This is a genomic window from Streptomyces sp. NPDC111656, assembly GCF_055656965.1.
The window spans coordinates 814,337-870,768 of sequence record NZ_JBVKCA010000001.1 but is presented as its reverse complement, the minus strand read 5'-3'; the positions used below and the strand labels follow the sequence as shown (position 1 = coordinate 870,768).

Below are 56,432 nucleotides of genomic sequence, written 5' to 3'. Positions count from 1 at the left end.
CGGCTGGAGTAGTAGGCCCATGGTGTACGAGCTGCGTCATGTCGACCGTTTCATGCCGAATGCAAGTTCCGCCGATCAGTCCGCTGGTATTCCAGTTTTTTGCACGAGGGTGGAATTTCGGCCACTGCCCGGAACTGACTGCATTCCACTCATGACCCCTTGGTGTTCCTGGAATTCGGTGTTAAGTTCCAGATGATCTACATACTTGTGAACTTCCTGTGGGGGGAAAGTGTCCGGTTTGCGGATAAGATCCGTGCGTTCAGGCAGGGCGGTCAGTAGGCGAGCGCGGGCCGTGAAGTGGATCGCTGCCTCGCTGGTGGCCTACCTCGTGGCCAGTTTGCTGGGCGGACCGGTGGCCGCGGCGGCAGAGCTTTCACTGGCCAAGCTGAAGAAGCCAGATCCTGTGCCAACGTCCCCGGTGAAGGCCAGGGAGCTGCGCAAACCGGACGAGGCAGGCCGGCACGCCTGGACGGTTGCGCCGAAGGCCGCTTGGCCGCGGCCGGGCAAGGCCACTGTGCAGCTCGGCCGAGGTGGCACGGTCGCCGCGGGCAGCCTGCCGCTGCGAATCGGCAGGGCTGACTCAAAGGCTGCGAGACCGACGGCCGGCCCGGACAGGGCGCAGGTGGAAGTACTCGACCAGCAGGCTTCCCGGAAGCTGGGCATCGACGGGGTCGTCCTGGCCCTTCGCCCCACAGAAGGAACGAGGGGCAACGTCGACATCGATGTCGACTACTCGGCGTTCCAGTACATGTTCGGCGGCGACTGGGCCTCCCGACTGACGTTGCGTCAGCTTCCAGAGTGTGCGCTGACCAGCCCCGGCGAGAAGCGCTGCCGTACGGGCCAGGATCTCACTACCGACAACAACACCAAGGCCAAGACTCTTTCGGCAACGGTCGCGCTACCGGCCGCCGAGGGACAAGACGCACAGCCCGAAACGTCGTCGCGCCCTTCAACACATGCATCTGGCACGTCCGCATCAAGCGCCACCAAGACCATCGCCGGCAGCAGCACAGTGCTCCTCGCTGCGACAGCCTCTGCTTCGGGGGCCTCGGGCAGCTTCTCGGCCACCCCGCTGGCAGCGTCCGCGTCCTGGTCGGCGGGCGGCTCCAACGGTGCCTTCACCTGGTCGTACGGCCTTGACGCCCCTGAGGTGCCCGGCGGAGTCGAACCGGACCTGAGTCTGTCCTACTCCTCACAGGCGGTCGACGGACGCACCGCCGCAACGAACAACCAGGCCAACTGGGTGGGCGACGGCTGGTCGTTGGAACCCGGCTACATTGAGCGCCGCTACGTGTCCTGCTCGGACGATGCCAAGGACGGCAACGGCACCGACAAGAGCGGTGACCTGTGCTGGAAGAAGGACAACGCCGTACTCAACCTCGGCGGACAGTCCAACGTGCTCGTCCACGACGACACCAAGGGCGAGTGGCACCTGCAGAGCGACGACGGCACCAAGGTGGAGAAGCTCGCCGACAAAGCACTCGGCAACGGTGACGACAACGGCGAGTACTGGAAAATCACCACACCGGACGGCACGCAGTACTACTTCGGCTACAACCGCCTGCCCGGCTGGACCAGCGGCAAGACGGAAACCAACTCAACCTGGACGGTCCCCGTTTTCGGCAACCACGCCGATGAACCGTGCCACGCGACGGCGTTCAAGGACTCCTGGTGCCAGCAAGCGTGGCGGTGGAACCTCGACTACGTCGTCGACCCCCATTCCGACGCGATGGCCTACTACTGGGCCCCCAAGGAGACCAACTACTACGGCCTCAACGTCAACGCCGGCACTGGGGCTTCCACCGCCACCGCCTACGACCGGGGCGGCTACCTGGACCACATCGACTACGGCCTGCGTTCCAACAGCGTCTACAGCAGCAAGGCGGCCGGCCGTGTCGACTTCACCGTCTCCGAACGGTGCCTGAGCGACTGCGGAACCTTCGATGCTAGCCACGCCAAAAACTGGCCCGACGTGCCCTTCGACCAAGACTGCAAGAAGGATGACGAGTGCAAGAGCCGCTACTCGCCGTCCTTCTGGAACCGCAAGCGCCTGACGAAGATCGACACCTCGATCCTAACCGGCGGCGCCTACAACCCGGTCGATAGCTGGGCCCTGACACAGCAGTTCCCCGCCACCGGTGACGGCTCCGCGCCCGCGCTGTGGCTGGCGTCGATCACCCGCACCGGGCACACCGGCACCGGCGATGTCAGCCTGCCCGCAGTCACCTTCAAGGGACAGCAGCTGGCCAACCGAGTCGAGGGTGCCACCACCGGCGGCAAACCCGACCCGGTACCTCCACTGACCCGTTACCGCGTCTACGGCGTCAACACCGAAACCGGCGGCACCATCGGCGTCACGTACTCCCAGCCCGACTGCAAGGCCGGCGACGTACCCGCCCCCTCGTCCGACACCCGCCGCTGCTACCCGGTGATCTGGTCCCCGCCGGACGCCCCGGCCGCGAACTACGAGCCGTACCTGGACTGGTTCCATACCTACGTCGTCACGCAGGTCCTGGAGTCGGACAACACCGGCGGCGCGCCGGTGAAGGAGACCGACTACAGCTATCTGGACGGTATGGCCTGGGGCAAGGACGAGGACGAGTTCACCAAGACCAAGTACCTCACCTACGGTGACCGCAAGGGATACGGCCGCGTCCAGGTCCGCACCGGCAGTCCCGCCTCGACCAAGCAGACGCTGAAGGAGTATCGCTACTTCCGCGGCATCGACGGCACCGACGTCAAGGACCACGAAGGCACGGCGGTCGCAGACCACCCCGCCTACGCGGGAATGACCCGGGAAGAGGCCACCTTCAACGGCGACGGCGGCAAACTGGAGACCACCACCAGCTACACCCCCTGGCACAGCAAAGCCACCGCCACCCAGGCCCGCAGTGGCTTGTCGGCCCTGAACGCCTACGCCACCGGCGGCCAGGAGGAGAAGACCCGGACGGCCGTCGGCGACTCCTGGCGTACCACTGGGACCGTGCGTTCCTTCGACGACTACGGCCTGGTCCTGACCGAGTCCGACCTCGGCGATGTCGCCACCTCGGGCGATGAGGAGTGCACCACCACCCGCTACGCCCGCAACGCGACGGCGAACGTCCTCACGCTGATCAAAGAAGAACGGACAGTCGCTGTCGCCTGCGACAAGTCGCCGCTGCTGCCTGCGGACCTGATCTCCGTCGAACGGCACTACTACGACGACGCCACCAGCCTGGACACCACACCGACCAAGGGCGACGTGACGCGCCTGGAGGAGCAGGACGACAAGGGCACTGGCTATCTGACCACCGCCCGCCACACCTACGACCAGCACGGCCGGGAGCTGTCCGAGACCGACGCGAAGGACAACACCACCACCACCCGGTACACGCCGACCACGATCGAGGCGCCCACCGCGGAGACGGAAACCAACGCACTGGGTCACACCACCACGACCCAGTACGACCCGGCCCGCGCAGTGGTCACGGCCGTGACCGACACCAACGGCAAGCGCACTGACGCCACCTACGACGGACTCGGCCGCACCGTACAGGTGTGGAAGCCCGGCTGGGCCAAGATCGACCACCCAACCCAGCCCTCGACCGAGTACGGCTACACCATCTTCTCCAGCACCACCGCTAACGCCGTGGCGACCAAGTCGCTGCAGTACGACGGCTCGTACGCCACCAGTTACCAGCTCTACGACGGCCTGCTGCGCCCGCGTGAGACCCAGGCCCCGGCGATCGGCACGAGCAACCGGATCGTGACCGAGACGCTGTACGACACCCTCGGCAACGCCTGGAAGTCGTACGCCGCCTACTACACCGACGGAGCGCCGTCCGCGAGCCTGTGGAAAGCGGCCGACACCGCGGTTCCCGCGATGACGCAGAACGTGTACGACGGCCTGGGCCGCGTCACCGATGCCATTGCCCTGTCCCACGGCGACGAGAAGTACCGCGCCAAGACAATCTACGACGGTGACCGCACCACGGTGATCCCGCCCAAGGGCGGCACCTCCACCACGGTGATCACCGACGCCCGCGGTCGCACCACCGATCGCCTCGAGTACACCGACGCGGCCCGTACGTCCTCGCTGAAGACCCATTACACCTACGGCAAGTGGGACGAGCCGCTGTCCGTCACCGACCCGGCGGGCAATGTCTGGTCGTACATCTTCGACGCACGCGGTCAGCAGACCGACGTCGATGACCCCGACAACAAGGCTATGAGCCATACCACTTACGACAAGGTCGGTAACCCGGTCACGGCCACGGACGCCCGCGGCACCACCTTGATCACCGACTACGACGAACTCGGACGCAAGGCCAAACTGAAGAAGGGCAGCTCCCTTCTGGCCGAGTGGACTTACGACACCGTCGCCAAGGGCCAGCTGTCCAGCAGCATCCGCTACATCGACGGCAAGCAGTACATCTCAGCCGTCGACTCCTACAACGATGCCTACCAGCCCACGTCCAGCACGGTCACCATCCCCGCCGAAGCAGGTGCCGGGGCCGGCACCTATACCTGGACCTACGGCTACAACACCTACACCGGCCAGCAGGAATGGATTAAGCACCCGGCGGTCGGCAACCTGCCCACTGAACGCCAGACCACCGTCTACGGGCCGGGCAACCTCCCCCAGAAGGCCACCGCTGGCGCCGTCACCCTCGTCAACGCCACCAGCCACGACGTCTTCTCACGCCCCGTGCGCACCGAATACGGCACACTGGGCAAAAGGGTATACAAAACCCAGGTGTACGACGAATTCACCGGCCGTCTGAACCAGCAGACCACCGACCGCGATCTCGCCCCCCAACGCATCGACGACGTTACCTATGCCTACGACGACGCGGGCAACGTCACCGGCATCACCACGGCTAGCGGGCAGGACGCCGGCCAGACGGTCGACACCCAGTGCTTCACCAACGATGCCCTGGGCCGGCTAGCCGAGGCTTGGACTGCCAAGACCGACTGCACCACGCAGCCCTCAGCCAGCACGGTGGGCGGGCCGGACGCCTACTGGCAGTCGTTCAAGTACGACGTTGTCGGCAACCGCATCGAGCAGACCGATCACGGCACCGGCGCCATGGCGGGCTCGGACGCCACCACCGCCTACGCCCACAACGACCCGAAAGCGCGGCTGCCCCATGCCGCGCAGGCCGCCACCGTCAAGGGGGGCGCCAACGACGGCCGCAAGAGCGCCTTCGAATACGACGCCGCTGGCAACACCACCAAGCGCAGCATCGGCGCCACCACCCAGGACCTCACCTGGGACGACGAAGGACACCTCGCCACCCTCACCGAGAACGGCAAGACCGCCAGCTACCAGTACGACGCGGACGGCGACCGTCTCATCACCAAGGACGCCGACGGAACCAAGACCCTCACCCTGCCAGGCGACAACGAACTCAAGATCAAGCCGGACGGGTCCAAGGAAGGCATCCGCTACTACACACACGAAGGCCAGACCGTCGCAGTCCGCACCGGCAGCGGATTCTCCTTCATCCTCCCTGACCAGCAGGGCACCTCAATGGCGGCCGTCGTCATGACCACGCTCGCCATCACCCGCCGAAAGCAACTCCCCTTCGGCGAGACGCGATCCCAACAAGCCGAAATCGTCCCCGGTACCCGGGGCTACGTCGGCGGCACCACTGACCCCACCGGCCTCGTCCACCTAGGCGCCCGCGAATACGACCCGGCACTCGGCCGTTTCCTCTCCGTGGACCCCGTCATCGACGTCGATGAACCGGCGCAGATGAATGCCTATTCCTACGCGCACAACAGCCCGGTCACCAAGTCTGACCCCGACGGCCTCAGGCCCGACGGCCCCGCCGGCGGAGCCTCGTACAACGACGACCGATGGGCCGCCGACCGCGGCATGACGGGCGGCTACACCAAGAAGAACGGCAAATGGGTCTGGAAGCAGACCCCGCTCAAGGACAAAGCATCCCGGAAGAAATACGCCGACTATCGTGCCAACCCCAGTACCTACAAGGTCTACCACTACAACGCAAGGGTTGCGGCGCAGCGCAAGGCCAGGGCCGAGGCCCAAGCGAGGGCCAAGGCCGAGGCTAGGCGCATTGCGGAACTCCGGCGCAGAAGGCATGAAGGAATTATCGGGGACATCAAGAGAGGGCATTGGAAAGACGCTCTCGGGACGATCATCGATGGTCCGCCGTGTCCGCCTGGTGACCTTTGCTCGCACGAGAAGAAGAACATGGTTCCCATAGTTCCGGGACCCCTGCTGGGCAAGGGCGGGACCGGCGCCGAAGGGCCTGAACTTCCCCCCGGTCGCGCACCCGGAATCAAGGGGGAATGGAAGGCAAGGACCAGCGACAAAGGGAACGGAATAATTTTCCAAGAGGCGGGTGCAACAGGTAATGCGAACAGCATCAGGATCATGAATCCAACACCCAGGTACCCGAATGGATACGTGCGCTTTTACAACGGTCAGGGGCAACCGCTTAAGCTGGATGGGAAGCCGGGACCTAATGCAGATACCCATTTCCCCATCGACTCGAACGGTAAATACGGCGTGCCTGTAGGATGGTGAGCATGATGAAGCTCGAAGGGCAGTCAGTCACGCGGGTATGTTTCGATGAGGCACTCACCATCCTCACCAGCGACGGAGCGGAGCTGAGGATTGAAACAACTGCCCACATCGAGGGGGAAGGCGCAACTTCCTTCGAGTTTGAACCGGAAGCGCCCGGAAAGAGGGCCGCTGATCTAGTTCAGTTGATGCGTCAGGAAGTAGCCGAGGCTAGCGTTTCAACCGACGGAACGTGCACGCTCCTCTTCGCCCAAGGGGTGCGGATCTCGGTCTCCCCAAACTCGGACTTCGAGGCGTGGACTTACACTTCCCCAAGTGAGCGGATTGTGTGTATGCCAGGCGGCGAGCTCGCTGTTTGGACGTCCGCAGACTCGTAGAATCCGGCGAAGAGGGCGCGCTAATACTCCAGCAGCGTTTCGCTATCTGGCCTGGTCAGAGGAATCGTCCGGAGCGTAGTGGGCTGACGGTGCGTCAGGGGCGGTCTTGCCGGACCGCCCCTCCAAGGAGTGAACTCGTGGTCGGTAGTGGCAGTGGCGGGCGACGGCTCGGCGCCTGCGCCGCCATTGCAACCAGCTCATTGTGTGGATGCGAAGCGGTGGGCGGGGCTGGGGGCTGGGGGCTGGGGTGAGCTTCCAGGAGCCGGCGGACTTCCGCCACGGTGAGCGGGGCCAGGGGGCCGGAACCGTTTCTGCATCCCCCTTTGCGGCGGCCTGGGCCGCCGTGGCTGCGAGAAAGGCGTGGGCGAGCATGGCCAGGGTGGCGTGCCGCATCCAGCCGACGTAGCGGCGGACATCGTACTGGTCCAGGCCGCATTCGTTCTTCGCGGCCTGAAAGCATTCTTCGATGGCCCACCGGCTCCCGGCGATCTGTACGAGCCGGTCGACGCCGGTGCCCACCGGCCCATAGGCGAGGTAGTAGGCGATCTCGTCGGGTCTGCTAATGCTGCGTCGGGCCAGTGCCCAGCGTTGATGTGTGGGTTTGTCGCTGCCGAAGTCCTCGATCGCGGCGAGTTGGACGGCCGCGCAGTGGTAGACGCGCGGGCCCTTGGCGCCGTCGCCGCACGAGCGTTTCTCCCACGCCCCGTCGGGCGCCTGCGTGAACAGGTGGTCGATGCGGCGGAAGCGCAGCACCTGCTGGGACTTCGGGACGGCCAGGACGTAGCCGATAGCGGTCTCTTCCAGCAGGCGGCGGAAGCGCCACTCCTGGCCGTAGGCCGCATCCGCGGTCACCCAGGCGATCGGCAGCGGCGAGGCGCGCGCGCAGCACGATGGTCTTGGCCAGCTCTCCCTTGGTGGCGAAAGTCCGCTCGTCGGGGATCTTCGCGGCGCGGCAGCGCCCGCGGTCGTCCGTCCAGGACTTGGGGAGATAGATTTTGCGGTCGACCAGGGCCCGGCCGCGGGTGGTGGCGTAGGCGGCGAAGACGCCGATCGGGCAGTTTTCGGTGCGTCCTGCGGTGCGTAGAGCCACACGTTTCCCGGCTGCAGCAAGCAACGCCACCTTGAAATGGACTGGAAAATCCGAATACACAGACAGACCAACGAGCTGCCGGGCGCCTGAGACAGCCCCACACGCATCCGCGCTACCCGGTATGGAACGGGGAGCGTGGAGGACGTATCCAAGGCGTTGGGATTCTCACGGGCGAAGGGCTGCAACCTGATTCATCGCGGGGAGTTCACGTGCCGCGTGCTATGCATCCGCAGTGGGACTCGTGCGTCACTGCGTCTCTGCTCCGCGTGCTCGAAAGCGGAGAGCCAGAGTGCAACGGTGCCCGCGCCGGACGCTGCGCTCCGTCGTAGCCCACCGCTCGCAGAAGCCCCGCCGGAGCAGGGCGACGGGGGTCCTCACGTGTCACGAACGATCACAGGCGGGTCACCAACCCCGCGGACGCACTCACGTCACAGGGCTCTGACCTGGACTTACGCGCTCACCCTGGATCAACTGGACGCCCGTGGACGGTTACTACGGCATGTGCCATGTGGGACCGTCATAGCTCACGACGGATGGCTACCACCGCACGCGGCCACGGCGAGCGGATTATCGCTCTACGCCAGCAGCGTGCGGATTTCGGCGTACAGGGCGGTATCGACCGATGGCCATGTCACACCAGAGCGCGAGCGGATGCAGTAGGTGGCGCCCCCCACTTCTTTCCGGCTCCGACCGGTGCGTGGCGCCGCGGGCGGTTACCCAGTCAGGGGGACCGCATCGGTCAAGATCCGGACCATTTCCGGGCCAGCGATCCTGCCGAAGTCTCGACGGGCGCTTTGTGCGCTGGTCGTCCGAGGTACAGATGTGACGACATCTCCGGCAGTTGACCGGCTGAACCACGGCCGCCCGCCGGACCGAGCGACAACCTACGGCGGCGCACCGGCGCCAAGGGAGGCAGTTCATGATCGACGTCGTCTTCGGAGTTGACGTTGGCACCTCCAGCACCAAGGGCGTGGTGGTCGACACGGCCGGCCGCATCCTGGGTGAGGCCGTACGCAGTCACGTGGTCGACCGTCCCCGGCCGGGGCACGTCGAGATGGACGCACATGTGTGGTGGGACGAATTCGTCTCACTCGCGGGCGAGTTGCTCGATCGCGACGACGTCACCGTCCGCGCCGTCGGAGTCAGCGGCATGGGCCCGTGCACCCTTCTGGTCGATGACGCGGGAGAGCCGGTGCGTCCGGCGGTGCTGTACGGGGTGGACACCCGCGCCGAGGAACAGATCGCCCGGCTGAACCGGGAGTTGGGGTCGGACACCGTCTTCCGCAGGTGCGGTTCGGCGCTGTCGTCCCAGGCCGTCGGGCCGAAACTCGCCTGGATCCGCGAGCGGGAGCCCGGGGTGTGGGCACGCGCCCGCCGCCTCTTCATGCCCGCCTCGTGGCTCGCCCACCGGCTGACCGGCGCCTACGTGCTGGACCTGCATTCCGCCAGCCAGTGCACCCCGCTGTTCGACATCCACGAGCAGCGCTGGATCCCCGAGTGGGCCGAGCACATCGCACCCGGCATTGAACTCCCCCCGCTGCGCTGGCCGGGTGAGGAGGCCGGCCGGGTGAACACGCCCGTCGCGGGTATCCCGGCCGGGACGCCGGTGATCGTGGGGACGATCGACGCCTGGAGCGAGGCCATCAGCGTCGGCGGCCACGGCGTCGGCGACCTGATGCTGATGTACGGCACCACGATGTTCCTGGTGAACACCGTCGACCGGCTCGTGACCAGCCCGTCGATGTGGTCCACGGTCGGCGCCCTGCCCGGCACCCGTTGCCTGGCCGGCGGTATGGCCACCTCGGGAGCGGTCACCGACTGGCTCGGGCACCTCTTCGGCGATGTCGACCTCGGCGTGCTGTTCGACGAGGCGGCCGCCTCGCCCCCGGGTGCGAACGGCCTGGTGATGCTGCCGTACTTCGCCGGGGAACGGACACCCGTCATGGACCCCGACGCCCGGGGCGTGATCGCGGGCCTGACGCTGGGTCACACCCGGGCCGACCTGATGCGGGCGGCGCTGGAGGCCACCGCCTACGGTGTCCGGCACAACGTCGAGACGATGCTCACGGCCGGCGCCGACATCCGGCGGATCGTGGCGGTCGGCGGCGGCACCCGGGGCGGACTGTGGCCTCAGATCGTCAGCGATGTCACCGGTCTCGAACAGATCGTCGCCCGCACGACCATCGGTGCCAGCTACGGTGCCGCCTTCCTCGCCGCCGGGCTGATCGGCCGACCGGACATCGCGGCCTGGAATCCGGCGGAATCGGTGGTCCGGCCCGATCCCGCCACCGCGGCTGTCTACGACCGCCGGTTCACCCAGTACCGGGTCCTGTACGAGAGCACCACCGCGGTCACCCACGCCCTGGCCCACGACCAGAACACCGGCCGTGAAGTCGATACCCCGTGACGTCGCCCTACGCCCCGCCCGCCGCGTTCACAGCACCACCGGCTCGTCGGGAGGCGCGGCGAACCAGTGCAGTGCAGCTGTGCACGCCTCGGCGGCGTACCCGCGCTCCCACGCCTCCGGAAGGAACATCTAGCCGAGCTCGGCCTCCCCGGCTCCCGGAACCTCTCCCCGCAACTGCCGTCCACGGTTTTCCCGCCGGCGCGGGGGGAACCGACCTCGCTCAACACTCTGCGGTTCTCGCTCCACGGCCTCCTACTCGACGCAGCGGCCGGGCTTCTTCCAGTCGCAGAAAAGGGGCGCCTGACCAGGTCAGATGTCCGGCAGGCGCCCCTCTTGGCCGGGGCCGGGCACGGCTGCGCCGTGGTGTCGGAGGCATGCGGCCTCCGGCACGACAGCCGTGTCCTCGGCGCGGACCGGCGCGTTCACCGACGTGCGGCGGCCGGTCCGCGCTGGCGTACGAGGTCTAGAACTCCTCGACGAAGTAGGGCTCGACGGTCATCCAGCCGTTGCCCGAGGCGCCGTTCAGCCGGCCCGAGGAGTTCCGGGCGAGGGTGTACCAGGACTCCACGTAGTCGGGGTCGTCGGTGAACCAGCTGTCGGGGATCGCGCTCAGGACCGCGTTCACCAACGGGATGTAGGTGCCCTGGTCCGTCACGGTGAGCAGCGCCGTGGTGATCGCCTGCGCCAGCGCACGGTAGTTGGTGCCGTCGTCGTCCTCCATCATGACGACGTCGGCCAAGTTGTACTTGTAGTTCGACCAGTTGACCAGGATCTGGTTCGGGTAGTAGACGGTGCCGTCGTAGTCCAGGTAGGGCATGTCCACCGAGTCGACGCGCGCCGTGCCGTCCTGGCCGAAGCCGGTCACCAGCGAGAACATCTCAGCGGATCCCTTGAACCAGGGTTCCTGGTCGTCGTTCACCTCGACGGCCGTGACCTTGGTCGCCCACCAGCCCGCCGCGCTCGCGGCGTCGGCGCTGTTCGCCGCCTTCGACGGCAGGGAGGTCAGCCCCTTGTCGGCGAAGGCCTTCTGCAGCACCTTCAGGCCGGCCCGGTGAGCCTTGGTGACGTCGATGTCCAGAACGTACAGCGGGCGGTCGGGGACGCGCGCGGTGTCGACGGCGTGGGCGTGGCCCTGACTGTCGTACGCCGTGATGGTCTTGGCGTCGTCGGCGGCCGCGGCGACGGCGATCCAGGGAGTGACTTCGGCGTTCAGGTGCGACCGCATGGACGGCGCGCCCAGCCGAACGCGCAGCAGCGATCCGGTCGACGCGGGCAGGCCCTTCAGGCCCGCGATGCGACGGTCTGCGGCAGAGACGGAAGCGAACAGGTTGCTGCCCTCCGGAGCGGCAGTCCTGCCCGCCAGCGCCTGGAGGTCCACGTCCTCGGTGCCGAGCGCGGCCGCACGGACCTGCTCGCGCCACTGCGGGTCGCGCAGCGAGGCGGACAGCGCCCGCGCGATCTCCTGCTCGGTCGACCGCACCGGAGACTGCCGGAACGGCGTGGCCTGGTCCTCGGTGTCCCGCACCGGCGCGGCGATCGCCGGCTGGACGGTGCCGCCGATGACCGCGGACAGCATCACGCCGATGAGGACGCCGCGTCTCTTGCTTGATCTGCTCACCATGCTCCTTGTGTTGTTGGTCGCCGCCGCGCCCACGGTGAACGGGCGGCCGTCCTGGGGGTGATGGGCCCGGATTGCCTCGGGCACCTGAGGGGTCGCAGCCGCGCACCTGGTCCCACCCCTCCGGGCGTTCACCAGGGCGTCAGCGTTGACCTATGCATGACAATGAAGGAAACGTGGGATGAACGGGCATCCGTGCATGATCGGGGCCACTCCGAGGCCGGGCCGCTTCGCCGCACACACCTCGCCTCGACGGGAGCCGGCGAGCCCGGAGTCGCCGCCCGGAAGCGCGGCTACCGGGGACCGTCGGCGGTCGGCCGCCCGCGAGAACCGCTCAGCGAACCGAGCATGATCTTCTCGGTGCCGGCCAGATACCTCTCCGCCGCGCGCCGCGCCTCCTCGCCGTCCCGGTCGACCACGGCCCGTACCACCGGCGCGAGCCGGTCCGTCGCCCGCGCCGCGTCCTCGAACGGCGCCCGCAGCGAGGCCCGTACCGGAAGGTAGGCGTTGAACAGCGTGTTCGTGAGGAGCAGATAGACCCGGTTCCCCGTGGCCCGCGCCAGTTCGCGATGCACTTCCACGTCGGCGAGCTGGACGGCGTCGGCGTCCGGGCCGTCCGCGACCTGACGCAGCAGGTGTTCCAGCCGCCGGGCCTGTCGTTCCGTGCGGCGGTCGGCCGCGCGGCCGGCGATCAGGGTGCCGATCTGCCGCCGTACCTCGAAGACCTCCCGCAGCCACATGGGGTCCTGTGCGGCCAGCATCGGAAGCAGGTCGGCGCCGCCGACCCGCAGGTAATCCAGGATGCGCGTGCCGATGCCGTGCCGGGTGCTCAGCAGTCCCGCCTGCTCCAACCGGGTCAGCGCGTGCTTCAAGGTCGTACGGGTGACCCCGTACCCGGCGGCCAGCTCCCTCTCAGGGGGCAGCAGCGATCCGGGTTCGTGCGTGCCGCTCAGAATGTCGTCACGCAGCCGCGCTTCAAGCAGGTCGACCACGGTTCGGCGCAGAATGCTTTCGACGGCCACGGAGGATCTCCCAGGCTTCGGTCAATGGTTCAGCGGCTCACTGGTCTAGTGGCCCACTGGTTCAGCGACTTCTTGGTCTAGTGGCTCAGCCACTGCTCCAGTGAAGCAGCCCCCCGACCGCCACGTCAATTACCTGATGGCGCAGAGCAGTTGTGCACGGTCCGCGTGGAGAGAACCAGCGCGCGGACGAGCAGTGTGGGCCTGGGCCTCCGCTGGAGCCGGCCCGTCGGCGGGGCGCCCGTGCGTCGCCCCGTGGGGCGCAAGGCCCTCCGACAGGTCGCACCCCGCAGTTCGGGGAGATGCATCAAGGACACCGGGTGGACCGGCTGTTGAGAGATCGCCTCTCATGGTGGGGAGACCACCGATCGCACTGGACCAGCTCGCCGGGCTGATACGTCGTGCGCGAGACCGGATCGACGGGCAGACAGGCCGGCCGCAGCTCGCGTACGCCTTCTGTGAGGACGGACGGTCATCGCGCGCTCCCAGCCGATCCGCTCGGCGATCACGGTTGCCCGCATCGTCGCACCCTGTCCTGAATCAGCTGGGCGACCCTGGACGGTCTCTACAACCCAGCAGTTGTAGTGCGTGAGCAGGCTCGGGAACTCCGCGTTGGGGGTCTTCAGCGGTACGACGAGGGTGTGCTCGTCGGGAGTGCGCAACGTCTTGGGGTCGGTCAGCGGGGCGAGGACGGCGGCCTGAGGCGAGGCGGTCGACTTGTCGAAGATGTGGCGCAGGGTGTACCCGGCGTCCGCGGCGGTGAGCCTTCGGCCGTCGTGGAAGGTGACGCCCTCGCGGATGCGGAAGGTCCAGGTGCGGGCCCGGGCGTCGGGCTCCCACGACTCGGCGAGGTCGGGGCGAGGTCGCCGTTCGCGTCGACGCGGACGAGGCGGTTGTAGAGGGCGCCGAGGTACTCGTACGCGGACAGCGCGCCGGCCGGATCCAGCGTCTCGGCCTAGGCGGCGGGCGGCCGGGCGATACGGAGGGTGCCGCCGCGGTCGGGAACGCCCTTCTTCGCCGCCGCGGGCAGCACGGGTGCGGCGGCGGCACCCGTACAGCCGGTGAGCAGCCAGGACGCACCGAGTGCCGCGGCGCTCGCGGCCCCCGCGGCGAGGAGCGATCGCCGTCCCGGGTGGTGGATGTCGGACACGGACCGACCGTCCCGCTGTTCGTTCAGCGGAACGATCGAGTGAAGTGCGTGAACGATAGTGAGGAGATGGTTCCGCGCCAACCCTTGGAACCCGGAAATTGACCTCGACGACCCACTCACTACGGGGTGGGTGAGGATGTCGAACCCGCAGACTCGGGCCGTTCGGGGGCGGTGGACGAGGCCGCCTCGGCAGCGCACAGCGGCCGGCCCGCTGCTCCTCGCCCCGGCGCGAGGAGCAGCGGGCCGGCCGCGTCGTGCGGTGGGTCCGCTACTCGCCCGCGTACGCCTTCTCCAGGGCCGCGATGTCCAGCTTGGACATCTTGTACATCGCCTGGGCCGTCCGGGCCGCCTTCTCGGTGTCCGGGTCGCTGATCAGGTCGATGAGCCTGCTCGGGACGACCTGCCAGGACAGGCCGTACTTGTCCTTGACCCAACCGCAGGGGCCCGCCTCGCCGCCGTCCTCGACGAACTTGTTCCAGTAGTGGTCCACCTCCTCCTGGTCGTCGCAGTGGATCTGGAACGAGATGGCCTCGTCGAACGTGAACTGCGGGCCGCCGTTCAGCGCGACGAACTTCTGTCCGTTGGCCACGAAGTCGACGGCCATCACGGAACCGGCGGTGCCGTGCTCGGACTCGGAGAAGCGGGCGATCCTGCCGAGCCGGGAGTTCTTGAAGATCGAGACATAGTAGTGCGCGGCCTCCTCGGCCTGACCGTCGAACCACAGACACGTGGTGAATCCGTCGGCGGACATACGTACCTCCTGCGGCGGGAAAAGTTTCGTCACCTCTGTCGACCGATCGTCGTCCCAAAACTCATCGGCGTCGCGCGGGATCCTTTCGCCGGGGGACGGTGGCGGCCGATCGCGTCGTTCCTCGAGCCCCCTCAAGGGGCGCTATAGCATGCGCGGACATGACCTCCTCCGCTGATTCCTCCGCTGATCCCTCCGCCGATTCCTCCGCCGCGGACAGCGCGCGGATCGAGCCGTTCCGTATCGACTTCCCGCAGAGCGACCTCGACGACCTGCACCAACGACTCGATCGCACCCGCTGGCCCGACGAACTGCCGGGGGTCGGCTGGGCCTACGGCGTCCCGCGGGAGTACCTGCGCGAACTCGTACGGTACTGGCGGCACGACTACGACTGGCAGGCGGCGCAGGCGCGGTTGAACGCATGGCCGCAGTTCACGACGGAGATCGACGGCGCGCGGATCCACTTCGCGCACGTCCGTTCCCCGGAGCCGGACGCGACCCCGCTGGTCATCACGCACGGCTGGCCCGGCTCGATCGTCGAATTCACCGACGTCGTCGGCCCGTTGACCGATCCGCGCGCACACGGCGGCGATCCGGCCGACGCGTTCCATCTCGTCGTACCGAGCATTCCCGGGTTCGGACTGTCCGGGCCCACCCGGGACACCGGCTGGGAGTTCCAACGGGTGGCCGCCGCCTTCGCCGAGCTCATGACACGGCTCGGCTACGAGCGGTTCGGCGCCCAGGGCGGCGACTGGGGCGGGGCCATCTCCCGGGAGCTGGGCCGGGCGTTCCCCGAGCGGCTCGTCGGTGTCCACCTGAACCTGCTGCCCGGATCGTCCGCGGCCACCGAGCCGACTCCCGAGGAACTGGCCGCGCTGAGCCCCGAGGAGCGCGAGCGCGCGCTGCTGTCGTGGCGGCGGGGTCTGGAATGGCGCCGCGAGGAGGCCGGGTACGCCGAGCTCCAGGGCACCCGGCCGCAGACCCTGGCCTACGCGCTGACGGACTCCCCCGTCGGTCAACTCGCCTGGATCGTCGAGAAGTTCAGGGCGTGGACGGATGCGAAGGACCGCCCCGAGGAAGCCGTCGACCGGGACCTGATGCTGACCAACGTGATGCTGTACTGGCTGACGGCCACGGCGGGGTCCTCGGCCCGCATCTACTACGAGCGGGCGCACGCGGACTACTGGGGCACACCGCCCGAGCCGTCGACGGCGCCGACCGCGCTGGCCGTCTTCCCGCACGAGCCCTTCGTACCGCTGCGGCATATCGCGGAGCGTACGAACAACATCGTGCGGTGGACGGAATTCGACCGGGGCGGACACTTCGCCGCGGCGGAGGAGCCCGAGCTGCTGGTCGAGGATGTGCGGTCCTTCTTCCGGGACCTGCGCACCGACGCCTGAGCACGGGTCGGACGTCTGGGCCCCGGTCCCCCGCCGGAGCCGTCCGTGACGCCGGGGCCGTCGATGACGTCGGTGGCGTCGGTGGCACCGGTGACGACAACCCCGTATCCCCTCTGCCCGTGGCGAATCTGCTGCGGGCCGAGAAAGCTGATCCGCAGGGGCCTTCGGTCCGAGAGTGAGGATCGCGGCGACGACAGCCGCGCCACCACGAGGAGGACCGATGACTCCACTCATCACCGGCCGGTACCCGGCCCACGCACCGCGCGCCGAGGACGGCGACACCCCCGCGACCCGCTTCGACGACCATCTGGCCGCGCAGCTGCTCGCGCAGCGGATCGTCCTTCTCGGCACCCAGGTCGACGAGGTGTCCGCGAACCGGGTCTGCTCCCAGCTGCTCGTGCTGTCGGCGGAGGACCCGCGCACCGACATCAGCCTGTACATCAACAGCCCGGGCGGATCGGTGACCGCGGGGCTCGCGATCTACGACACCATGCGGCTGATCCCCAACGACGTCTCGACCCTCGCCATGGGATTCGCCGCGAGCATGGGACAGTTCCTGCTCAGCGTCGGCACCCACGGCAAGCGTTACGCGCTGCCCAACGCGCGGATCATGATGCACCAGCCGTCGGCGGGCATCGGCGGCACCACCGCCGACATCGAGATCCAGGCGCAGAACCTGGAGTTCACGAAGCAGGCCATCGAGCGGATCACCGCGGAGCACACCGGCCAGAGCGAGGAGACCATCTCCCGGGACGGCGACCGCGACCGCTGGTTCACGGCCGAACAGGCCAAGGAGTACGGCATGGTGGACCGGGTCGTGGAGTCGCTCGACGACGTCCGCCCGGCCGCGTCACGGCGACGGATGGGGCTCTGACATGGGTACGTACACGATTCCGAACGTCGTCGAGCGGACCCCGCAGGGCGAGCGGTCCTACGACGTCTTCAGCCGGCTGCTGTCCGAGCGGATCATCTTTCTCGGCACCGAGATCGACGACGGGGTCGCCAACGTCGTCATCGCGCAACTCCTCCATCTGGAGTCGTCGAACCCGGAGAGCGAGATCGCGATCTACATCAACTCGCCCGGTGGGTCGTTCACTTCGCTCATGGCGATCTACGACACGATGACGTTCGTACAGGCGCCGATCTCGACGTTCTGCGTCGGTCAGGCGGCCTCCACGGCGGCGGTGCTGCTGGCCGGTGGCGATCCCGGGCGGCGGTTCGTGCTGGAGCACGCGCGTGTGCTGCTAGGCCAGCCCGCGAGCGGCGGCCGGCAGGGGACGGTGTCCGACCTCGCCCTCCAGGCCAAGGAGATGCTGCGTATCCGGGCCCAGGTCGAGGAGGTCCTCTCCCGGCACACGCACCACGACGTGCCGACCCTGCGCGCGGACATGGACCGCGACAAGGTGTTCACCGCACAGGAGGCCGTGGCGTACGGACTCGCGGACGAGGTCCTGAGCCGACGGCTCGCGACGGTCTGAGACCGGACCACCGCCAGGGCCCACGTCCGCGGCATCGTCCGCCGGGCGGCCCTGGCCCGGTCGGCCCGGTCAGGCGGCGAGGCACATGCCGTCGTGGCGCGAGGCCGAGGGGGTGCGGTGGCGGGCGGGCCGCACCTGGGCGAGACGAGTGAGTTCGCCCTGGGCCAGCGAGAGCAGATCGGTGAGCCCGAGGCCCAGGGCGCGCGCGGCGGCCGCGAGGACTTCGGACGAGGCCTCCTTCCGTCCGCGCTCCAGCTCCGAGAGGTACGGCATCGAGATCCGGGCCGCGTCGGCCACGTCCTTGAGCGTCCGCTCCTGCGCGAGCCGCTCGCGCCGCAGGACGTCACCCACCAGGTCGCGCCACAGCGGCTCCCTGCTCCTGGGAGCCGGTGGCGTCTGCCGGGGCGCGAGGGCCGGGCGGGGCCGCTGGGGCGCGTCGGCCACGGGGCCGGTGGGACGGGCCGCCGGGCCGGTGACCGGAGCCGGTGCGGTCGCCGGGCGGAGGGGAATGACGCGGGCTTCGTTCGGCGCTTGGTTGCTCACCCCTTCAGCCTAGAAGTGCCGAGCCGCGAGGGAAGGGATCGGCTCGGCATTCCGCTCTGGGGGGAATCGAGCCACGTCACGCGCCCGTCACCGCCCGACGCGCCCCTCATCGCCCGACGCGCCCGTCACTGCCCGACCCGCCCGTCGATCCGCTCGCGCAGGAAGTCCGCGTGGCCGTTGTGCCGGGCGTACTCCTCGATCAGGTGCACCAGCACCTCTCGCAGCGCGATCGGCTCGTCGTCGTGGGTGCCGGTGATGTCGAGGTCGCGGGCCTCGTCCACGAACCGCTCGGCGAAGGCCACCTCGGAGCGCCAGGTGTCCCAGGCATCCGCCACCATCTCGGGGTCGGGCACCGCGCCGTTGAAGTCGCCGTCCGGGTCGCCGTCCGAGCGGTAGTGCCGCGGCGCGTCCTGGCCGGCCAGCACCCCGCGGAACCAGGCCTGTTCGACCCCCGCCAGATGACGCACCAGCCCGAGCAGCGACATGTTCGAGGGCTCGACGGAACGCCGGGCCATCGCCTCGGCGTCCAGACCCGCGCACTTCATCTCCAACGTCAGCCGCTGGTCGCGCAGATACCCGACGAGCGTGTCCCGCTCCCCCACGAACCCCCCGTCGGAGCGCGGATCGTCGTCCGGGTGCACGAACATGTCCCACCACCCGAAGCTCCGCTCGGACGGGGTGTTCCCGGACTGGGGAGGCTGGGGAAGTGTGGTGTCGGCCATGCCTACGAGCATCGGCGCCCCGACCGCGATCCGCCACCGGTTTTCCGCCGCCCCGAAACGGTGTCAAGTCGCCCGCCGTGTCCGGGAGTCGGGGCGAGGCCCGGCCGCGTAGATCGGGAGGGACCGGGTAGCCGGGGTCAGGAACGATCACCGGTCTCGACCGACCGGTCGGCCCACCCATCCGGAGGACTCCCGTGCTGATGGCCCAGCCCGCGGTACTGCGCAACCTCGTCGAGCAGTACGTCACCCTGCGCACGCTGCACGCCGAGGACGGCGGCAGGGAAGTCCGGCGGCGCATGGACGACGTGGCCTACACGCTGTGCGTCTCGACCGGTACGAGGGACGTGGACGCGGCGCTCGTCGCGGCCCGCCACCGGCTGCCCGGAGCCCGCACGACGGACGACTCCGTCCTCGCCACCTGACCCGAGGCGCGGACCTGATGCCCAAGAAGTCCTGGGGTCCGAGCTCAGTGAGTGATCTGAACCGGGTCGGGTGGGCCCGCGAGCGAGCCCACCCGACCCTTCAGCCCCTTCAGCGCAGCCACTGGTCCTTCTCCGCGGGCCGGTACAGCGTCACGGCCCGTGTCACCTTGTCGAGCACCAGCCTCGGCGCCGCGACCCGGGTCACTTCGCCGTCGTACGAGAACCGCGGGTCGCCGTGCAGCACTTCGAGCCGCAGGCCGCGCACCTGCGCGGTGGTGAGGACCCGGCTGTTGTGCAGGGTGCCGGTCAGGACGGCGAGCAGCAGCCGGGTCCTGGCCAAGGGGGTGCCGGCGTCGACGGCACGGACGTCGAGCAGTCCGTCGTCGAGTTGGGTGCGGTAGGTGGGGGCGAACCCGGCGGGGTGATAGATGCCGTTGCCCGCGAAGAGGAGCCACAGTCGCTTGGGGCGGCCGTTGACCGAGACGTTCACGGGGCTGCCCTTGGCGAGGACCCTGGCCAGTCCGACCACCAGCGCGGGCCACTTCCCGATCCGCTGCTCCAGCTTCTCCCGGGCACCGACCAGATCCGAGTAGACGCCGAGGCTGAAGGTGTTGAGGAACACCTGCTCCGGTCCGCCGGGGGCGCGGGCCCGCCCGAGGTCCGCGACGACCGCGTCGCCCGCCTGCACGGCTCGTACGACGTCCTCCAGGGTCTGGTTGCCGAGGTCGACGGCGAAGTGGTTGAAGGTGCCGCCGGGGAACACCGCGAGCGGCAGGCCGAGCCGGGCGGCGATCTCCGTCGCGGCGTTGATCGTGCCGTCGCCGCCGCAGGCGCCGAGGGCGCCGCCCTCGTCCTTGGCCCGCCGGGCGGCCTGTTCCAGGAGGTCCACCAGGTCCTGGTCCTCCCGCGGCACCGTGATCTCGGCCTTGGGCAGCGCGGCGCGCAGATACGCGCTCGCGTCGGGGGTGTCGGCGCTCCAGGAGAGCCCGGAGGACGGGTTGACCACGACGTGCAGTCCGGCGCCCCCGGGCAGCGCGGGAGCGGGCCGCCGCGGGCGGGCCGCCGCGGCCGCCGCCTCCGGTTTGACCGGCCACCAGCGGGCGGTCAGCGCGGCGGCGCCGACACCGATCGCGACGCCCACGGCCACGTCGCCCGGACGCCGGTCCCCCGAGCGCGTGCGGGCCATGGTCAGTGCCGCGGCGCCGGGCACCGCGAACAGGCCGTACCGGGGCGCTTCGAGCAGGACGCCGACGGCGAACGCGGCGGCCGACGCGACCCGGCCGGCCGCCTCGAGCGGCTGCGCCTTGCGGGCCGCCGGGCGCGCCAGCACGCGGGTCACGGCCGAGGCGATGGCCACGGTGCCGATGCCGCGCAGCGCGGCCCGGCGCGCGGTCCGGTTCCCCGACGCGCCGAGGGCCGCGGCGGCGGCGCCCCACGCGAGGCCACCGGCCACGGTCCGCCGCCATCCGGAGGGTCCGGCCGGTCCCGTGGCCGCCCCGCCCGGCCACCACGGCGTACCACCGCCTGTTCGTCGCCCCGTCCCGCGCCTTCTCATCTGAGGCCCACCCTCGCGTCTCGACAACAGATCTCCTGGTCGGCAAGGTTGTGCCGCCGTTGTCCCTGTTCCCCGACTTCGCGCATTCATGGACCCCGGCCGGGGCGGGGATCAGGTGGTCTTGGGCAGCTTCACCACGGTCACGAAGAAGTCGTCGATCTGGCGGACCGCGGCGATGAACTGGTGGAGGTCGACCGGCTTGGTCACGTAGGCGTTCGCGTGCAGTTTGTAGCTGCGCAGGATGTCCTCCTCGGCGGAGGAGGTGGTGAGGACGACGACGGGGATGTGGGCCAGGTCTTCGTCGGACTTGATCCGCTCCAGGACCTGGCGCCCGTCGTACTTGGGCAGGTTGAGGTCGAGCAGGATCAGGTCGGGGCGCGGTGCCTCGGTGTGCTGGTTGGTGCGGTAGAGGAAGTCGAGGGCCTCCTCGCCGTCCCGTACCACGTGCAGGGTGTTGCGGATCTTGTTGTCCTCGAACGCCTCGCGGGTCATCAGCTCGTCGCCGGGGTCGTCCTCGACGAGCAGGACCTGGATGGGTACGACGGAGGTGCTCACGTGTGTGCTCCTTCGGGTGGGCGCGCTGCTTCCTCGGCCCCGAGGTCGGGTTCCGGTCGCGCCATGGGCAGGGTGAAGGACACGCGCGTGCCCGTACCGGCGGTGCCGTCCAGGGTGATGGCACCGCCGTGATGCTCGACGATCTTGCGGCACACGGCAAGGCCGATCCCCGTGCCCTCGTACTCGTCGCGGCCGTGCAGCCGCTGGAAGATGACGAAGACCTTCTCCCTGAACTCGGGGTCGATGCCTATGCCGTTGTCCTGTACGACCAGCCACCACTGTCCGTCCTTGGGCTCCGCCTCGCAGCGGACGGTGATCTCGGGTGGCCGGTCGGGGTGGCGGAACTTCACGGCGTTGCCGATCAGGTTCTGCCAGAGCATGGTCAGGGTGGTGACGTCGCCCGTCACGGTGGGCAGCGGCCCCTCCCGTACGACACGCGCTCCCGTCTCCTCCAGCACCACGCTGAGGTTGCCGAGGGCCCGGTCCAGTACGTCGTCGAGGGCGACGGGGGCCGGCTCCTCGCCGACCCGACCGACGCGGGAGAAGGTCAGCAGGTCGTTGATGAGGATCTGCATGCGTTTGGCGCCGTCGACGGCGAAGTCGATGTACTGCTTGGCTCGGTCGTCCAGTTGGTCGCCGTACCGTTTCTCCAGGAGCTGGCAGAAGGAGGCGATCTTGCGCAGGGGTTCCTGCAGATCGTGCGAGGCGACGTAGGCGAACTGCTCAAGCTCCGCGTTCGAGCGCTTCAGTTCCAGGGTCTGCGCGTCCAGTTCCTCGGCCTGCCGCTGCAGAAGTACTTCACGGGCCCTGGAGGCGGAGAGTTCCTCGACGATGCGGCGGCGCATCTCCTCGACGGCCTGGGCGACGCTCTCCAGGTCGCGTGGCCCGTCGAGCCGGATCCTGCGCTCGAACGCGCCGCCGCTGACGTCCACCGAGGCCGCTTCCAGGCCCCGCAGGGGGCGGCCCACGATCCGGTGCAGCAGCAGGGTCAGCGCGAGGCCGCTCGCCAGGAAGGCGGCGAGCATGCCGAGGAAGAGGAGGTTGCGGGACCGACGGCTGTCGTCGGCCGAGGCGCGGGTCCGGTCGCGCAGCTGCTCGATGTCCTTCTCCAGGGTGGCGAGTTGACCCCGGACCTCGTCGAACCTGGCCTTGCTCGCCTCCAGGGAGGGGGCTTTGGCGCCGCCGGACGTGCGGGCCGCCTCGATCAGCGGCTCGGCGTAGTCGCGGCGCCAGGCGTCGCTGAGGCGTCCGGCCGCCTTCAGGTCCGCGGCGATCCTGGAGTGGTCGGCGAGTTGCGTCGCCAGGCGGGACTCGAAGGTCTTCTCGTCCCGTGCTCCCGACGCGTACGGATCGAGGAAACCGGCGTCCCTGCTCAGTACGTAGCCTCGTACGCCCGTCTCCTGGTCCACCAGCGAGGTCTCCAGCTGGTAGGCGGTGGCGCGGGCCGGCTGGATGCGGTCGGTGAGCAGATCGGTGCGGTCGTCGGCGCGGGCCTGGAGGACTCCGCCGGACACGGCGAAGACGATCACCAGCAGCACGTTGGCGGCCAGCACCACATGGATCCAGCCCTGCACGGTCAGCCGGGCGACGCGTGTGGGCTTTCCGTCCTCGGGGGTGCCCGCCGTGGCGTGGTCCGGTCCCGGGGCGTTCGGCGTACGGGTCATGACATTCCGTCCGTCGCCAGGTGCAGGACGGCCACGTCGTCGGCGAGTCCGCCGTGGGAGGCGGTCAGCGCGGCGACGTCCTCGACCACCGCGTCGACGAACGGGCGCCCGCGCAGGCTCTGGTGCGTCCTCGCCACCGCGAGCAGTCCTTCCTCTCCCAGCCGCCGGTCCGGGGCCACGACGCCCTCGAAGAGACCGTCGGTGAACAGCGTCACGGCGCTGATGTCGTGCGCGGGCAGCTCGGTCTCCGGCCAGTGGGCCCGGCCCGGAAGCAGTCCGAGCGCGGGGCCCGGGGTCGGCTCGAACAGCTCGATGCCACGCGATGTACTCACGAGCAGTCCCGGGTGTCCGGCGCGGATCACACTCATGCGGCTGCGGTCCTTGGCGATCCGCAGGACGGTGAGGGTCGCGAAGATGTAGTCCGCGGCGCGCTCGGCGCCGATGATCTCCTCCAGGAGCTCGAGTTGGCGCGTCCCCACGCATCCGGAGAGCACGGCGGCCCGCCAGGCCACCCGCAGACAGACGCCGAGGGCGGCCTCCGCCGCGCCGTGGCCGGAGACGTCCCCGATCACCGCGTGCACGGTGCCGTCCTCGCTCTCGACGACATCGAAGAAGTCGCCGCCGAGCAGGGCGTGATCCCGTCCCGGGCTGTAGCGGGAAGCCACTTGGCAACCGGCGCCCCGCAGCAGGGGCGTGGGCAGCAGTCCACGCTCCAGGCGCGCGTTCTCCCGGGCCAGCAGCCGGCTCGCCTGGAGTTCGGCGCCCGAACGCTCCACCTGCTTGCGTTGCAGGGCGTAGCGGACCGCGCGGCTGAGCGCCTCGGCGTCCAGGCCGTCCTTGGCGAGGAAGTCCTGCGCTCCTTCGGCCACCGCGGCGAGCCCGGCCTCGTTCTCGGCGACGCCGGTGAGCACCACGACGGCCGCGTCGGGCGCGGCGTCACGCACCATCCGGACCGCGCTGAGCCCGTGGGTGTCGGGCAGATGCAGGTCCAGCAGGACGCACACGGAGTACGACGTGACGTCGAGGAACACGCGTGCCTCGGCGAGGGACTTGCACCAGGTGACCTCCATCGGCAGTCCGCTGTCGGCCAGCACCTCCCGCACCAGCAGCGCGTCTCCGGCGTCGTCCTCGACCAGCAGCAGTACCGCGGCGGCGTCCAGGCCCCAGCGTGGATCCGCACTCCCCTGCCGGGGCACCGCGCCTCGTTCACCTGTCCGCGGCAGGCGATCCGCCACGCTCGCCCCCCTTGGATGACCCACGCCGACCATGGTCCGCTGTGAGCCTACTGGTACGTCCCTCCGGGTCAACGGCGAAGGGCGAGCCGGGCCTTGACGCACTTTCCGACCGGTACGTGCCCGACGGTCACCTCCGTCGCGAGCGCGTGCACGATCTCCAGGCCGTGCCGCCCCACGCGTTCGGGATCCCGTGGATAGCGCCGGGGCAGGGCGGCGCTGCTGTCGTACACGATGACGGTCACGGAGGTGTCGGTGCCCTCCAGTTCCAGGATGTACGGCCCGTGGCTGTGCCGGTCCGCGTTGGTGACCAGCTCGCTGACGACCAGCAGGAGGTCGCCGGTGGCCTGTGCGCCGATCTCGGCACACCACTCCGATCGGAGCTGTTCGACGAACAGCTCGGCGAAGTGGCGCGCTTCTGCGATGCACCCCGGCTCGCCGGTGTAGTGCGCCGCCCGCCGAAGCGGTTCCACGGGCACGTCGAAGCCAGTCGGTATCACCGCTCCGTCCAAGCGCTCGATCATGTGGTTCTCTCTCGGATGCCGGTACGTCGGGACATTGCGCGTCCGGACGCTGCTGCACAGGGACTCGTACCCCGTGAAATCCTCCACAGTCACCCCGATGTTCCCTCGTCCCGGTGGCTTCCGCACACGATTCCCACAAGGGAACGGTGTCATCCCGACGCGGCAGGGCAGGGCGTCCAGGCGAGGCATGACCGGTCACCGAGTTCTCGGTGCGAGCAAGGGGCGAGGACGGATGGACGGACAGGACCCCGAAGTACGGGACGACATACCGCCCCGGGAACGGGACAACGCCCTGCTCCAGGCCGCCGACCGGCTCGCGGCCGCGGCGGAGATCCTGGTCTCCGTGTCGGCCCGTACGGCGGTCGCGGTCGACAGCAGACTGTCGCCGCCGCTGCTGCGCGCCCTGACCCTGGTGGGCACGGATCCGGGTCTGACGCTCGCGGCACTCGCCGAGCGGGCGCAGATCAGCCGCTCCCGGGCGAGCCGGGTGTGCGACACGCTCGAAGAGGCCGGACTGCTGGCCCGTTCGCCGCGCACCGAGGACCGCAGGGGCGTCGGCCTGAGTCTGACCGGCCGCGGCCGCGAGGCCCTCGACCGGGTGCGGGATCGACGCACCGCCTGGATCAAGGACGCGCTGCTGCGGATGCCGGAGTCCGATCTGAGCGGACTGCTGGCCGCGCTGCGGTCGCTCGGCCCATCGCTGGCCCACGGGCATCCGGAGTACGCCCCGGAGATACCCGGGCCGCCCGGCCGGTCCGACTGACGCGCTCTCAGACCGCATCCGCCTCCAGCGCCTCCTCCACACCACGGAAGACGGGCAGCACGTCCGAGACGCCGGTGATGCCCAGCACCCGCTCCACGAACGGGGAGAGGGCGGCCAGCCGGAGCCGTGGGCCGAGCACCCCGTGGGCCCGCAGGACGACGTTGATCGTGGTCGAGTCCAGGAAGGTCACCCCGGACAGGTCGAGGACCACCGCGCCCGGACAGGCGCGCCCCGCCGCCGCGAGGGCCTCGTCGAGCTCGCCCGCGTTGTCGAGATCCACCTCGCCGCGGACCGCGATCACGGTCGACCGACCGACCTCGCGCGTCGACAGCGACATGGCCGCCTGACCTGGACTCCGACCTGAATGCACAGCGATCCCTCGAAAGGTTGTCGAATCCGCGGAGAGTGGGGTAACCGCATGGGGACGGTGGGCCACAACGCCGCGATGGAGCGGTGTCAGGCCCTACCGTAGCCGATCGTTGTCATTTGACAACAATTGCCGTCAGGCAACAATCTGGTGCCCCTGCGATCCCAAGTCCGGCGACCCGTGGGCCGGTTGTCGCAGTGATGGGTCGCAGTGATGGGTCGCAGCGAAGGGACACAGATGGAGCTAACCGGTACCGGTCGCATGCCCGGGCGCCCGGGCGGACCCGCCGGAGCGCTCTTCGAGCTGGTCCAGCGCGGTCGCCCGGAACGCTTCGAGGCCTTCGGTGAGCCGGGCGACGTCCGCCGAGGACATCTGCTCCAGGACGGCCCGCACCTCGCGCGCACGGTGCTCCCGCAGTTCGCTCAGTACCTGCTCGCCGAGCGGGCTGAGGCCGACCTCGACCTCGCGTCGGCTCGTCGAGCTCGGCACTCTGCGGATCAGGCCGACTGCCTCCATCCGGTCACACAGACGGCTGACCGAGGAGGGACGCGAGGCCAGGGCGTCACCGAGCGAGCGAAGATTCATGGACCCGCCCTGCTCGATCACGATCAGGGCCCGTAGCTGAGAGGGCGGCACCGGTCCGGACGGCGCGGACTCCTGCCCTCGCCCCCAGAGGAGTTCGAGGAGCTCCGAGACGGCGTCGAGCGTGTGCGCGGCTTCGTCTCGGGAGACGGGTGGACGGATCGAGCGAGGCACCGAGCCACCTTGTCATCAACTCAGGGCCATTACCAGCCGCGCCGGTCCACCGGAGCCCTCGAAACCGACCCCTGCGACCACGCAGACCCACTCGCACGACAACCGCACGAGAAAGTCATCACGACCGTGACCTCTGTGAACGACGTCGACAGAGCCCTGCGCGCGGCCCCGCCGCACGCGCTGCTCGACACCCTGCGTCCCCTCCTGACGGATGTCTGGGGGGCGATCGACGCCGACCTGCTGCTGGCGGACTACGGGATGACCGTGCTCCAGTCGGTCGAGGAGCCCGGCGACCCCGCGCGTGCCGTGTCCCTGCACAACACTCCGGAGAGCCGGGCCTTCGGCAGTCAGGAGCCGCACGAGGAACACCCCCGCAACACCGAACGGACGCGTCTGCATCTGCCGGTCACCGCCCGGGGCGAGCGCCTGGGCATCCTCACCGTCCTGCTGCCCCCGGGGCCCGTGGACCCCGCGGTGACCGACGAACTGGTGCAGGTCGCCGATCTGCTGGGTCACGCGATCGTCGTGGCCGAACGGGACACGGACGTCTACCGTCAGGCCCGGCGGGTCGGCCGGCTGACGCTGGCCGCCGAAATGCAGTGGGAGCTACTCCCGGGCCGGGCCTGTGCCCGCGAGGAGTTCGCCGTCGGCGCCCAGCTGGAGCCCGCGTACGCGGTGCGCGGGGACAACTTCGACTGGTCCTCGGACGCGCACCGGCTCACCCTGTCGATCATCAACGGGATGGGGGACGGCATCCACGCGTCCTTGCTGACCCACCTGGCCGTCGGCGCCCTGCGCAACGCCCGCCGCGCCGGGCTCCCGGTCGCCGACCAGGCCAGACTCGCCGACCAGGCCCTCTACGCCCAGCATCACGGCGACCAGCACGTGTCGGCGCTGCTGCTCTCCTTCGACCTCGCCACCGGCAGCGCGCTCGCGGTGGACGCGGGCTCGCCCCGGATGTGGCGCCGCCGGGGCACGGCCGTGGAGCGGATCGAGCTGGAGGCGCAGCTGCCGCTCGGCATGTTCGAGGAGTCCGACTACGTGGCGCAGGAGTTCGGCGTCCTGCCCGGTGACCGGCTCCTGGTGGTGAGCGACGGGGTGTACGACGCCCTGTCCCCGCTGGGCGAGGTCTTCGGGGAGCGGGCGCTGGCCCGTGCCGTGTCGGCCACCGCCCTGCTGCCCGCGGCCGACGTACCGCGCGCCGTCCTCGACGAGTTGGCCCGCTACCGCGTCACCGAGCCGCTCGACGACGCGCTGATCGTGTGTCTCGACTGGTCCGGCAGACCGGTCGGCACGCCGTCCGGCTGACGTCGTGCCCGGGTTCGGCCGCCGAAATGGCGACGGCCACCGCGCATTCCCCCGTCCGCTCGGGGCACCCGGACCGGGCGGAATCCGGTCGACGGCGGCCGGGGCCCGAAGGCCCGGAGGTGGACGGTGGACTGGTGGATGTGGCTGGTCGTCGTGGTCGCGGCCCTGGTGCTGCTGAGCGCGGCGGCGGTCTGGGTGCAGACGAGCAGACGGTCGGGGACCGTCATCGCCGTGCGGCGCGGGCCCCGGTTCGGGAAGCGGGAGGTGTGATGAGCGAGTTGATGTCCGCGCGCGACCTCGGTGGACGACCGGTGGTCACGCTCGGCGGTGAGGCGGTGGCGCGGGTCAAGGACACCGTCTTCGACGGGCCCGCGGGACGTGTCACCGGCTTCACGCTCAACGGCCGGGGGCTGCTCGCGGGCCCGCTGAAGCAGAGCCTGCCGTGGAGCGCGGTCCATTCGCTGGGCCGCGACGCCGTCATGATCCTCGGCCGGGGGGTCCTCGCCGAACCGGCCGCGGTGATCGCCCGGGACGAGGCGGCGCACGGCCGGGTGCTGGGCGCCAAGGTACTCACGGACGGTGGCACGGAGGTGGGGACCGTGCTTGACCTCGTCGTCGAGGCCGGTATCAGCGGCCGCGTGGTGGGGTTCCGGATCGCCGCCCGTCAGTCCCTGGAGTCCGGTTCGAAGCGCCGCCGCCGCAAGGTGTACGTCCCCCGGGGCGAGACGCTAGCCGTGTCGGGGCAGGCTCTTGTCATCCCCGCGGACGCGACCCGCTTCGTGGCGGACGACCTGACCGGTTTCGCCGCCCAGGTCGAGGCGTTCCGGCTCCGGGACACCGCCGACCGGACGGAACCCACACCGTGACGCTGTTCTCCGAGATCCGCGGCCTGCCGGTCGTCACGCTCGGCGAGGCGAACGAGCTCGGCGTCGTCAGGTCACTCACGATCGATGTCGTTTCGGGGCTGGTCGGCCAGGTCCGGCTGTCGCCGGCCCGGGGTCGCAAGGAGATCGCGATCGACTGGAGCGCCTTGCACGTGATCGGCCCGGACGCCGTCCTCGTCCGGTCGGGCACCGCCCTGGACACCGCCCCTCCCCCGGCCCCCGTGGAAATCCTGGGCGTCCGGGTCCTGACCGAGGACGGGGACGCGCGCGGCACCGTGCGGGACATCGCCTTCGACCCGGTCACCGGCCGCGTCGCGAAGATGTGCACGGCGCTGGGTGACATCCCGGGCGACCGACTGGTCGGGCTCGGGGACTACGCCCTGGTCGTACGGACCGGCTGAGGTCGCCTCAGTACCCCGGAGGCGTCGGGGCCGACTCCGATGCCGTCGTGGCTGGGTCGGAGGAGGGGTACTCCGGATCCGATGACGAGGAGGTGGGCGGAGACGACACCTCGGACGACGACGGGGACGACGAGGAGGATGAGGAGGAAGAAGAGGAGGGGGAGGAAGGGGAGGAAGGGGAGGCAGAGGACGACGACGGAGAGGGAGGGGAGGGAGACTTCGATGCCAGAGACTTCGACGCCGGAGACTTCGATGCCAGAGACTTCGACGCCGGAGACTTCGATGCCGGAGACTTCGGTGACGCCGACGACACGCTCGCCGCGGGGGACGGCTTCGCCGGAGGGTGCGTCTCCTCGTCCCGGCGGCCGTCGGAGTCGCCCCGGTGACGGGTGACCCATGCGTCGCGGTGGGAGTCGTAGATGACGAAGACGTCGATGGTGGTCGTGGCGGGCACGACGACCACCACGTTCTGCGACCGGTACGAGGGCCAGGTGTCACCTGTCCGCCTGGGCACGGTCTGCTGCGCGACCGCCGGTGTCAGCGGGTTCCCGCAGGCACAGCGCACGCGCGGCACCCCGCGGTCGTCGACGAGGACCGCCGTGCCCGTCTGGAGCACCGCCTGGTAGCTGGTGGCCGCGCCGCCCCGGTAGCCGTGATTGGTGACGCGGGTGTCCATCCGCAGCTGTACGGGGGTGAGCGAGCGCAGGTAGGCGGGGACCGCGGGGGGCTGGACGCCCTCCACGGAGGCGAACGCCTTGTTCTTCGCGGGCTCCGCCTGGAGTGCCTTGGCCTGCTTCTCCACATCGCAACTCGCGGTGTTGCGGGTGCCGCCGTAGAGCCCGGGCGCGGAACCCGACACACCGCGCGTCACGTTGGGGGACTCAGGTGCGTTCGCCGCCGGTGTCACCGGTGTCGTGGAGCTGTCCTTCGCCGTCGACTCCGTGAACGGGTCGGGACCCGGTTTGTTCGCGGCCTGCAGGAACAACTCACTCCCCGACGCCGTGCGGGACGTGCCGCCCGAGCGGGAGAGGACGACACCGAGCACCACCCCGGCCACGACGACCCCGGTGATCAGCGCCATCCGCGGCGCCGACTTCCACCAGGGCTGGACCGGGCCGCCGCCCAGCGGACCACTCGGCGGACCGGTCGGCGGACCACCCAGCGGACCACTCGGCGGACCGGTCGGCGGACCACCCAGCGGACCACTCGGCGGACCGGTCGGCGGTGCCGCGAGCGGGCGGGCGATCCCTTGGGTCGGAGCGTGGTCGGAGGCACCCGGCCGTGGGGAGCCCGACAGCGGTCCCGAAGGAGGTCCGGTGGGCCGGTCGGAGGACGGCGGGTCGACGCTCACTGGCTCTTCTTCCGCACGTAGGGATCTCGCGGCATTTCTCGCCTTGTATGCCGTTTCATTCCGCAGCGAGCCCATTGTGAGCTCCGGTCGGGTGTCCCCCGCAAGCTGACGCGGTCGGCCCTCCCGACGGGCGGTGGACCCTGGTGCTGCTTAGCGTGGCAGCGTGCGCCCGCAGACACCGTCCGACCAGGTCATCGCCACTCCAGGCGAGCGGACGGCCGCCCGTCACGGCTGGGTTCAGGCCCTGCTGGCGGTGGCGGCCGGGGTGATCGTCATGCTCGCGGTCGCGGCCCTCGGGCTGTGGGGGGCCGGTGCGACGAGCCTGCCCGAGCACGCCTACCCACGGGTCGTCGCGGCCTCCGTCGTGACCGCGGTCGGCGGCACCATCGAGCTCGCGGGTGACGCGGGCGTGATCGCCGACACCCGGGCGGGACTGACGGTGATCCCTCTGTCGGTCACGCTCGCGGGGGCCCTGATGATCGCCGCCGGGTTCCTGCGGCCACTGCGGCACCGGGCCGTCGCGGGTACCGCCGAGTTGGCCGGCTGGGCCGCCAGGATCGCGGTCCTGTGGCTGCCGGCCCTCCTCGGACTCGCGCTCTACTCCCGCCAGAACTTCAAGATCTCCCTCGGTACCGGAACGATCAGCGACATCGGCGACCTCATCGGGGTCTCGCCCGAGGTGGGCTTCAAGACAGCCGTGCCGGTGACGCTGCTCTACGGGGTGCTGTGGCTCGCGGGTGTCCTCGTCCTCGCCCTGCTGGTGTCGCGCGGAGCTCCGCTCCCGGCCCGGCTGCTGCGCTTCCAGGAGTCGGTGCGCCCGGCCGCGTACGCCATGGTCGTACTGCTCCTCGCCTGCGTCGCGGCGGGAGCGGTCGTCGCGCTGGTGGCGGCCGCGACACGCGGACACGTCCCCGAGACCTTCGCGGTGATCTTCCTCGGGCTGCCCAACCTCGCCTGGCTCGCCTTCACGATCGGGCTGGGCGCCACCTGGACGGGGCGGGTGGACGGGCCGTTCGGACTGCCCGTGCCGCACGTCCTCGACCAGGTGCTGCGCACCCCGGACGTCTCCACGGTCAACCTGCGCACCCTGGGTCACTACGACGGCAGGGTGTGGTGGCTGCCGGTCGTCGACGCGCTGCTGCTCCTGGGCGCCGCGTTCCTGATGGCCGCCCGCTCACCGGCCCGGATGCGGGCCTGGCAGCACGCCGTCCGCACGGCCCTCGCGCTGGCGCTCACGGTGCTCATGATCTGTCTGGTCGGCAGGATCTCGGCGCACTACGGCCTGTCGCTCATCGGCATCGGTGACGCCGCCGGCGGCCTCGCGGGCGAGCTCTTCCTCAAGCCGAAACTCTGGAGCGCGCTCGGCCTCGCCGTCGTGTGGGGCCTGGTGACCGGGTTCCTCGGCGCCCTGCTGGCGAGGGGCGTCCACCGAAAGGGCGAGGTCGCGCAGGACACGGTCGGCTAGCAGGGACACTGGCGGCCAGGGCGGTTGCCTCTCGCGCCGTCAGCGTTCACCCGGCTCGTCCGTCACCCCCGGGACCAGACGGGTCGGTTCATGGTCGTCGGGCGCCCGTACGACACCCGTGCGCGCCCGGCCCGGAACACTCCCGTTCCGCTCCCCGGTCGTCGCCGGTTCGTCCGCGACCGCGTACGTGCTCAGCCGCGTCCCGTCGGTGTACACCCAGCGCTCCAGCTCGGCGTCGTACAGCCAGAGGGACTCGCCGTCGACGACCACCCCGATCCGCTGCCCGCGCGTGATGCCGCGGAAGGACGCCCCGTCCAGCCGCCCGGCCGCGAGGTCCTCCGCCGCGCTCCGATAAAGGGTGAGGGCCTGCTCGACGCGGGCGAGGAGCGGGCGCGGGTCGGCCGTTCGGGTGAGGGGGTCGCCCTCCGCGGGCGGCGGCTGCGGTACGGCGACCAGCAGGCGGCCGTCGACCCAGGCCGACCAGCCGTTGGCGCAGACGACCCGGCCCCAGTCACCGAGTCGCTCGACGAGCTGCACCGGGAGCAGCGCGTCGAGCGGCACGGTGGGCCGGGAGGGGTCCGGCGCCTCCCAGGCGGGCAGGCCGTCCGGCGGAACGACGTGCGTCGGGCGGAAGTCGTCGGTCGTGGCCGGGTCGGGGGTCGTCATCGCACCTACTTCCGCATGACCTCGGGTTCGTGCCGCCGCAGCAGTCGGGCCACCAGGCACCCGAACACGATCGACAGCACGACCAGCATGCTCATGTTGACCAGCCACACGCTGGGCTCGTGCCGGAACAGCGGGTCGGAGGTGAGCGCCCCCGGCACGATCCGGCCCAGGTCGATGGTCCCCGACATCGCGCCCAGGGCCCAGCGGGCGGGGACGAGCCAGGCCAGTTGTTCCACGCCGGGCACCCCGTGCAGCTTGAGCAGCGCGCCGCTGAAAACCACCTGGACGACGGCGATCAGCACCAGCAGGGGCATGGTGACCTCCTCCTTGGTCACCACGGCGGAGACCAGGAGGCCGAGCATCATCGCGCTGAAGGCCAGCAGGGCCACGGCCAGCGTGATCTCGAGAAGCGGCGGCATGAGGACACCTTCGCCGCGGGGCGCGTCGAGGTCGACGCCGAACAGCGCGACGAGGGTCAGGACGACGGCCTGGAGAACGGTGATGGTGCCGAGGACCACGACCTTCGACATCAGGTACGCCGACCGGGACAAGCCGACCGCGCGCTCCCGCTGGTAGATGCCCCGTTCCTTCACCATTTCGCGTACGGCGTTGGCCGCACCCGCCAGGACTCCGCCTATGCACAGGGTGAGCAGCGCGTTCGTCGACGTCTCCAGCGTCAGTTTGCTGCCCGCGACGGCTCGGGTCATCACGCCCATGACGCACGGCAGCGCGATCATGACGGCGAGGAAGGTCCGGTCGGCGCTGAGCACGGCCGCGTACCGGCGCACCAGGGTGCCGAGTTGCGCGCCCCAGCTCTGGGCCTTGGGCGGCGGTCCGACGGGGGCGGCCGGGCCGGCCCGGAGCAGATGAGGCTGTGGGCTGGAGCTGTCGATGTACCGGCCGTGGAGCGGCGAGCTCCGGTACTGCCCCGCCCAGTCCCGGTCCTGGTCCCGCTCGAAGGCCTCGAAGGCCTCGGGCCACTGCTCGTAGCCGAAGTAGGCGAGCGCGTCTTCGGGCGGTCCGAAGTAGGCGACCTTGCCGCCGGGGGCGAGCACCAGGAGCCGGTCGCAGACGTCGAGGCTGAGCACGCTGTGGGTGACCACGATGATCGTACGGCCGTCGTCCGCGAGGCCGCGCAGCATGTGCATCACCGAGCGGTCCATGCCGGGGTCGAGACCGGAGGTGGGTTCGTCCAGGAACAGCAGCGACGGCTTGGTCAGCAACTCCAGGGCCACACTGACCCGCTTGCGCTGACCGCCGGACAGGCTGTGGATGGGCAGGCCGGAGCGCTGCTCCAGGCCCAGTTCCTGGATGACCTCGTCTACCCTCGCCTGGCGCTCCGCCTTCGCGGTGTCCTGCGGGAAGCGCAGCTCGGCGGCGTACGCGAGGGCGCGCCGCACCGTCAACTGGGCGTGCAGGATGTCGTCCTGCGGCACGAGGCCGATGCGCTGGCGCAGCTCGGCGTAGTCGCGGTAGAGGTCGCGGCCGTCGTACAGGACCGCTCCGCGGTCGGCGGGGCGCTGCCCGGTGAGGGCGTTGAGGAGCGTGGATTTCCCGGCGCCGCTGGGGCCCACGACGGCCAGCAGGCACTTCTCGCCGACGGGAAAGGACACCTGGTCGAGGAGGATCTTGCGGCCACGGTCGACGGCGACGGTCAGTTCCTGGACATCGAGGGAGATCTCGCCGGTGTCGACGTACTCCTGCAACTCGTCTCCGACGAGGCGGAACGCGGAGTGGCCGATGCCGACGATGTCACCGGGGGTGACCGAGGCGCGGGTGATGGGCTGCCCGTTGAGGAACGTGCCGTTGTGGCTGCCGAGGTCGAGGATCTCGTACGTCCTGTCCGGGTGGGCCAGCAGTTCGGCGTGCCGCCGGGAGACGACCAGGTCGTCGATGACCAGGTCGTTGTCGGTGCCGCGGCCGATGCGGACGGTGCGGGTGGGCAGCGGTCGTACGGTGGTGGGCCGTGGGAAGGTGCCGCTGGCCGAGGGCCGGAATTCGCCCGACGGCCGCTGCGGGGGCTTGCCGGCGAAGACCGCCCGGGGGCCGTCGGAGGGGCTGCCGAAGTGGATGACGCTGCCGGGTCCGACACCCCATTCGCGGACCCGCCTGCCGTCGGCGTACGTGCCGTTCGTGCTGTTCTCGTCCTGGATCGTCCAGTGGTCCGCCTCGGGCCGCAGGACCGCGTGGTGCCACGAGACCCGGACGTCGTCGATGACGATCTCGCTCGACGGGTCACGCCCGACGTGATAGTCGCGGCTCGGACTCAGCACCGTGGAGCCCGTCTCGGTTTCGAGGACGAGTTCGGGCGCCGTCGGCGCGACCGACCGCTCTCCCATGCCCAGAATTCTAGCTATTCGTTCATATACGCGCCTGATCGGCGGCTCATGGCCGGTGCTGTGCGCGCCCATCGAGGCGGGTCAGGGCGCGCAGAAGGTGGTCGTCGCACACGATCGTCTCCGACGTCTCCGACCTGGCGCTGCTGGTCGGCGGGACCCTCCGGGAACCGCCCGGCGGCGGTCAGGCCGCGGAGCTGCCGAGGGCGGCGGCGGTCCGCTGCATGCGCAGCGCGTCGACGGATTCGGCGAGCAGTTCGTACTCGGTGGTGTCGTCGCTGGTGGCGATGCGGACGAGCTTTCCCGCGGCCAGCTCCTCGGCGACCAGCTCCTGCTGGAGGGTGTCACCGCACCAGGCGCGCAGGACGCTCGGCACGTCCGGGACGGTGTCCGCCACCGGCGCGATCGAGTTCGGCGGGAAGGTCGGATCGTCGGGTTGCGGGTCGAGCCGCGACGCCATCCAGGAGGCACGGTCCCGCATCCACCACAGGGCCAGCGCCAGAGTAGGTGCGCGATAGGTCCCCAACGGGACGCCGATGCGTCTACCTCCGCATATTCCGTATGCGGTCACATGGCACAGGAATTCGTCGTGCACGATCGCTCCCCCATTGCAACGCTCTCCGCCGGCCCGGCCTCGCTTCCCCTGCGGCTCGTTCGTGGTGCACGGTGGTGCTGCGCGCGTCGTGCATGGTCGTGCAGCGCGCGGGCGTGGCTGAATCGCCCTGTCACTCGAGTATCGCCACTCCTGACGCTCTGTCACCATGCCATTCCAGCCAGTCTCCTGGCATATTCACCGCCGGGTTTGGCCGAAATGCGACTCGCTGTCCTTACCCGGGAGGTAATCGACGCCCTCGGGCGGCGGCGGGCATGGTTGCGGTGTCGGATCCCGGCGGGGAACCACCGCCCGGAATCCACTCACTGACCAGCAACTACCCTGCTTTCCACGGAGGTTGATCCACCATGTCCGCAGCCGACAACCGTTACGAGAACGCCGTCGCCCGCTACTTCGAGGCCTGGAACGCCACTGACCGGGATGCGCTCGCCAAGGCGGTCGCCGCCGCCTGGAGCACGGACGGTAGCTACACCGACCCGCTGGCCGAGGTCCGCGGGCACGACGGGATCGCGGCGGTGATCGCGGCGGCTCACGAGCAGTTCCCGGGGTTCTCCTTCCGGCCCGCCGGCCCGGTCGACGGGCACCACGACATCGCCCGCTTCGACTGGGAACTGGTCAACGAGGCCGACGGCACGGCGCCCGTCGCGGGATTCGACGTGATCACCCTGGACGGCGAGGACCGGATCCGCAGCGTGCACGGATTCCTGGACCGCGTGCCGACCCAGTGACGCTCCGGAGCCTCCAGTCCGTCAGCGCGGAGTTCGACTGACGGCCTCCTTTGGAGGAGCGCCTCAGCCCGTGAGGGCCGCCCGTGCGACGTCACGGTAGCGCCGCGGCGCGACACCCGTGGTCCGCTTGAAGGCGTTGCTGAACGCGCTCTCGGACGTGTAGCCGACCCGCTGGGCCAGGGCCGACACCGACGTCTCGCCGTCCCGCAGGGCCCGGCGGGCCAGACTCATCCGCCAGTCCAGCAGATACGTCAGGGGCGGCACCCCGGCCACGGCCCGGAAGCGCTCGGCGAAGGTGGTCCGGGACATGGCCGCCGCCCTGGCGAGCTCCTCCAGCTGCCAGGGGCGGCCCGGGTCGGCGTGCATGAGCCGCAGCGCCGGGGCGATGCGCTCGTCGGCGAGGGCGCGCAGACGTCCGGCCGGGAGGGCGTCGGTGTCCGCGAGATAGGCGCGCAGGACCTGGACGAACATGAGCTGGGCGAGCTGGTCGGCCGCGAAGTCGGCCCCGGCCCGCTCGGCGGTCAGTTCGCGCAGCAGCTGGTCGAGCAGCCAGCGCATGACCGGCGCCTCCTCGGCCCCGGACCGGACGCACAACAGCGGCGGCAGGGCGTGCAGGAGCAACTCCTCGCCCGCCCGGCCCAGTTCGATGTGCCCGCCGACGAAGACGGCGTCCTCTCCGCCGCCGTAACGAATCATGGACCCGGAGGTGTCCGCGAAGAGTGTCGCGGCGTCCGCCGGCTGCACGGACGGATCGCTCGCGACCACGAACGCCCGGCTGCCGTCGAACACGGCCACATCGCCCGGCCCCAGCCGGGCGAACTCAGGCAGTCCCTCCAGGGACACCGACATGCCGCCCTGCACCACCGCGGTGATCTTGAGCATCCCGGGCGGCGGGAAGCGCAGCGCCCAGTCACCACCGGCCGCGAAGCCGCCGGAGATGACGCACCGGGCGTCCATGAGGGCGAGGGTGTCGGAGAGAGGATCCGCAGACATATCCGTACTATCGCGCAAGTAATGCGGACTATCAAGCATTCATCGTACGGATGCCCGGTTCTACGGTGGTCGGGAAGGCACACACGAGGAGAGCGGAAACATGACCACTGAGCAACAGCAGCAGCCCCTCCACTCCGGATTCGACGCCGCGTCCAGCGCCGAGGACGTCATCAAGGGCATCGACCTGACCGGCAAGGTCGCCGTCGTCACCGGCGGCTACTCCGGCATCGGCCTGGAGACCGTGCGCGTCCTGCGGGCCGCGGGCGCCGAGGTCGTCGTACCGGCGCGGGACACCGAAAGGGCGCGGGCCGCGCTCAAGGGGATCGACGGCGTCGAGACCGCGAGCATGGATCTGCTGGATCCGTCCTCGATCGACGCGTTCGCCGAGCGTTTCCTCGACTCCGGCCGGCCGCTGCACATCCTCGTGAACAGCGCGGGCGTCATGGCGACGCCGCTGACGCGCGACGCCCGGGGGTACGAAGTGCAGTTCGCCACGAACCACCTCGGCCACTTCCAGCTGGTCGCCCGTCTGTGGCCGGCGCTGCGCCGGGCGCACGGGGCCCGGGTCGTCTCGGTGTCCTCGTGGGGCCACCGGTTCTCGCCCGTTCTGTTCGACGACCCGCACTTCGAGCACCACGCGTACGACCGCTGGGTCGCCTACGGGCAGTCGAAGACGGCGAACATCCTCTTCGCGCTCGGTGTCGACGAGCGGGGCAGGGCGGACGGGGTCCGGGCCTTCGCCCTGCACCCGGGAAGCATCGTCGACACCGGTCTGAAGAAGTACCTGGCCGAGGAGGACCTCAGGGCCGTCGGCGTCCTCGACGCGGACGGCCGGCCGATCCTCGACCCGGAGCGCCAGCTGAAGACCGTCGAGCAGGGGGCGGCCACCAGCGTGTGGTGCGCGACCAGCCCCCTGCTCGAGGGCAGGGGCGGCGTCTACTGCGAGAACAGTGACATCGCCCCTCCGATGTCCGCGGAGGAGGGCCGTGAGTGGTCCCTCGGGAACAGGTCGGCGAAGGCCGGCGTGGTGCCCTACGCCGTGGACCCGACGGCGGTCGACCGCCTCTGGGAGCTCAGCGAGCGGCTCACCGCCTGACGACCGGGCCCTCCTGCCCGGTCGGCTGCTCCTACGGCCTGATCGGCGAGGCTCAGGCCTTGGTGATCGCGTCGATCCGTGCCAGCTCCTCCGCGGTGAAGTCCAGGGCGCGGGTGGCCGCGACGCTGTCCTCCAGCTGCTGGGGGCTGCTCGCGCCGATGAGCGCGGAGGTCACCCGGCCGCCGCGCAGCACCCAGGCGAGCGCCAGCTGCGCCAGGGACTGGCCGCGGGACTTGGCGATCTCGTCGAGGGCGCGCAGCTGCCGTACCAGGTCCTCGGTGACCGTGTCGGCGCTCAGGAAGGGGCTGTCGCTCGCGGCGCGCGAGCCCTCCGGGATGCCGTCGAGGTAGCGGCTGGTGAGCAGTCCCTGCTCCAGCGGGGAGTAGGCGATGGAGCCGACCCGCAGCTCGTCCAGCGTGTCCAGGAGCCCCTCGTCCTCGGGGCGGCGGTCGAGCATCGAGTAGCGCGGCTGGTGGATCAGCAGCGGGGTGCCGAGCTCGGCGAGGATGCGGGCGGCTTCCCGGGTCTGCTCCGCGGAGTAGTTGGAGATGCCGACGTAGAGCGCCTTGCCCTGCTGGACCGCCGAGTGCAGGGCGCCCATCGTCTCCTCCAGGGGAGTCTCCGGGTCGGGGCGGTGCGAGTAGAAGATGTCGACGTAGTCCAGGCCCATCCGGGCCAGGCTCTGGTCGAGCGAGGACAGCAGGTACTTGCGGGAGCCCCATTCACCGTAGGGGCCCGGCCACATCAGGTATCCCGCCTTGGTGGAGATGACCAGCTCGTCGCGGTGGTGCGCGAAGTCCGCCTTCAGGGCGTCGCCGAGGGCCGACTCGGCGGCGCCGGGCGGCGGACCGTAGTTGTTGGCCAGGTCGAAGTGGGTGACACCGAGGTCGAAGGCGCGGCGCAGGATCGCGCGCTGGGTCTCCACCGGCCGGTCGGGGCCGAAGTTGTGCCACAGGCCGAGCGACAGCGCGGGCAACTGCAGTCCGCTGCGTCCGGTGCGCCGGTAGGGCATGTCCGCGTAACGGTCGGGGTGTGCGGTGTACAACGCTTGCTCCTGAAAGGCCGGGAAAACAGGTCTCCACTCTCGCGCGGGCACGTGCAGAGGTCCAACGGGAGAATCGGATGGGACTGAGCGACGGCGCTTCTCAATCGGCGACTACTGTGGTGCCCCATGGAACTGCGCCACCTTCAGCACTTCGTCGCGGTCGCCGAGGACCAGCACTTCACCCGGGCGGCGGAACGGCTCATGGTGTCGCAGTCGGGACTGTCGTCCTCCATCCGCGCCCTGGAGCGGGAGCTTCAGGCCCCGCTGTTCGTGCGCACCACCCGTCGGGTCACGCTCACGGAGGCCGGTCGCGCCCTGCTCGGCGAGGCGGAGCGGATCCTCGCCCAGGTGCGCTCGGCGCAGGACGCCGTGGCCGCCGTGCAGGGCGTGCTGCGCGGCACGCTCTCCCTGGGCACCGAGCAGTGCATCGCTGGCGTGGACGTGGCCAAGCTTCTCGCGGCGTTCCGGCGGCGCCATCCCGACGTCGAGATCCGACTGCGTCAGGCGGGCTCCGAGGCGCTGGCCGAGGAGGTCGCCGCAGGCCGTCTCGACCTGGCCTTCGCCGTCAGGACGCGGGCGGACGGCGACCAGCTGCGGTCGGTGCCGCTGACCAGCGAGCCGATGACCATGCTCTGCCATCCCACGCACCATCTCGCGACCGCCGCCGTGGTCACGCCCCAGGAGCTGGGCGGCGAGGCCTTCGTCGACTTCCACCCCGACTGGGGGCCGCGCCGCACCACGGACGCGGCCTTCGCGGCGGCGGACGTACGGCGGACGGTGGCGCTGGAGGTCAGCGACGTGCACAGCCTGCTGGAGCTGGTCCACGAGGGCCTCGGCATCGCCGTCGTGCCCCGCCACTTCGGCCACAAGCGCGAGGCCGGCGATCTCACCGCCCTCCCTTTCAAGGGCGCCTGTGAAGCCTCGTACGAGACGGTCGCCATGCTGCCGCCGCCGGACGCCACCAGTCCGGCGGCGCGGGCGCTGATGGTGCTTCTCGACACCCCGCAAGAGGGGGCCTGACACCACCCCAGGAGGGGCTCCAGCACTCCTGACCGAGCCCGCTGCCTGGCCGCAGACTCATGGACGTCCACGAAGGCGACTGCGAGGCTGGAGTGCGGAGATGGCGGATCACACACGACGGACGGTCCTGCGCGGGACGGCGGTCGCGGCGGCGGGCGGCCTCGTCGGCGCGATGGGGGGCCGGGCGGCAGCGGCGGCGGCACCGATGCCGGGCACGGCGGCACAGGGCGGGCACCGGTTCCCTTTCCTGGAGGGGGCGTTCAAGCCCGTCACCGAGGAGCTGACGGCGTTCGACCTCCCGGTCACCGGACGCGTCCCGCGCGAGCTGAACGGCCGCTTCCTGCGCAACGGCCCCAACGTCCTGGGCCTGGAGGACCCGCGCGCCCACCACTGGATGCTCGGTGAGGGCATGGTGCACGGCGTGCGGCTGCGGGACGGTCGCGCGGAGTGGTACCGCAACCGCTGGGTCCGCTCGGCCTCCGTGGCGAAGAAGCTCGGCGAGCCGTACCCCGGGCCCGTCCCGCCGGACGACTTCCCGTGCAACACCCATGTGATCGGGTACAGGGGACGGATCCTGGCCCTCCAGGAGAGCGGGCCGCTGCCGTACGAACTCGACCACGAGCTCGACACGGTGGGCACGTACGACTTCCGCGGCACCCTCGAAGGGGCCTTCACCGCCCACACCAAGTTCGACGCGGCAGCCGGAGAACTGCACGCGATCGCCTACTACCCCACCTGGGACCACGTCCGGCACCAGGTGATCGACCACACGGGCCGGGTCGCGAGGACCACGCGGATCCCGGTGGCGGACGCACCGATGATGCACGACTTCGCGCTCACCGAGAAGTACGTCGTGATCTTCGATCTGCCCATCACCTTCGACCCCGCGGGAGCCGAGCGGGGCGACCCCGTGCCGTACGTCTGGAACGAGAAGCACCCGACACGGGTCGGTCTGCTGCCACGCGCGGGGGGCGAGGTCCGCTGGTTCGAGGTGGATCCGGTCTTCTACTCGCACACCCTGAACGCGTACGACGAGGGCTCGTCCGTGGTCGTCGACATGACGACCTACCCGGCGCCCTTCTACGTCGCGGGCCGCGGCTGCGACGGACCGTACGGCGCCGGCACCGCCTCGCTCGAACGCTGGACGATTGACGTGGCGCACGGCCGGGTACGCACCAGGACGCTCGACGACCGCCCGCAGGAGTTTCCGCGCGTCCACGAGGCGTTGGTGTCCAGGCGGCACCGTTACGCCTACACGGCCGCCGCCGCGGACATGACCCTGGCGTATCTGACGCTCGACGGGAACCCGCCCGACCGGGCCTTCGCCAACGCGCTGATCAAGCACGACCTGCTGCGCGGGACCACGCAGGTCCACCGGCTGCCGCGGGACGCCGCCGCAGGGGAAGCCGTCTTCGTCCCCTCCGAGGGCGCGCGGGCCGAGGACGACGGCTACGCGATCGCCTACGTGCACAATCCCGATCGCGGGGCCGCCGACCTGGTGATCCTGGCGGCCCAGGACTTCACGGGCGAGCCGGTCGCCCGGATCCATCTCCCGGGGCGGGTGCCGCTCGGCTTCCACGGGAGTTGGATTCCGGACGCGTGAGGGACCTCGATGGGCGATGGTGGACGCATGCACGCAAAGGACATCCTCATCGACGCGTACAGCCGCATCCAGGAAGAGGTCCATGCCGCCGTCGGGGGCCTGCCACCGGACGTTCTCAACGCCCGCCCCTCGGACGACGCCAACTCCGTCTCATGGCTGGTCTGGCACCTCACCCGCGTCCAGGACGACCATGTCGCGGACGCCGCCGGGCTCGAGCAGGTCTGGCTCGCGCAGGACTGGGAGAAGCGCTTCGGGCTCGATCTGCCGCGCCGGGACACGGGGTACGGGCACAGCTCCGAGAAGGTGGCCAAGGTACGGGTCGACTCCGGTGACCTGCTGACCGGGTACTACGACGCCGTGCACGAACAGACGCTGGAGTTCCTGCGCGGGCTGACCGCCAAGGACTTCGAGCGGATCGTGGACGAGCGCTGGGATCCCGCGGTCACGCTGGGCGTCCGGCTGGTCAGCGTCCTGTCCGACGATCTGCAGCACGTCGGACAGGCCGCCTATGTACGGGGGCTGGTTCAGAGGGCGTAGCCGGGCAGCACGACGTCCTCGATGAGGGCCTTGCGCTCGTCGAACGGGATGAACGCGCTCTTCACGGCGTTCACCGTGACCGTGCGCAGGTCCTCCACCGTCCAGCCCGCCTCCTCCACCAGCAGCGCCATCTCGCGCGTCATCGTCGTACCCGACACCAGACGGTTGTCGGTGTTGAGGGTGACCCGGAAGCCGAGGTCGCGCAGGGCCGTGATGGGGTGCTCGGCGATGGAGGTCGCGGCACCCGTCTGGAGGTTGGAGGTCGGGCACATCTCCAGGGCGATACGGCGGTCGCGCACCCAGCCCGCGAGGCGGCCGAGCTTGCCGTCGACGATGTCCTCGGTGATGCGGACGCCATGGCCGACGCGCTGGGCACCGCAGACCTGGAGGGCCTGGTGGATGCTGGGCAGGCCGTGGGCCTCACCGGCGTGGATGGTGAACGGGACGCTCTCGCCGCGCAGGTGCTCGAAGGCGGCGAGGTGGTCGGCGGGCGGGAAGCCGTCCTCGGCACCCGCGATGTCGAAGCCGACGACCCCGGCGTCCCGGAACGCCACCGCGAGGTCGGCGATCTCCCGGGTGCGGTCGAACATGCGCATCCCGCACAGCAGGGTGCCGACCCGGACCGGGGTGCCCGCGGCCGCCGCCTTGGCCATACCGGCCGCCAGACCTTCCTGCACGGTCTCGACGACCTCGGGCAGCGTCAGCCCGCCGTTCACCATCAGCTCGGGCGCGTACCGGACCTCGCCGTAGACGACGCCGTCCTCGGCCAGGTCGAGCACGTACTCCTCGGCCGTGCGCAGCAGGCCCTCGCGGGTCTGCATCACGGCGAGGGTGTGCTCGAAGGTGGCTATGTAGCGCACCAGGTCACCGGAGTTGGCGGCCTCGTAGTACCAGGCGGCCAGCGCGTCCGGGTCGGTGGTGGGCAGCGTGTGGCCGACCGTCTCGGCGAGCTCCACCAGCGTGGCGGGGCGCAGCCCGCCGTCGAGGTGGTCGTGCAGCACGGCCTTGGGGAGGCGGCGGATGGTGTCGATGTCGATGCGGGGCGCGGTCATGCGTGTCGTTCCTCGGCAGGTTCTGAACAGATGGGTGGATGTCAGGCGGTGGCGGGCTGGAGCAGGTCCCAGCGGTTTCCGTACAGGTCCTGGAAGACGACGACCGAGCCGTACGGTTCGTGGCGCGGCTCTTCCAGGAAGGTGACGCCCGCCTCGCGCATGCGGGCGTGGTCGCGGGCGAAGTCGTCGGTGTGCAGGAAGAAGCCCACGCGCCCGCCGGTCTGGTCGCCGACCCGGCCGCGCTGTGCCTCGTCCTTGGCCCGGGCCAGCAGCAGTCCGCTGCCGCCGCCCTCCGTGCCCGGCTCGACGACGACCCAGCGGGAGCCGTCGGGCCGCGGCTGGTCCTCGACGAGCCGGAACCCGAGGGCTTCGGTGTAGAAGCGGATCGCCTCGTCGTAGTCGTCGACGACGAGGGTGACCAGCGCGATGCGTCGCATCGGGACCCCTTAGGTAGTTATACGTAACACGCTAGGGTACGGCATCCCACCGCATGCCCCCCCCACCCTGCCCACGCCGAGTCGCACGGGGCGACGGGGTGCGGGACGCTGGGCACACCCCCGGCCCCCGTCGCCCGCCTGCGTCCGACAAGGCCCCCCCCCCACGCACGGCGTGCATCTTTCACGGCCGCCGCGGGAACGATCTCGGCCCGCCGATCGTCTACAGTTATGTAGACCGTCTACAGGATTGTAGTCACCGCGGACGTGGTCTTCCGACGCGCCCGCACGCCCATCATGGAAGGGGCCTCCGTCGATGTCCGCAGCCCTGCACACCGCGCCGCCGTGCGCGGTCGACGTCCCCCGGGCCCCCTCATGAGGCGTGCGGACGCGTCGGACCTCGCGGGATCGACCGCGGTCGGCAGCCTGGTCGCCTTCGTGCTGCTGACGCTGGTCGTGACCGGCCAGGACGGCGCCCCGCTCTCCGGCGACCAGGACCTGAACGCCTGGTCCGCGGATCACCGCCCGCCCGTGGCGCTGGCCGTGGCCCGCGGGCTGACCTACACGGGCACGGGCGTCGTGCCGTACCTGCTGGTCGCGCTGGCGGGTGTCGTCCTCGGTCGCACCGCACGACAGCGGATCCTCTTCGCCCTCGGCTGCGCCGGCTGTCTCGCCGCCGCCCAGGCCGTTCGGTACGGCGTGATGTCCCTGGTCGCCCGCCCCCGCCCCGCGACGGTGGAGTGGGCCACGCAAGCCTCCGGCTGGTCCTTCCCCTCGGGCCACACCACCACGTCCGCCATCAGCGGCGGACTGCTCCTCCTCGCGGTGCTCGCGCGGGCGCCGCGCGGCGGACGAGGCCTCGCGGCGCTCCTCGCATGCTGGGCCGTCCTGGTCGGACTCACCAGGGTCTACCTGGGCGTCCACTGGTTCTCCGACGTGCTCGGCGGCTGGCTGTTCGCCCTGTGCTGGCTGAGCCTCAGCGTCTACGCCCTCACCCGCATCGCCCCGCACACGTTCTCCGCCATATCGGCGCTCCGTACCCGCCCTGGTCCCACGACGACGGAAGAGCGCCCGGACGACTCCCACCCGCACCGCGAAGTCCCCCCTCGCTCGGCTCCGTGACCACCCGCCCGACCGGCCGCACGTCCTGCTGCCGGCGCCGACGCAGGACCTGCTGCGGAAGGTGGCCGCTGGGCGCGTCGTGCGGGCCGGGGGAAGGCCGGGCGCCCGCGCATGACATCGTGGAGATCAACTCGGGGCCGGCCCCGCCGGCTCCTGCCCAGCGCTGCCAAACAGGAGTTGAGTGCGATGTCCGAGCTGCCGAAGCCGACCGGAGCCCCCGCCCATCAGAACGTGACCTTCCCCAGCGCCGGGACCACGGCCCACGGCTATCTGGCGCTGCCGCCGTCCGGGCAGGGACCCGGGGTGATCGTCATCCAGGAGTGGTGGGGTCTGACCGACCACATCGCGCAGGTGGCGGACCGGCTGGCCGCGGAGGGCTTCGTGGCCCTCGCGCCCGACCTGTACGGCGGCAATGTCGCCCATGACAGCGGTGAGGCCTTCCGGATGATGAAGGAGCTGCCGGTGTCACGCGGCGTCGAGCTGCTCTCCGGTGCGGTCGATCACCTGCTCGGGCTGCCCGAGGTCACCTCGGACACGGTGGGCGCGGTCGGCTTCTGCATGGGCGGCGGCTTCGTCCTCTACCTGGCCGCGGCCGACCCCCGGGTCAGCGCGGCGGTGCCGTTCTACGGCGTGATCCAGGGTGAGCTGCCCGACTTCTCCCGCCTGAAGGCACAGATCCTGGGTCACTACGGCGAACTCGACACGAGCATCCCGAAGGAGAACCTGGAGCAGCTGAAGGAGGCGGTCCAGCAGCAGGCCGGCATTGCCGCGGACTTCCGTCTCTACCCTGCCAACCACGCCTTCTTCAATGACGGCCGCCCGGAGTCGTACGACCCCGAGTCGGCCGCGCGGGCCTGGGAGAGCACGGTGCCCTTCCTGCACGAGCAACTGGGCTGAGCAGGTCACCCGGGGGCGGCCCGGCAAGGACCGCCCCCGGTGACGGGGCCATCGGTCACTCGCCCGGCCGATGGAGTGCGCCGAGGCGGGCCATCTCGCCGTCGGTGAGCCGCAGCGCGCCCGCGGCGACGTTCTCGACGAGATGGTCCGGGCTGCCGGTGCCGGGGATGGCGAGCACGTGCGGGCCCTGCCGCAGGGTCCACGCGAGGCGTACCTGCGCGGGCGTGGCGCCGTGCGCACGCGCGACGGCGAGCACCTCCTCGTCGCCGTCGCTGCCCCTCGGGCCCTGCTCACCGCCCTTGCCCGCGATCGCGAAGAACGGCACGAACGCGATGCCCAGCTCCCCGCACCTGCGCAGGAGTTCGTCGGTCCCGGCGTTCGGGGAGTCGAGCCCGTACCGGTTCTGCACGCTCACCACCGGCGCGATGGCGCCCGCCTCCTCGAGGTGCCGAAGTCCGATGCTCGACATGCCGAGGTGCCGGATCAGCCCCGCCTCGCGCAGCTCGGACAGTGCGCCGAAGTGCTCGGCGATCGAGTCCTGCCCCATCCGCCGCAGGTACACGAGGTCGAGGTGGTCGCGGCCCAACTGCCGCAGATTCTCCTCGACATGGGCACGGAGCTGGTCCGGCCGGGCCGGGGTGCCCCACTCCCCCGAGTAGTCGCGGAACGGCCCGACCTTGGTGGCGATGACCAGGTCGTCCGCGTACGGCGCCAGCGCGCTGTTGATCAGCTCGTTCGCGGAGCGCAGCGACGAGAAGTAGAACGCGGCGGTGTCGATGTGGTCGACACCCAGCTCGATCGCGCGGCGCAGCACGGCGATCGACCGGTCGCGGTCGCTCGCCGTGCCGAGGTGGAAGGCCGCGCTGCCCGTCAGCCGCATCGCGCCGAAGCCGATGCGGTGGACGGGGAGATCGCCGAGTGTCCAGGTGCCCGAGGCTGCCGCGGTGATCGTTTCCGAGGTCATCGCGGCAGTTTCGCATACCTTCCCGGGCCCGGGCGGCTGCCGTCGACGGCCGATCAGCAGTAGAGGTTGCCGCCGGCCGAGGTCCCGAGGATCTGCACGAACCGCTGGTAGGCGTCCACCCTGCTCTGCACCTGTGCCGGGTTCTTGCCGTCGCATTCCAGGGAGCCGTTGATGCTGCGGATGGTCTGGCCGAATCCCGCGCCGTTGACCATGGCGTTGTGGCCCGTCATGCTGCCGGGACCCGTCTGGGTGTTCCAGTACCACAGGCCGGTCTTCCAGGCCACGGCGGCGTCGTTCTGCACCAGGTAGGGGTTGTTGAGGAGGTCGATGCCGAGCGCGTCGCCCGCGGCCTTGTAGTTGAAGTTCCAGCTGAGCTGGATCGGGCCGCGGCCGTAGTAGGCCGACTGTCCGGCCGGGCAGCCGTAGGGCTGGCTCCAGTCGCAGTAGTGGGGGTAGTTGGCGGTGTTCTGCTCCACCACGTAGACCAGGCCGCCGGTCTCGTGGCTGACGTTGGCGAGGAAGGCCGCGGCCTCCTGCTTCTTCACGGTGTCGCTGCCGGTGTTGGCGAAGGCCGGGTAAGCGCTCATCGCCGCCCGCAGACCGCTGTAGGTGTAGAAGGAACTCCGGTTCGGGAACATCTGGTTGAACTGCGCCTCGCTCACCACGAAGCCGTCGGAGGGAGGTGTGGTACCTCCGTCGCAGGCGTAGGGGTCCCAGTACCAGGTGCTGATGGTGGGGTCGTAGCCCGGGTTGTCGTGCTCGGCGATGTAGGTCTTCCCGTCGGTGTAGCGGACGACGTCACCGGTGACGTACGACCTCCCGGCCACCCAGCTCGGGTAGCTCGAACAGGAGGCGGCGGAGGCGCCGGCGGCCGGCAGCAGCACCGGGGTGGCGGACGCGAGGGCGAGGGCGATCAGGACTGCGGAGATGCGGCGCCTCGACACAGGTCAACTCCTTTGCGGGACACGGCCGCTCCCGGACAAGGGCAGCGCGGAGCGGAGCCTTGTGCGCACGTGCCGGCGAGGCCGGCCACGGCGTCGGGGGCGGCCGTGGTGGGGGGTGTGGAGCCACACTCAACCGCTTTGGTCTGTACCAGTCAAGGGTGTAGACCAGTCAGATCTGACAACGTTGGCAGAGAGGGTCGCACAACGGTGCCCCGGCAGATCGGCGAGGATCTGCCGGGGCACGGTCGGGGCCTACTCAGCCCAGCGGCTTCTCCAGCACCGCCTTGTGGTGGCTGAACGTCTCGATGGAGTAGCGGCCGTGGTAGCGGCCCATGCCGCTCTCGCCGACCCCGCCGAACGGCAGGTCGGAGACGGTCAGATGGGCGAGCGGCAGACCGAGGCCGAGGCCTCCGGAGGACGTCTCCTCGGCGATCCGCTCCCGGGTGGTGTCCGACTCGGTGAAGACGTAGAGCGCCAGGGGCTTGTCGCGGTCGTTGATGAAGTCGATGGCCTCGTCCAGCCCCGCCACCGTGACGATCGGCAGGATCGGTCCGAAGATCTCCTCCTGCATCACGGGGGACTTGGGGTCGACGTCGGCGAGGACGGTGGGCGCGAGGTACTTGATGGCCCGGTCTCCGGTGCCGCCGATGACGGTGCGTCCGGAGTCGAGCAGGGAGCTGAGCCGGTCGAAGTGCCGCTCGTTGACGATCCGTCCGTACTCGCCCGACTGTCGCGGTTCGGCGCCGAAGAGGGCCTCGACGGCGCGGGCGAGTTCGGGCTCCAGCGCGCGGGCGGTCTCCGCGTCGGTGAGGACGTAGTCCGGTGCGACGCAGGTCTGCCCGGCGTTGAGGAACTTGCCGCGGGCGAGCCGGTCGGCGACGACGGACAGGTCGGCGTCTCGGTCGACGAACGCCGGGGACTTGCCGCCCAGTTCGAGGGCGACGGGGGTGAGGTGCTCGGCGGCGGCCCGCATCACGATCCGGCCGACCGCGCCGTTGCCGGTGTAGAAGATGTGGTCGAAGCGCTCCGCCAGCAGCGCGGTGGTCTCCGGAACCGCGCCCTCGACGACGGCGACCGCGTCCGTGTCGAGGTAGCGCGGCAGCAGCCGCGCGACGGCCGCCGAGGTGGCGGGGGCGAGCTCGCTGGGCTTGACGACCACCGCGTTGCCCGCGGCCAGCGCGCCGAGCATCGGCGTCAGCAGGAGCTGCACCGGATAGTTCCAGGGGGCGATGACCAGCACGACGCCCAGCGGGTCGTACCGCGTCCAGGCACTCGCGTCGGCGCCGAGGTGGGCGGGGACCGGGGCGGTCTCGGGGCGCAGCCACTCGTCGAGGTGCTCGAGGGTGTGGTCGATCTCGCGCACGGTGAAGTCGATCTCGGTGCGGAAGGCCTCGGTGGAGCTCTTGCCGAGGTCCGCGTGGAGGGCCTCCGCGAGCTCGGCGCCGTGCGTGGTGAGCAGTTCGCGCAGTCGGCGCAGCTGGGTGGTGCGCCACGCGAGGGGCTTGGTGCGGCCGGAGCGGAAGGTGGCGCGCAGCCGGGCGACGATGTCGGCGGGCTGCTCGGGGGTGCGGTCGTTCACGGTGCCTCGCTGATCGGTGCGGACCTGGCGGCCCACGGGCGGTCGTCTTGAGCCGTAGAGCTCGGTGTAAACGCCAACCTTTCATGTGGCCAAATAAATTCCGGGTACACGAAGAATACGTTCCGCGATCATGGCGTCACGGAAGGAGGTCGGAGGGCGGGGTCCGCGGGAGTGCCGCGCGGGCCCGTTCGAGGTAGGCGCGCTCCGGTGCGCTGTCGGTCAGCGCGATGGCCGCCTCGTACGCTCCTGCGGCCTCGGTGTGGTGCCCGAGGCGGCGCAGCAGGTCCGCCCGTACGGCGTGGAAGGCGTGATATCCGTCCAGGTCGAGCGCGTCCACGAGGGCGAGCGCCGGCTCCGGGCCCTCGACCTCGGCCACGGCGACGGCCCGGTTGAGGGCGACCACCGGGCTCGGGGCGAGCGCGGCCAGCTGGTCGTAGAGCTGGAGGATCTGGCCCCAGTCCGTGGCGGCCGCGGTGGGGGCGTCGCTGTGTACGGCGTTGATCGCGGCCTGGATCTGGTACGGGCCCGGCCGGTTGCGGCGCAGACAGCGGCGCACGAGGGTCTGTCCCTCGGTGATGAGATCGCTGTCCCACCGCGAGCGGTCCTGGTCGGAGAGGAGGATCAGGTCGCCGTCCGGTGTGGCGCGGGCGGGCCGACGCGACTCGATGAGGAGCATCAGCGCGAGCAGGCCGAGGGCCTCGGGCTCGTCCGGCATCAGCTCGACGAGGAGTCGGCCGAGCCGGACGGCTTCGGCGCAGAGATCCTCCCGGCCGCCGTAGCCCTCGTTGAAGATGAGGTAGACGACCGCGAGCACTCCCCTGACACGGTCCGGGAGGTCCGCGTCACGCGGGATGCGGTACGGGATGCGGGCGTCGCGGATCTTGGCCTTGGCGCGGACGATCCGCTGCGCCATGGTCGGCTCGGGGACGAGGAAGGCGCGGGCGATCTGCGGCGTGGTCAGACCGCCGAGGAGGCGCAGGGTGAGGGCGACCTGGGCCTGGGTGGCGAGCGCGGGGTGGCAACAGGTGAAGATCAGGCGGAGCCGGTCGTCACGCACGGGGCCCTCCTCGGCCGGTTCGTCCCGGGCGTACAGCCGCTCGGCCTCGGCGTGCCGGGCCTCGCGCGTGGACTCGCGGCGCAGCCGGTCGACGGCGCGGTGGCGTGCGGTGGTGATGATCCACCCGGCCGGGCTGGGCGGTATGCCCGACTCCGGCCACGTCCGCAGGGCGGTGGTGAAGGCGTCCTGGACCGCTTCCTCGGCGAGGTCGATGTCACCGAGGAAGCGGACGAGGACGGCGACGGCGCGGCCGTATTCGGCGCGGAACACGGCCTCGATGTCGGCGTTCGGAGTCATCCGTCCTCGGCTTCGCCCATGAAGGGCCGCACCTCGATGGGGAGCGTGGTCGCCAGCGTCGCCTTGCGGCCCCATGCGAGCGCCGCGTCGAGGTCGGGTGCCTTGATCAGGCAGATCCCGCCCAGGTACTCCTTGCTCTCGGAGTACGGGCCGTCGGTGACGAGCACGTCGTCGTCCTTGGCGCGCACCACGGTGGCCGTCTCCGGTCCGTGCAGTCCCCCGGCGAACACCCAGGCACCGGCCTCGCGCAGCTCCGCGTGGAAGACGTCGAGATTGTGCATGATCTCTTTCAGGATCTCGGGCGCGGGCGGCTCACCGGGCGGCTGCATCACGCTCAGCAGGTAGTACTTCATGTGTGCTCCTCGGCCGTGTCGTTCTCGGCTCGTTCTCGGGTGGTCTTGCACTGACTACACGAACGGGAGGCGGCCGGATCGACACACGACACGACGACAGCGGGAGATTTTTTCGATGACCACCCCACCGCATCCGCTCGTCGCGGCGGCCGGACGGCTGGCGGCCGAGGTGCTGGCCCCACGGGCGGAACGCGTGGACCAGGAGGGCGTGCCGGCGAGCAGCATCGAGGCGGTCAAGCGGTCGGGGCTGCTCGGGGTGAGCGCGCCGGTGGCCTACGGCGGGTCGGCCGCGCCCGCCGCGGTGGTCCGGGAGACCGCCGAGATCCTGGCCGGGGCGTGCTGTTCGACCTGGTTCGTGCAGACCCAGCACCACACTCCGGTGCTGACCCTGGCGAAGGGCGAACTCGCGGCGCGGGAAAGGTTGTTGGGCCCGCTGGCGAGCGGGGAGCTGCTGTCCGGGGTCGCGTACGCACAACTGCGGGCCTACCCGCGGGTCCCCGTTCGGGTCACCCGTGAGCGTGGCGGCTGGCGCTTCGACGGGACGGTCCCCTGGTACACGGGCTGGGGACTGAACGACGTGATGCTGCTCGCCGGGGTGACGGACGCGGACGAGGCCCTGTTCGCGTTCACCGAGGCGCGCGAGCAGCCCGGACTGCGGCCTTCGCCTCCGATGCGGCTGGCGGCGCTCACCGCCTCGCGCACGGTGTCCCTGGAACTGGACGGGCTGTGGCTCCCGGACGACGCCGTGGCCCTGCGCACGCCGTACGAGAGCTGGGCGGTCACCGATCGCCCCAAGAACACCAACGCCTCGCCGGCCGTCTTCGGGATCACCGCGTCGGCGCTCGACCTGCTGGACGGCGATCCCGCGGCGAAGGAGACCGGGCAGGTGCTGCGCGCCCGCCTCGACGAGGTCAGACGGCAGGCGTACGAACTCGCCGACCATCCGGTGCCCACCGAGCGGATCGCGGAGCGGCTGGCGGTCAAGACGCGGGCGTACGACGTCATGCGCGCGGCCACGACCGCGGCGGTCGTGGCCGGTGGCGGGCGCGCGATGGACCTGGGCAGCCCGGCGCAACGGCTGGCACGCGAGGGGATGTTCCTGCTGGTGCAGGGGCAGACCGCCCAGGTGCGCGCCGCCCACCTCGGTGCGCTCGGTTCGTTCGGCTCGCCCGGTTCGTCCGGCTCACTCAGCTCGTGAAGGGCACCTGCGCGGCGGGGGCGGTGGTAGGCGCGAACGGGTGCTGCCACAGGCCCTGTGCGGCCAGACGCGGCAGGACGCCCTCGCCGAACCAGTACGCCTCCTCCAGGTGCGGATAGCCGGAGAGGACGAACTCGTCGATGCCGAGGGCGTGGTACTCCTTGATCCGCTCGGCGACCTCGTCGTGGCTGCCGACCAGGGCGGTGCCCGCGCCGCCGCGGACGAGGCCGATGCCGGCCCACAGGTTGGGGTGGATCTCCAGGTCCTCGCGGCTGCCGCCGTGGAGGGCGAGCATGCGCCGCTGCCCCTCCGACTCGCTGCGGGCCAGGCCGGCCTGGACGGACTTCACGGTGTCCGGGTCGAAGCCGTCCAGGAGCTTGTGGGCCTCGGTCCAGGCCTGTTCGGCGGTGTCGCGTGTGATGACGTGCAGCCGGATGCCGAAGCGGACGGTGCGCCCTTCCTTCGCCGCCAGCCCCCGTACCCAGGCGATCTTCTCGGCGACCTGGGCGGGCGGTTCGCCCCAGGTGAGGTAGACGTCGACGTGGCGGGCGGCGATCTCGCCGGCGATGGGCGAGGAGCCGCCGAAGTAGACCTCGGGCACCGGGTCGGGGACCCGGGCCAGCCTGGCGTCCTCGACCTGGAGGTGTTCGCCGGACAGGTCGACGGTCTTGCCCTCCCACAGGTCCCGCACGATCTGCAGGAATTCGCCGGTACGGCGGTAGCGGGCGTCCTTGTCGAGGAAGTCGCCGTAGGCACGCTGTTCGTGGCTCTCGCCGCCCGTGACCACGTTGAGGAGCAGCCGCCCGCCGGTCTGCCGCTGGAAGGTGGACGCCATCTGCGCGGCGAGCGTGGGGGAGACGAAGCCGGGCCGGAAGGCGACCAGGAACTTCAGCCGTTCGGTGTGCCGGCTGACCATCGCGGTGGTCAGCCAGGCGTCCTCGCACCAGGCACCGGTGGGGGTGAGCGCGCCGACGAAGCCCAGGTCCTCGGCGGCGCGGGCGATCTGGCTCAGATAGGCGACCGTCGGCGGCCGGTTCCGGCCGAAGGCCGTGGCGGGGGTGCCGTGGCCGCCGCCTACGACATGGCGGCTGTCGCCGTTGGTGGGCAGGAACCAGTGGAAGGTGAGGGACACGGGGGCGTTCTCCGATCGTGGGGGCCGATGAGCGAGTGGGGTCACAGCAGGCCGTGGCGGGGCGGCTTGGTGCCTCCCAGCACGTACCGGCCGATGTGCTGGATCTTCCAGCGGGCCGGGTCGTGCAAGGTGTGGGTGCGGGCGTCGCGCCAATGCCGGTGCAGATTGAGCGAGTTGAGGGCGGAACGGGTGCCGCACAGCTCGAAGAGGGCGCCCGCCACCTCCACGGCGGTGGCGGAGGTGTGCACCTTCGCGGCGGCCACCGCGATGGACGCCTCGGCCGCCGAGTCCTTGGTCGGTTCGTCGTGGGCCGCGTCCACCGTGCGGGCCGCGGCACCGAGCAGCGCCTCGGACGCCCTTACCTGGACGGCGAGTTCACCGAACCGCTGGATGAGGAGGGGGTCCTCGGCCGCCGTGTCGAAGCCGCTCTCGAACCAGGGTCGGCTCTTGGTGCGGACGAACTCGGCGGCCTCGGCCAGCGCGCCCGCGGCGATCCCGGCGTCGATGGCGGCATGCAGCAACTGGGCCACCGCACCGTGGAGTTGGGGTCCCTGGAAGGTGAGGTGGTGGGGAACGACACGGTCGGCGGGCACGTGGACGGCGTCGAGGCGGACGGTGCCGCTGGCCGTCGTACGCTGCCCCATGCCGTCCCAGTCGTCGACGACCGTGACCCCGTCGGCGCCGCGCGGGACGTAGGCGACGTGCAGGTTGTCGTCGGCGGCTCGGGCGAGGACGGGGATCCAGTCGGCGAAGAGCGCGCCGGTGGAGTAGTGCTTGACGCCCGTGAGGACGTACGAGCCGCCAGGCCCGGGGCCGAGACGGGTGCGGATGTCCTGGACATGCCGGGTGCCCGCCTCCGACTGGGCGTTGCCGAAGCGGCGTCCGGCCAGGACCTCGCCGAAGAAGAACGTCTGCTGCTCCGGGGTGCCCTGGCGGCGCAGCACGTTCACGTACACGAAGTGGTTCTGCGGGATCTGGGCGAGGCTGGCGTCGGCCGAGGCCAGCAGCCTGAAGACCTCCGTCAGGGTTTCCTGCCGTACGTCCGCCCCGCCGTGCTCCGCGGGCACGGTGACGGCGAGCAGCCCGGAGGCGGAGATGCGGTCCAACTCCTCGCGCGGGAGCCGCCGTTCAAAGTCCCGCGCCGAGGCACCGGCGCGGAACTCCTCGGCGAGCGCGGCGGCGACGGCGAGGGCCTCGACGTCGTCGGCGATCACTTTGGCGGACATCGCCTCAGCCCGCCGCGGCCAGCAGGGGCGCGCCGCCGAGGGCCGCCGAGAACTGGTCGACCACCTGTGTGAGGGCCTCGGCCGTGGCCGGGGCGACGGTGATGCCACCGTCCTCGCCCGTGATGATGTCCTTGTCGAGGGTGAACCAGCCCTGGACGATGTGCGCGGCACCCATGGAGTTGAGGACCGGGCGCAGGGCGTAGTCGAGGGCGAGGACATGCGCGGTGCTGCCGCCGGTGACGAGCGGCAGCACGGTCTTCCCGGTGAGGGCGTACTGCGGGAGCAGGTCGAGAAGGGCCTTGAGGACACCGGAGTAGGCGGCCTTGTAGACGGGGGTGCCGATGACCACGCCGTCGGCGCGGGCGAAGAGTTCGGTCGCCTCGACGATGGCGGGGTGCTTGAAGTCGGCGCCGAGCAGGGCCTCGGCGGGGATCGTGCGGACGTCGAGCGGGATCACCTCGTGTCCCTGCGCGGCCAGCCGGGTGTCCAGATGGCGCAGGAGCTTCGCGGTGCGGGAGGAGACGGACGGACTGCCGGAGACGGACAGGACGGTGGCCATGGGGTCCTCTTTCGGGAGCGGAAGCAGGGGCGGGAGCGGGAGCGGAGTGGGGAACGGCTTCAGGGGTGCGCGGAGACGGACTCGGTCTCGGCCCCGGTCCCTGTGTCCGGCAGTCGCGCTTCCAGTTCGCGCACCAGGGGCAGCACCCGGCGGCCGAAGTACTCCACCTCCTCGTGGTAGTGGAGGAAGCCGAGGAGGAAGAGGTCGACGCCCAGCCGCTTGTAGGCGACGATCCGTTCGGCGATCTGCTCGGGGGTACCGATCAGGCCCGTACGGAAGCCGTCGTTGTACTGGACGAGGTCCTCGAAGCTCGAGTCCTGCCACATGCCCTTGCCGTCGGCGGTGGACTGTCCGGCCTGCTTCACGGCGGCGCCGAAGCCCTCGACGGCCTCGTGGTCGGCCTGGGCGACGATCTCGCGCAGGGTCTCGCGGGCCTCGGCCTCGGTGTCACGGGCGATGAGGAAGCCGTTGAGACCGAACTTCGGTGCCGCGCGCCCCACTTCGGCCGCGGCCTTCCGGACGTCCGCGATCTGCTCGACCACCCCGTCGAAGTCCTTGCCGTTGGAGAAGTACCAGTCGGAGACCCGGCCCGCCATGGCGCGGGCGGCGGTGGAGTTGCCGCCCTGGAAGATCTCCGGGTGCGGGCGTTC

51 protein-coding genes and 3 pseudogenes (1 of these 54 cut by a window edge) are annotated in these 56,432 nt (G+C 70.5%); 21 read left to right on the top strand and 33 right to left on the bottom strand.

The features are described 5' to 3' along the window. Positions 1-229: 229 nt before the first annotated feature. Together ACZ7M3_RS04045 and ACZ7M3_RS04040 are read left to right on the top strand one after the other, a co-directional pair. Positions 230-6,535 carry an RHS repeat domain-containing protein gene (locus ACZ7M3_RS04045; RefSeq protein WP_472060507.1) on the top strand — a complete coding sequence of 2,102 codons (6,306 nt, stop codon included), beginning with the start codon at positions 230-232 and terminating at the stop codon, positions 6,533-6,535. Positions 6,536-6,537: 2 nt separating this feature from the next. Next, positions 6,538-6,909, top strand: a complete 372-nt coding sequence (locus ACZ7M3_RS04040) for a DUF6188 family protein (protein ID WP_472060505.1) — start codon at positions 6,538-6,540, stop codon at positions 6,907-6,909. A 240-nt stretch (positions 6,910-7,149) separates the two neighbouring features. Here the strand turns inward: ACZ7M3_RS04040 and ACZ7M3_RS04035 are convergent. Next, positions 7,150-8,032 (bottom strand): annotated as a pseudogene (locus tag ACZ7M3_RS04035) (IS701 family transposase); the annotation flags it as partial. A gap of 886 nt (positions 8,033-8,918) precedes the next feature. Between ACZ7M3_RS04035 and ACZ7M3_RS04030 the strand changes: the two are divergent. Next, positions 8,919-10,406, top strand: a complete 1,488-nt coding sequence (locus tag ACZ7M3_RS04030; RefSeq protein WP_472060503.1) for an FGGY-family carbohydrate kinase — start codon at positions 8,919-8,921, stop codon at positions 10,404-10,406. A gap of 463 nt (positions 10,407-10,869) precedes the next feature. Here the strand turns inward: ACZ7M3_RS04030 and ACZ7M3_RS04025 are convergent, their stop codons facing one another. The 6 genes and pseudogenes from ACZ7M3_RS04025 to ACZ7M3_RS04000 all read right to left on the bottom strand — a co-directional run bounded on the left by ACZ7M3_RS04025 (position 10,870) and on the right by ACZ7M3_RS04000 (position 14,944). Then, the gene (locus ACZ7M3_RS04025; RefSeq protein WP_472060501.1) at positions 10,870-12,027 is read right to left on the bottom strand and encodes a DUF3103 family protein; all 1,158 of its coding nucleotides are present in this window, start codon (positions 12,025-12,027) and stop codon (positions 10,870-10,872) included. A 290-nt stretch (positions 12,028-12,317) separates the two neighbouring features. Further along, entirely contained in the window at positions 12,318-13,046 is a 729-nt protein-coding gene (locus ACZ7M3_RS04020) for a FadR/GntR family transcriptional regulator (protein ID WP_267060730.1), read from the bottom strand. A 352-nt stretch (positions 13,047-13,398) separates the two neighbouring features. Then, positions 13,399-13,567, bottom strand: a pseudogene (locus tag ACZ7M3_RS04015) (IS21 family transposase); the annotation flags it as partial. A 99-nt stretch (positions 13,568-13,666) separates the two neighbouring features. Beyond that, a pseudogene (locus tag ACZ7M3_RS04010) lies at positions 13,667-13,846 on the bottom strand (ABC transporter substrate-binding protein); the annotation flags it as partial. A gap of 152 nt (positions 13,847-13,998) precedes the next feature. After that, complete coding sequence (locus ACZ7M3_RS04005) at positions 13,999-14,193, bottom strand: hypothetical protein (RefSeq protein WP_472060499.1); 195 nt, start codon at positions 14,191-14,193, stop codon at positions 13,999-14,001. Positions 14,194-14,461: 268 nt separating this feature from the next. Beyond that, positions 14,462-14,944: a VOC family protein gene (locus ACZ7M3_RS04000; RefSeq protein WP_095856492.1), complete on the bottom strand. Its 483-nt coding sequence runs from the start codon at positions 14,942-14,944 to the stop codon at positions 14,462-14,464. A 158-nt stretch (positions 14,945-15,102) separates the two neighbouring features. Between ACZ7M3_RS04000 and ACZ7M3_RS03995 the strand changes: the two genes are divergently transcribed. The 3 genes from ACZ7M3_RS03995 to ACZ7M3_RS03985 all read left to right on the top strand — a co-directional run bounded on the left by ACZ7M3_RS03995 (position 15,103) and on the right by ACZ7M3_RS03985 (position 17,819). Next, positions 15,103-16,341 (top strand): epoxide hydrolase family protein, encoded by a 1,239-nt coding sequence (locus tag ACZ7M3_RS03995; protein WP_472060497.1) that lies wholly within the window; start codon positions 15,103-15,105, stop codon positions 16,339-16,341. A gap of 220 nt (positions 16,342-16,561) precedes the next feature. Beyond that, positions 16,562-17,215: an ATP-dependent Clp protease proteolytic subunit gene (locus ACZ7M3_RS03990; RefSeq protein WP_472060495.1), complete on the top strand. Its 654-nt coding sequence runs from the start codon at positions 16,562-16,564 to the stop codon at positions 17,213-17,215. Position 17,216: 1 nt separating this feature from the next. After that, positions 17,217-17,819 (top strand): ClpP family protease, encoded by a 603-nt coding sequence (locus ACZ7M3_RS03985; RefSeq protein WP_054233833.1) that lies wholly within the window; start codon positions 17,217-17,219, stop codon positions 17,817-17,819. Between the two features lie 69 nt (positions 17,820-17,888). Here the strand turns inward: ACZ7M3_RS03985 and ACZ7M3_RS03980 are convergent, their stop codons facing one another. Both ACZ7M3_RS03980 and ACZ7M3_RS03975 read right to left on the bottom strand, forming a co-directional pair. Further along, positions 17,889-18,362, bottom strand: a complete 474-nt coding sequence (locus ACZ7M3_RS03980) for a helix-turn-helix domain-containing protein (protein WP_472060493.1) — start codon at positions 18,360-18,362, stop codon at positions 17,889-17,891. 125 nt (positions 18,363-18,487) lie between these two features. After that, entirely contained in the window at positions 18,488-19,009 is a 522-nt protein-coding gene (locus ACZ7M3_RS03975) for a DinB family protein (protein WP_355433116.1), read from the bottom strand. Positions 19,010-19,278: 269 nt separating this feature from the next. Here ACZ7M3_RS03975 and ACZ7M3_RS03970 point away from each other — a divergent pair, with 269 nt between their 5' ends. Further along, positions 19,279-19,506 carry a DUF5133 domain-containing protein gene (locus tag ACZ7M3_RS03970; protein WP_472060491.1) on the top strand — a complete coding sequence of 76 codons (228 nt, stop codon included), beginning with the start codon at positions 19,279-19,281 and terminating at the stop codon, positions 19,504-19,506. Between the two features lie 109 nt (positions 19,507-19,615). Here the strand turns inward: ACZ7M3_RS03970 and ACZ7M3_RS03965 are convergent, their stop codons facing one another. The 5 genes from ACZ7M3_RS03965 to ACZ7M3_RS03945 form a co-directional block, all read right to left on the bottom strand. Then, complete coding sequence (locus ACZ7M3_RS03965; protein WP_472060489.1) at positions 19,616-20,959, bottom strand: diacylglycerol/lipid kinase family protein; 1,344 nt, start codon at positions 20,957-20,959, stop codon at positions 19,616-19,618. 213 nt (positions 20,960-21,172) lie between these two features. Further along, positions 21,173-21,616: a response regulator gene (locus ACZ7M3_RS03960; RefSeq protein ID WP_472060487.1), complete on the bottom strand. Its 444-nt coding sequence runs from the start codon at positions 21,614-21,616 to the stop codon at positions 21,173-21,175. After that, entirely contained in the window at positions 21,613-23,280 is a 1,668-nt protein-coding gene (locus ACZ7M3_RS03955; RefSeq protein WP_472060485.1) for a sensor histidine kinase, read from the bottom strand. The genes ACZ7M3_RS03960 and ACZ7M3_RS03955 overlap by 4 nt, the downstream gene beginning before the upstream one ends. Further along, entirely contained in the window at positions 23,277-24,515 is a 1,239-nt protein-coding gene (locus ACZ7M3_RS03950; protein ID WP_472060483.1) for a PP2C family protein-serine/threonine phosphatase, read from the bottom strand. The genes ACZ7M3_RS03955 and ACZ7M3_RS03950 overlap by 4 nt, the downstream gene beginning before the upstream one ends. A gap of 68 nt (positions 24,516-24,583) precedes the next feature. Next, positions 24,584-25,036, bottom strand: coding sequence for an ATP-binding protein (locus ACZ7M3_RS03945; RefSeq protein WP_351305588.1), 453 nt, complete (start codon positions 25,034-25,036; stop codon positions 24,584-24,586). A 232-nt stretch (positions 25,037-25,268) separates the two neighbouring features. Between ACZ7M3_RS03945 and ACZ7M3_RS03940 the strand changes: the two genes are divergently transcribed. Then, positions 25,269-25,799 (top strand): MarR family winged helix-turn-helix transcriptional regulator, encoded by a 531-nt coding sequence (locus tag ACZ7M3_RS03940; protein WP_472060481.1) that lies wholly within the window; start codon positions 25,269-25,271, stop codon positions 25,797-25,799. A 7-nt stretch (positions 25,800-25,806) separates the two neighbouring features. On the opposite strand, the gene ACZ7M3_RS03935 is transcribed toward ACZ7M3_RS03940, so the two are convergent. Continuing rightward, entirely contained in the window at positions 25,807-26,136 is a 330-nt protein-coding gene (locus ACZ7M3_RS03935) for an STAS domain-containing protein (protein ID WP_472060479.1), read from the bottom strand. 273 nt (positions 26,137-26,409) lie between these two features. Next, complete coding sequence (locus ACZ7M3_RS03930) at positions 26,410-26,922, bottom strand: MarR family winged helix-turn-helix transcriptional regulator (protein WP_472060477.1); 513 nt, start codon at positions 26,920-26,922, stop codon at positions 26,410-26,412. Positions 26,923-27,048: 126 nt separating this feature from the next. Between ACZ7M3_RS03930 and ACZ7M3_RS03925 the strand changes: the two genes are divergently transcribed. From ACZ7M3_RS03925 to ACZ7M3_RS03910, 4 genes are all read left to right on the top strand, one after another. After that, complete coding sequence (locus tag ACZ7M3_RS03925) at positions 27,049-28,230, top strand: PP2C family protein-serine/threonine phosphatase (protein WP_393019755.1); 1,182 nt, start codon at positions 27,049-27,051, stop codon at positions 28,228-28,230. 126 nt (positions 28,231-28,356) lie between these two features. Next, positions 28,357-28,500: a hypothetical protein gene (locus ACZ7M3_RS03920; RefSeq protein ID WP_351305597.1), complete on the top strand. Its 144-nt coding sequence runs from the start codon at positions 28,357-28,359 to the stop codon at positions 28,498-28,500. Then, positions 28,500-29,096, top strand: a complete 597-nt coding sequence (locus ACZ7M3_RS03915) for a PRC-barrel domain-containing protein (RefSeq protein WP_452967995.1) — start codon at positions 28,500-28,502, stop codon at positions 29,094-29,096. Before ACZ7M3_RS03920 ends, ACZ7M3_RS03915 begins: the two co-directional genes overlap by 1 nt. Further along, on the top strand, positions 29,093-29,515 hold the full coding sequence (locus ACZ7M3_RS03910) for a PRC-barrel domain-containing protein (RefSeq protein WP_472060475.1): 423 nt from the start codon (positions 29,093-29,095) through the stop codon (positions 29,513-29,515). Before ACZ7M3_RS03915 ends, ACZ7M3_RS03910 begins: the two co-directional genes overlap by 4 nt. Before the next feature lie 7 nt (positions 29,516-29,522). Here the strand turns inward: ACZ7M3_RS03910 and ACZ7M3_RS03905 are convergent, their stop codons facing one another. Beyond that, the gene (locus ACZ7M3_RS03905) at positions 29,523-30,866 is read right to left on the bottom strand and encodes a DUF6777 domain-containing protein (protein ID WP_472060473.1); all 1,344 of its coding nucleotides are present in this window, start codon (positions 30,864-30,866) and stop codon (positions 29,523-29,525) included. 163 nt (positions 30,867-31,029) lie between these two features. On the opposite strand from ACZ7M3_RS03905, the gene ACZ7M3_RS03900 reads away from it, so the two are divergent. Next, on the top strand, positions 31,030-32,331 hold the full coding sequence (locus ACZ7M3_RS03900; protein WP_472060471.1) for a streptophobe family protein: 1,302 nt from the start codon (positions 31,030-31,032) through the stop codon (positions 32,329-32,331). A gap of 39 nt (positions 32,332-32,370) precedes the next feature. On the opposite strand, the gene ACZ7M3_RS03895 is transcribed toward ACZ7M3_RS03900, so the two are convergent. The 3 genes from ACZ7M3_RS03895 to ACZ7M3_RS03885 form a co-directional block, all read right to left on the bottom strand. Beyond that, positions 32,371-32,997 carry a hypothetical protein gene (locus tag ACZ7M3_RS03895; protein ID WP_472060469.1) on the bottom strand — a complete coding sequence of 209 codons (627 nt, stop codon included), beginning with the start codon at positions 32,995-32,997 and terminating at the stop codon, positions 32,371-32,373. Between the two features lie 5 nt (positions 32,998-33,002). Next, positions 33,003-35,336, bottom strand: a complete 2,334-nt coding sequence (locus ACZ7M3_RS03890) for an FHA domain-containing protein (protein ID WP_472060467.1) — start codon at positions 35,334-35,336, stop codon at positions 33,003-33,005. Between the two features lie 181 nt (positions 35,337-35,517). Next, positions 35,518-35,928, bottom strand: coding sequence for a hypothetical protein (locus tag ACZ7M3_RS03885; RefSeq protein ID WP_261688162.1), 411 nt, complete (start codon positions 35,926-35,928; stop codon positions 35,518-35,520). A 365-nt stretch (positions 35,929-36,293) separates the two neighbouring features. Between ACZ7M3_RS03885 and ACZ7M3_RS03880 the strand changes: the two genes are divergently transcribed. After that, positions 36,294-36,674 carry a nuclear transport factor 2 family protein gene (locus ACZ7M3_RS03880; protein WP_388117758.1) on the top strand — a complete coding sequence of 127 codons (381 nt, stop codon included), beginning with the start codon at positions 36,294-36,296 and terminating at the stop codon, positions 36,672-36,674. A 63-nt stretch (positions 36,675-36,737) separates the two neighbouring features. On the opposite strand, the gene ACZ7M3_RS03875 is transcribed toward ACZ7M3_RS03880, so the two are convergent. Further along, a complete protein-coding gene (locus ACZ7M3_RS03875; protein WP_472060464.1) occupies positions 36,738-37,667 on the bottom strand; it encodes an AraC family transcriptional regulator in 930 nt (309 codons plus the stop codon). 100 nt (positions 37,668-37,767) lie between these two features. Here ACZ7M3_RS03875 and ACZ7M3_RS03870 point away from each other — a divergent pair, with 100 nt between their 5' ends. After that, positions 37,768-38,763 carry an oxidoreductase gene (locus tag ACZ7M3_RS03870; RefSeq protein WP_472060462.1) on the top strand — a complete coding sequence of 332 codons (996 nt, stop codon included), beginning with the start codon at positions 37,768-37,770 and terminating at the stop codon, positions 38,761-38,763. Positions 38,764-38,815: 52 nt separating this feature from the next. On the opposite strand, the gene mgrA is transcribed toward ACZ7M3_RS03870, so the two are convergent. Beyond that, on the bottom strand, positions 38,816-39,808 hold the full coding sequence (mgrA, locus tag ACZ7M3_RS03865; protein WP_472060460.1) for an L-glyceraldehyde 3-phosphate reductase: 993 nt from the start codon (positions 39,806-39,808) through the stop codon (positions 38,816-38,818). Positions 39,809-39,934: 126 nt separating this feature from the next. Here mgrA and ACZ7M3_RS03860 point away from each other — a divergent pair, with 126 nt between their 5' ends. The 3 genes from ACZ7M3_RS03860 to ACZ7M3_RS03850 all read left to right on the top strand — a co-directional run bounded on the left by ACZ7M3_RS03860 (position 39,935) and on the right by ACZ7M3_RS03850 (position 42,968). Next, positions 39,935-40,828, top strand: a complete 894-nt coding sequence (locus ACZ7M3_RS03860; protein ID WP_095856472.1) for a LysR family transcriptional regulator — start codon at positions 39,935-39,937, stop codon at positions 40,826-40,828. Between the two features lie 100 nt (positions 40,829-40,928). Continuing rightward, entirely contained in the window at positions 40,929-42,431 is a 1,503-nt protein-coding gene (locus ACZ7M3_RS03855) for a carotenoid oxygenase family protein (RefSeq protein ID WP_472060458.1), read from the top strand. Positions 42,432-42,458: 27 nt separating this feature from the next. After that, entirely contained in the window at positions 42,459-42,968 is a 510-nt protein-coding gene (locus ACZ7M3_RS03850) for a mycothiol transferase (protein ID WP_472060456.1), read from the top strand. Here the strand turns inward: ACZ7M3_RS03850 and ACZ7M3_RS03845 are convergent. Together ACZ7M3_RS03845 and ACZ7M3_RS03840 are read right to left on the bottom strand one after the other, a co-directional pair. Next, the gene (locus tag ACZ7M3_RS03845) at positions 42,956-44,020 is read right to left on the bottom strand and encodes an adenosine deaminase (protein WP_472060454.1); all 1,065 of its coding nucleotides are present in this window, start codon (positions 44,018-44,020) and stop codon (positions 42,956-42,958) included. The genes ACZ7M3_RS03850 and ACZ7M3_RS03845 overlap by 13 nt on opposite strands. A 41-nt stretch (positions 44,021-44,061) precedes the next feature. Further along, positions 44,062-44,457, bottom strand: a complete 396-nt coding sequence (locus ACZ7M3_RS03840; protein WP_054233807.1) for a VOC family protein — start codon at positions 44,455-44,457, stop codon at positions 44,062-44,064. Positions 44,458-44,829: 372 nt separating this feature from the next. On the opposite strand from ACZ7M3_RS03840, the gene ACZ7M3_RS03835 reads away from it, so the two are divergent. After that, on the top strand, positions 44,830-45,576 hold the full coding sequence (locus ACZ7M3_RS03835) for a phosphatase PAP2 family protein (protein WP_472060452.1): 747 nt from the start codon (positions 44,830-44,832) through the stop codon (positions 45,574-45,576). Positions 45,577-45,762: 186 nt separating this feature from the next. Further along, the gene (locus ACZ7M3_RS03830; RefSeq protein WP_472060450.1) at positions 45,763-46,473 is read left to right on the top strand and encodes a dienelactone hydrolase family protein; all 711 of its coding nucleotides are present in this window, start codon (positions 45,763-45,765) and stop codon (positions 46,471-46,473) included. A gap of 55 nt (positions 46,474-46,528) precedes the next feature. On the opposite strand, the gene ACZ7M3_RS03825 is transcribed toward ACZ7M3_RS03830, so the two are convergent. From ACZ7M3_RS03825 to ACZ7M3_RS03805, 5 genes are all read right to left on the bottom strand, one after another. Beyond that, on the bottom strand, positions 46,529-47,437 hold the full coding sequence (locus ACZ7M3_RS03825; RefSeq protein WP_472060448.1) for an aldo/keto reductase: 909 nt from the start codon (positions 47,435-47,437) through the stop codon (positions 46,529-46,531). Positions 47,438-47,490: 53 nt separating this feature from the next. Further along, positions 47,491-48,381: a glycoside hydrolase family 19 protein gene (locus ACZ7M3_RS03820; RefSeq protein ID WP_472060446.1), complete on the bottom strand. Its 891-nt coding sequence runs from the start codon at positions 48,379-48,381 to the stop codon at positions 47,491-47,493. Positions 48,382-48,637: 256 nt separating this feature from the next. After that, positions 48,638-49,996 (bottom strand): aldehyde dehydrogenase family protein, encoded by a 1,359-nt coding sequence (locus ACZ7M3_RS03815; RefSeq protein ID WP_472060444.1) that lies wholly within the window; start codon positions 49,994-49,996, stop codon positions 48,638-48,640. Positions 49,997-50,096: 100 nt separating this feature from the next. Further along, a complete protein-coding gene (locus ACZ7M3_RS03810; protein ID WP_472060442.1) occupies positions 50,097-51,314 on the bottom strand; it encodes an RNA polymerase sigma factor in 1,218 nt (405 codons plus the stop codon). Then, entirely contained in the window at positions 51,311-51,667 is a 357-nt protein-coding gene (locus ACZ7M3_RS03805; protein WP_472060440.1) for a YciI family protein, read from the bottom strand. Before ACZ7M3_RS03805 ends, ACZ7M3_RS03810 begins: the two co-directional genes overlap by 4 nt. 115 nt (positions 51,668-51,782) lie before the next feature. On the opposite strand from ACZ7M3_RS03805, the gene ACZ7M3_RS03800 reads away from it, so the two are divergent. Next, positions 51,783-52,865 carry an acyl-CoA dehydrogenase family protein gene (locus ACZ7M3_RS03800; RefSeq protein ID WP_355309548.1) on the top strand — a complete coding sequence of 361 codons (1,083 nt, stop codon included), beginning with the start codon at positions 51,783-51,785 and terminating at the stop codon, positions 52,863-52,865. Here ACZ7M3_RS03800 and ACZ7M3_RS03795 read toward each other — a convergent pair. The 4 genes in view from ACZ7M3_RS03795 to sfnG are tightly spaced (at most 59 nt apart) and all read right to left on the bottom strand, a layout consistent with a single transcriptional unit that may run on beyond the window. Continuing rightward, complete coding sequence (locus tag ACZ7M3_RS03795) at positions 52,855-53,997, bottom strand: LLM class flavin-dependent oxidoreductase (protein ID WP_472060438.1); 1,143 nt, start codon at positions 53,995-53,997, stop codon at positions 52,855-52,857. The genes ACZ7M3_RS03800 and ACZ7M3_RS03795 overlap by 11 nt on opposite strands. Positions 53,998-54,038: 41 nt before the next feature. Beyond that, positions 54,039-55,223 carry an SfnB family sulfur acquisition oxidoreductase gene (locus ACZ7M3_RS03790; protein WP_472060436.1) on the bottom strand — a complete coding sequence of 395 codons (1,185 nt, stop codon included), beginning with the start codon at positions 55,221-55,223 and terminating at the stop codon, positions 54,039-54,041. A 4-nt stretch (positions 55,224-55,227) separates the two neighbouring features. Next, positions 55,228-55,782, bottom strand: coding sequence for an NADPH-dependent FMN reductase (gene ssuE / locus ACZ7M3_RS03785; RefSeq protein ID WP_355973857.1), 555 nt, complete (start codon positions 55,780-55,782; stop codon positions 55,228-55,230). 59 nt (positions 55,783-55,841) lie between these two features. After that, on the bottom strand, positions 55,842-56,432 hold the 3' portion of the coding sequence (gene sfnG, locus ACZ7M3_RS03780; protein WP_472060434.1) for a dimethylsulfone monooxygenase SfnG. It continues 570 nt past the right edge of the window; the window shows 591 of its 1,161 coding nt (coding positions 571-1,161); its start codon lies beyond the right edge, outside the window; its stop codon occupies positions 55,842-55,844.

Excerpts from the sequence above, each read along its gene's own strand:
- ACZ7M3_RS03810 (WP_472060442.1), bottom strand. The coding sequence starts at position 51,314 with ATGACTCCGAACGCCGACATCGAGGCCGTGTTCCGCGCCGAATACGGC.
- ACZ7M3_RS03985 (WP_054233833.1), top strand. The coding sequence starts at position 17,217 with ATGGGTACGTACACGATTCCGAACGTCGTCGAGCGGACCCCGCAGGGC.
- ACZ7M3_RS03790 (WP_472060436.1), bottom strand. The coding sequence starts at position 55,223 with ATGTCCGCCAAAGTGATCGCCGACGACGTCGAGGCCCTCGCCGTCGCC.
- ACZ7M3_RS03975 (WP_355433116.1), bottom strand. The coding sequence starts at position 19,009 with ATGTTCGTGCACCCGGACGACGATCCGCGCTCCGACGGGGGGTTCGTG.
- ACZ7M3_RS03990 (WP_472060495.1), top strand. The coding sequence starts at position 16,562 with ATGACTCCACTCATCACCGGCCGGTACCCGGCCCACGCACCGCGCGCC.
- ACZ7M3_RS04030 (WP_472060503.1), top strand. The coding sequence starts at position 8,919 with ATGATCGACGTCGTCTTCGGAGTTGACGTTGGCACCTCCAGCACCAAG.
- ACZ7M3_RS03835 (WP_472060452.1), top strand. The coding sequence starts at position 44,830 with ATGAGGCGTGCGGACGCGTCGGACCTCGCGGGATCGACCGCGGTCGGC.
- ACZ7M3_RS03890 (WP_472060467.1), bottom strand. The coding sequence starts at position 35,336 with ATGGGAGAGCGGTCGGTCGCGCCGACGGCGCCCGAACTCGTCCTCGAA.
- ACZ7M3_RS03830 (WP_472060450.1), top strand. The coding sequence starts at position 45,763 with ATGTCCGAGCTGCCGAAGCCGACCGGAGCCCCCGCCCATCAGAACGTG.
- ACZ7M3_RS03945 (WP_351305588.1), bottom strand. The coding sequence starts at position 25,036 with ATGATCGAGCGCTTGGACGGAGCGGTGATACCGACTGGCTTCGACGTG.
- ACZ7M3_RS03825 (WP_472060448.1), bottom strand. The coding sequence starts at position 47,437 with ATGACCTCGGAAACGATCACCGCGGCAGCCTCGGGCACCTGGACACTC.
- ACZ7M3_RS03915 (WP_452967995.1), top strand. The coding sequence starts at position 28,500 with ATGAGCGAGTTGATGTCCGCGCGCGACCTCGGTGGACGACCGGTGGTC.
- ACZ7M3_RS03940 (WP_472060481.1), top strand. The coding sequence starts at position 25,269 with ATGGACGGACAGGACCCCGAAGTACGGGACGACATACCGCCCCGGGAA.
- ACZ7M3_RS04000 (WP_095856492.1), bottom strand. The coding sequence starts at position 14,944 with ATGTCCGCCGACGGATTCACCACGTGTCTGTGGTTCGACGGTCAGGCC.
- ACZ7M3_RS03880 (WP_388117758.1), top strand. The coding sequence starts at position 36,294 with ATGTCCGCAGCCGACAACCGTTACGAGAACGCCGTCGCCCGCTACTTC.
- ACZ7M3_RS03875 (WP_472060464.1), bottom strand. The coding sequence starts at position 37,667 with ATGTCTGCGGATCCTCTCTCCGACACCCTCGCCCTCATGGACGCCCGG.
- ACZ7M3_RS03850 (WP_472060456.1), top strand. The coding sequence starts at position 42,459 with ATGCACGCAAAGGACATCCTCATCGACGCGTACAGCCGCATCCAGGAA.
- ACZ7M3_RS03895 (WP_472060469.1), bottom strand. The coding sequence starts at position 32,997 with ATGACGACCCCCGACCCGGCCACGACCGACGACTTCCGCCCGACGCAC.
- ACZ7M3_RS03805 (WP_472060440.1), bottom strand. The coding sequence starts at position 51,667 with ATGAAGTACTACCTGCTGAGCGTGATGCAGCCGCCCGGTGAGCCGCCC.
- ACZ7M3_RS03840 (WP_054233807.1), bottom strand. The coding sequence starts at position 44,457 with ATGCGACGCATCGCGCTGGTCACCCTCGTCGTCGACGACTACGACGAG.
- ACZ7M3_RS03955 (WP_472060485.1), bottom strand. The coding sequence starts at position 23,280 with ATGACCCGTACGCCGAACGCCCCGGGACCGGACCACGCCACGGCGGGC.
- ACZ7M3_RS03800 (WP_355309548.1), top strand. The coding sequence starts at position 51,783 with ATGACCACCCCACCGCATCCGCTCGTCGCGGCGGCCGGACGGCTGGCG.
- ACZ7M3_RS03860 (WP_095856472.1), top strand. The coding sequence starts at position 39,935 with ATGGAACTGCGCCACCTTCAGCACTTCGTCGCGGTCGCCGAGGACCAG.
- ACZ7M3_RS04025 (WP_472060501.1), bottom strand. The coding sequence starts at position 12,027 with ATGGTGAGCAGATCAAGCAAGAGACGCGGCGTCCTCATCGGCGTGATG.
- ACZ7M3_RS03995 (WP_472060497.1), top strand. The coding sequence starts at position 15,103 with ATGACCTCCTCCGCTGATTCCTCCGCTGATCCCTCCGCCGATTCCTCC.
- ACZ7M3_RS03870 (WP_472060462.1), top strand. The coding sequence starts at position 37,768 with ATGACCACTGAGCAACAGCAGCAGCCCCTCCACTCCGGATTCGACGCC.
- ACZ7M3_RS03935 (WP_472060479.1), bottom strand. The coding sequence starts at position 26,136 with ATGTCGCTGTCGACGCGCGAGGTCGGTCGGTCGACCGTGATCGCGGTC.
- ACZ7M3_RS04040 (WP_472060505.1), top strand. The coding sequence starts at position 6,538 with ATGATGAAGCTCGAAGGGCAGTCAGTCACGCGGGTATGTTTCGATGAG.
- ACZ7M3_RS03855 (WP_472060458.1), top strand. The coding sequence starts at position 40,929 with ATGGCGGATCACACACGACGGACGGTCCTGCGCGGGACGGCGGTCGCG.
- ACZ7M3_RS03845 (WP_472060454.1), bottom strand. The coding sequence starts at position 44,020 with ATGACCGCGCCCCGCATCGACATCGACACCATCCGCCGCCTCCCCAAG.
- ssuE (WP_355973857.1), bottom strand. The coding sequence starts at position 55,782 with ATGGCCACCGTCCTGTCCGTCTCCGGCAGTCCGTCCGTCTCCTCCCGC.